We start from the raw sequence: 56042 nt of genomic DNA, 5'->3' as shown, positions 1-56042 counted from the left end.
TGAACACGCCCAGGCCGTCCTTGAACAGGCCGACCATGAGTTCCTGGCGGTGGCTGCCGGTCGTGCCCTGGGAGCGCATAGGGCGGGCCACGGGGTGGCCGTTCCTCTGCGCGTACACGGTCCCATCGGCGGTGCGGAAGTACCGGAAGTGCGCCTGCGCGTAGTCGGTGATGACCTCGCGGGCGGGGTTCTTCTCGTCGTCGGACATGGTCACAGTTCCAACCTCGTGCGGGCGTTGTTCCATGCGTCGGTGCAGTGCCGGGGCGATTCCCCCTTGGCCTGCGCGGCGGTGAACAGCCGGGCGACGTGGGCGTCGGTGAGGCAGCCGCACCGGCCGTGCGTGGACAGCACGGCGAGGAACGTCCGGTAGACCGTGGCATGAATCGCGCTGCGGGCCTCAGTGATGCGCTGCTCGGCCATGGCGATGCCCCGTTCCAGGTAGGAGGGCGTGCGGTGACGGCACTCCCCCTCCCCGGCCGATGCGGGCACGGTGATGGCCTGCGGCGCCGGCCGGACGGTGGAGGGCTTCTGCACGGCGAGCGCGCGCACGACCTCCGGCAACGCCGTGATGGTGCCGGTGCCGGGGCCGCGCCACCGGGCGTAGGCCATCGTGGACTTGATGTCGACGCCATCTCGGACGGCGTTCACGGAGCGCATGGTGCCTCGGTAGATCCAGTGTTCGCCGCGCGTCGTCGGCACGACCCGGGTTGCCGGCAGGGTGGCGCGGGCCCATGCGACGGACGCCGCGTTGTCGAGGTCGACCACGGTCAGCCCGGCTCCGCCGGGGTGGTAGCCGACGGCTACGGCTTGTCGCCATGTCGGGGTCCACGCGGGGGAGGTGATCAGGCGGGGGTCGGCGGTGGCGGCGGCCCATGCATGGCAGGGGGCGGGGCACTGGCAGGGGCCCGCGCTCTTCATGTTCGGCCGGCCGCCGCACGCGTTGTCAGCGCACGCGCGGCAGTTCCCAAACGGCACCTTGCCGTGCCGCAGGGGGAGCACCGGGACGCCGGCCGCAGCGAGGTGCAACGCGGTGCACAAGTGCTTGGGATGGGTGGTCATGCTGCGGACCTCCCATCGAGTCGTACGGGGATGTGCGCGCCCAAGAGCAGGCCGTAGGCATGGTGGGCTTGGCGGGGCACGACGCCGTTACCGAGGATCTTGAGCTGTTCCTTGCGGGGGATGCCGGGAACGGCGGTGACCCACCCTGCCGGGAGGCCCATGAGCCATTCCACGAACACGGGCGACAGACGGCGATTGCCGCGCGTTCCAGGTTCCGTGGGCCACGGCGCGGCGCGTCCGGTGATGCGCTCCCAGCGGCGGATGGCGGGCCCGTAGTCGGTGCCGTCACTGGCCACCCACCGGTCATCGAGCCGTACGGCTTGGCCGGGCAGGTAGTACCTGCCGGACGCGTCGCGCTGGTTCGGCCCGCCGTGCGGCCCGTCCGATGCCTTCGGTGTGGGCAGCAGGTTGACGACCACTTCGTTCAACGGCCGTGCGTTCCTGCTCAGCAGGTTCGAGGCGCCCGACTTCCAATCCCGCGCGGCCGGGGTGGGCAGCAGGCTCACGCTTCCGGCCGTGCTGGCAGACGTGTGACGGCGGTGCGCAGGTTCATCCCGCCTCGCCGTTTCGGGGAGGTACCGGGGCCGCCAGTACCGTCCGAGGTGGTGGGGGTCGGCATCAGCGGGATGGGCGATTGCGAACCAGCGGTCGCGCGGGTGCGGGGCTCCGACTTCGGGGTCACCAGCTCGTAGACATGTCCACCGCGCGTCATACCCGATCGCGGCCAGGTCCGCGGCGACGACGTCCAGCCCCCGCGAGCGGAGCGCCGCCACGTTTTCCAGGAAGATGATGCGCGGTCGAAGGTGGCCCACAGCCTCAGCGACGTTTTTCCACACGCGCGACCACTGGCCATTGATCCCGTCCCTTCGTCCGGCGTTGGAGATGTTGCGGCAGGGGAAACCGGCGCCAATCACGTCCGGCCGGTACAGGTCGCGGACCTGTTCCCAGTCCAGGGCGGTGATGTCCCCGAGGTTGGGCGCCGCGGGGTGGTGGGCGGCGAACACGGCTGCGGCGTACGGGTCATTCTCGGCGTACGCGGCGACCTGGCCGCCGAGCCCGGCACGGATCGCGGCTTCCAGTCCGCCGTAGCCGGCGCACAGCGCCAGAATCGTCGGGGGCGAACCCGGGGCTCGCCGGATGTCGGTGGGTTGAGTCATGCTGTGAGATCTCCAGTTCTGCGTAAGGGAGCTGGACATGGGGCAGCCGCGGTCTTTGGCGAGAGGGCGGCTGCCCCGGCAAGTGCGCTTGGGGGAGGGCTCTGTGACGAATGCTTGGCTGATGCTGGCCGTGGGCGATAACCGGCGGCAGCACGAAGGAAACGACGGGTATGACGACAACCCGCGTTACCACTACACCTGGGACAGCACCGTTCCCAACCACGCTCGTGTGGCAGTAGGTGACGTAATCGCGCTATGGGACAGCAAAGAGCTGATCGGCGTCTCAGTCATCCACGACATCGACAACGGAAACGAAGAGAAGACGATCTATTTCTGTCCCGAGTGCAAGCGGGCCGGTTTCAAGCGTCGCCGTCGACTGACACCGGCATACCGGTGCTATCAATGCGAAGCCCTGTTCGACACCCCGGAGCAGAAGACGAAGACCGTGACGACCTACCGGTCACACCACGGCAGGAGCTGGGTCAGGGGCCAAGGCCTGCTGACCGGTGATGAACTCCGTACTCTGTGTGACTCGCCTTCTTCCCAGCTGAGCATCCGGCCCCTTCGATGGGAGAAGCTGCGCGACGCCCTTTTCGAACTCGCCGGCGAGGAACTGCCGCTGGAGCTGGAAGACGAAGAGCGGGTTCCTCTCCCCGGGGGCCACAAGGTCTCCAAAGTTCGGGTACGTGTGGGACAGGGCGCGTTCCGTCACCGTCTATTGAATGAGCAGGGAGAACAGTGCGCTATGACCGGTCCGGCTCCCGAAGCTGTGCTTGAGGCTGCTCACCTCTACAGCTATGCGGAATCCGGCGAGCACCACGACTACGGCGGCCTGCTGTTGCGGCGGGACATCCACAGGCTCTTCGACCTCGGCCAGATCGCCGTGGAACCGGGAACCGGGCTGATCGATGTAGCTCCAAGCCTTCGCGTCTATCCGCTCTACGCGCAGCTCCACGGTCAGCCATTGGCCGTGCAACTGCGGCCCGAGCATCGTGTATGGCTCGAAGCCCACTGGCTCAGCAAGCGTGCCGCTGTGTAACGGCCTAGCCGTGGAAGTGGTTGCGCTTGAAGATGGCTTTGCGGATGTTGACCGTGGTGCCGCCGCGGTGGCCGCTCGCGGTGAAGACCTGAACGGCGATCCAGCCGCCGAAGATGACGGCGGCGAGGATGACGAGCTGGTGGACGAAGGCGGCGAGCGTGGCGATGAACGTGGTCAGCAGGACCAGCCCGCCGCACACCGCGCCGAACCCGATGCCCCCGAGGGCGATGTTCACGGCCGTGCGGGAGACAGCCGGTTTGGTCGCGACGGGTTCAGGCTTGGCGGGGTCGAGGGTGTAGCCGGTGACGACGCGGCCGTCCGGCAGGACCACGCTCGCCACCGTCGGCAGCATGCTGGGCTGTACGGGCACGAGTGGCGCAGTGTGGGTCAGTGGGGCGAGCGGCGTGGGCTGGTGGACTTCCACGGCCGCCGCGTCACGGCGGCGGTGGTGGGGCGTGATGGGCTCGTGCATGACGGAGCCTCCTTGTCAGGTGCCGAGGGATGCGAGGAAGTGGGCGAAGGCGCGGACCAGGTCGCGGATGGGGCCTGCGGCGCCGGTGGTGGCGGCGTAGAACCCGAACAGGAACACCAGGACGGCGGCGCCTGCGCCGGTCGATTTGGTCTTGATGGCGACCAGGGCGGCGATGCCGAACAGCAGGACGGCGGAGACGGTCACGGTCATCGGGCCGCCTCCTGCGAGCGGGGCCGCTCGCTGCTGGCGCGGTAGGTGCGCAGCCATCGGTTGTAGAGCCAGCGGCCGATGCGTATGCGCTTGCCGGTGGCGTGGCAGCGGTGGCAGTCCTTGCCGCGCTTGGGTCGTCCCTTGCGGTCGGTCTTGAGTGCGTGGCCCATGCCGCGGCACTTGCGGCAGTTGCCGAACGGCGAGACCGCACACAGCCCGACGTAACCGATAGTGACGACTATCAGGCTGGCGATAGCGGCGAGAACGGGGGTCATGAAGAGCCCTCCGGGCAGGTTTCCAGGGGTTTCCGCTGGTGGAGTGCTATGCGCTAGTGCGCAGATGGGGGCGTATTTGGGTCGCTAGCGGGGGTGCTACCGGTAGCAGGTGTGGGTGCTACCGGTAGCACCCTTCCGGGGCTATGCGGCGCCAGGATTTTCGTTACGCTCCGCGACCGCCTTCATGAGGTCGGCGCGGACGATGCCCCGGCGGGTGGTGCGGTTGCCCTCGTCGGTCGTCCCGGCCACGTCGCGGGTCTTGATGCCGTGAGGCTTGAGCGCGGACGTGACGTTCTCGCCCCTCCAGCCGCCGTAGACGTCCGGGCGCAGTTCGGCGAGGCGGGCCGCGATCCGCTCGTTCCACACCCGCTCCTCCGACTCGGCCACGACGGCGGCGATGTCGGCGAGCAGGTCATACGACGGGCCCGTGACCTGCTCGGGAGTCTCCCCGAGCGCGTAGCCGGACAACAGCCCGGCCTTCTCGCGGGCCTTGCGGGCGCGGGCGGCGATCGCGTCGGCGCCGGGGGCGTCGACGTAGACGGAGGAGACGATGCGGGCATCGGCGCCTTCACCGACGAAGTAGTGAATGCCCTTGTCGCCCCAGGCGAACATCGTGGCGCGGACGCCGCGCTTGTAGGCGGAGGTGCCGAGGACCATGTCGTTCTCGGTCTGGCCCATGACCTTCAGGCACCAGCGGGCCGACGCGTTCGCGCTGATTCCGGTGGGCAGGGACTTGGCGTCCGGGCGCTGGGTGGCCAGTAGGACCACGATCCCGGTGGCGGGACCGCGCTTGACCAGGTCCGTGATGATCTCCTCGAACTCCTTGCCGTGGTCGGCGTGCTCGAACAGCACTTGGCACTCGTCGACGCCGACCACGATGGGGTGCAGACCGAGGGAGCGCTTGTCGGCGAGCTGGCTGGTCACCTTGTTCTCGGGGCAGATGTCGCGGGGCAGGGACCGGATGACCTTGACGCGGCGGCGCAGTTCTTCGCGCAAGGCGCGGAAGTCGGCGAGCGCGTACAGGATCGACTCGTCGTCGTCGCCGGCGGCGTGCCGGTGGGCGACGGCGTTGCCGACCGGGTCAAGGTCGCCGGTTCCCTTCATGTCGTAGCTGTGCACCTCCGCCCGGGGGTCGAGGGCGGCGATGAGCAGCAGCAGGCGCAGGAGGAAGGTCTTGCCCATGCGCGGGATGGCGCCGATGACGCCCGCGATGTACATGAGCGTGATCTCCACCCAGCGTCCGCGCTGGTCGGTGCCGAACGCGACGGGCTTGAACAGGTCGACCGTGCCGGACTTGGCCAGCGGCCATGCGGGCTTCTTGGCCTTGTTCATGTCCTGGTCGCCCACCCACAGCACCAGGTGCCCGGTGTGCTCGTCGGGCACGGCTTCGGGCCACACGCACCCCAGCGGGCGGCGCAGGCCGGACGCGAGCCGTTCCCGGCGCTCGATGATGTCGGTCACCGTGACGCCGTAGGGGAGGTTGCCCTCCGCGCGCCATCCGGGGCCGTCGCGGGTGATCGGGGCGGTGAACTCGAACCCGTCCCGCCCCTTGCCCTGCGCCTGATTGATCGCCGGGATACCCAGCGAGCCGAGCGCGCGGAGCACGATATCGCTGGTCAGCTTGGTCGCCTTGGGCAGTTCCACCGCCCGGTGGATGACCGGGGCATCGGCCTTGCGGCCGGCGTAGCCGAGGGCGAGCACGACCGCGCTGACGGAGAGGGCCTGAAGCCAGTCGGGGGCCAGGACGTAGATGGCCAGTGCCGACCCGAGCCCGACGAACATCGCCAGCACCGCGACCAGCGTGCGCAGCCGGACGCGGTGGTCGCGCTTGTGCGACAGCTTCAGGTACATCGCCGCGTCTTCCCGCTCCACCACCGCGCGGCGCACCGGCGCCCCCTCGGCGTCGGTCACCCACCGCACCGTGCCGCCGACGAACTTCGCGGCACCGGACGGCGCCTGAAGGGCGAGCCGGGCGGCGTAGACAGGGGAGCGCAGCGCGTGGTACCCGGCGGCGTGCGCGTAGTGGCGCGCCACCCACGCGGACGCGGTCCGCAGCTCCGCGAGCGAGCGCAGCCACACCGGAAGGACCGGGCGCCGTGCGGCGCCTTGGAGCCGACCGAGGTAGCCCGGACCGGTCGCGACCGGGACCGACTGGTCGACCATCACACGGGCGGTCGGGTCGCCCGACTCCTCGCCCGACCGTCCGGCGTCGGAGTCGGCCGACCCGCTACGGGCCGACCGCGCCTTGTCCAGGTCGACTACTTCCGCCCCGGAGTCGGGGTGGACATCGGTGGCCATCTCGGCTTCCAGTCGGTTGAACAGCTCGTTCTCATCGTCGGGGTGCTTCACTGAAGGTTCCTTCCAGTGGGAGGAAGGGCGGGGCCTGCCCGGCGCTGTAGGAGGTGAGCGGACGGGCCCCGCCGGGGTAATCGGGGATGTCAGGCAGCGCGCTGTTCCTGGTGGTGAGCGCAGGTGGCGCACATGCCGAGTGAGGGCGGGATGACGTATCCGGCGTCCTGATGGCACTCGGGGCAGGTGCGGCGAGCGGCGTTGGCTTTGGCGAGCGCGCGCCATTTGGCGTCCGTCATCGGTCGGACCGGTTGGGCCAGGTCGATGCGGTAGAGGTAGGCGACCAGCGGCCCACGGCGGCGGCGCGGCCGTTCGAGCTGAGCGGCCACGTCCTGACCGCCGGGGCGCAGACCGCGCGCCCGGAGCTGTCGGCGGGTGGCGTATCCGTCCGGGGCGAGGCGCCACCGGAACCCCGGCAGCGTCCCCATCACGCGACGCGCTTCCACGCGGCCCGGAGGCGGACTTCGGAGGCGGAGTGGCCGGCCGCCCGGAAGCGGGCGGCCATCTCCCGGTAGGACAGGGCAGGGGTCTCGCTGTGGCGGATCTCGTCCACCAGCGCGTCAAGCTCCGCGTCGGTGAGCGCGGGCCCCGCGTCCAGGGCCGCAACCGGCTCCGTGGGTCCCCACACGGGCAGTTCCCAGCGGGGCGTGACGTCGGGCGTGACGCGGTTCGTCACGCTGGTCAGCGCCCTGCCGGTGTCCTCACCGGACCGGGCCGTCTCCAGCGTCGACCACGCGCGCGAGAGGGTCTGAGCGGTCTTGGCCTGTACGCGTGCGACACGGGCTCCGGCCTGCGTCACGGCCGTCAGCCGGGTCTCCTCGGTGGCGGCTTCGGCCCGGAGTCGGGCACGGGCCACGGCCGCTTCGTCCCGGGCCTCCTGCCGGATACCGCGGATGGCGTCCAGCGCGGCCGGGGTCAGCGCGGTCCGCTCCCACAGCCCATGGACCAGCCACAGAGCCTTGGCCGCGACCGGAAGCCACGCCACGGCTAGCCACGCGGCGCGCGCGGAGCCCTCAGCGGTGAGCGCATGCGCGACCAGAACCCCGGCGGCGATCAGGCCGAAGGACCAGCCGACGGCCGTGACCGCGTTGCTGTGGTCGCCCTGCGCCGCGAGGCGGCGTTCGTAGGCGAGAGTGGCCAGCCATCCGCCGTCGATGCCGAGACCGACGACCAGTGCGACGGGCCACGGCACTGCCGTGCCCAGCCAAATCACGACCACGGCCAGTGTGAGGACCATGGACACGGCCGTCATTGCGACGGCAGGCACCACGGTCTTCGCGCTCATCTTGGCACTCACGCGGCACCCCCCCGGCTGGCTCGCGCTGGCCGTGCGGTTGGTCAAGTCCCGGCGGGCGGTGAGCAGGCGGCGCCGGGCGCGGCGGATGCGCTGGGTGTCCAGCTCGGTCGGAGTGCGGTCCAGGGTGATGATCTGCGCGTCGATCAGGTCGACGTCCGCGAGGATGACGGGCATCTCGGCGTCGATGGCGTACAGCTCCGCGTCCGTCGGTTCCATCCAGTCGGCGAACGCGGTAACAACGTCCTGAACAGTGACGATGTGGCTCATTGGGTCGTGGTTCCTCTCAGCAGTGGAACGGCCCGCGCGGCGCCCGGGTGGCCCCCCGGGCGCCGCTTGCCGTTGAAGGTGATCCCGCGTGATGCGGGGACGTGCCGCCCTAGCGGCGGCCGTTGACCTCGGCGATCTGCACGTTTCGGGCGTGGCCGTCGCGAAGGCGTACGAGCGTGAAGCAACCCCCGCCCACGTCCGTGATGCGGTGCCGCTCGCCCTGGTACTGCACCTCCGTGCCGACCTGGTCGGCGTTCGGGTGCTTCGGGCTGGTGATCTTGCGCATGGTCTCCTCCTCTCGACTCCCCGCACCCCCGCCCGTACGGCCGCCGCGCGAAGCGCGGGACCGGACGGACGGGGGAGGCAGCCGACCGCGGCGCGAGGCGCTGCGGTCCGGAGGGGCGGACCGTGAAGGCGCTGGCGCCACCGGCCGGTCCATCCCGGCGGCGCCCTGGTATGTCGTCGGTTCACACCGACCTCCCGCAGATCGCAGGGACACGGCTTCACCGGTGCGCCGTTGCCACGGTGCACCGGTCCCGAGCCGGGAAAGTCGGGCGCGTCATCGTCACTGCTCTGACGCCAGCAGGGCGGCGCGCACCAGGTGGCGCCTGAGGGGTTGACCTCCAGAAATGAAGGGATGATCCCCAAGGCTGTCCTCCAGAGCTGGCACGCAGGGCGGGATAGGTTCACCCGCCTCGAAGGGGCCGCCGGCGGCATTCACCCAGCCGCTACGGGGACGGGGAATCTCACCCCATCGACTTGGCACGCTGTTCAGTTCTCAAGTAACGGGCGCTTCCTTCGAGCCCCTTTCGGAGCCCTCCGGGCGTCGTAAGTTCAGATTGACCTAGGTCAATCTGGCTGTCAAGCGGATCTGCCGAAGGATCAGAGATTGACCTAGGTCCCGGTACTCTCGAAGCCATGGACCAGAGCGCCGAAGCGCCCAAGGCATCGCCCACGGCCAAGCAGATCGCGGCGGAGTTTCGCGAGAAGATCACGGGCCCCGACCGCGAGTACGAGCCCGGAGACCGCCTCCCGGCCGCTCGCACGCTCGCCAAGACGCTTGGCGTGCAGCTCATGACCGTTCAGAGCGCGTACGGTCAGCTCCGCGACGAGGGGTTGGTTCTCACGCAGCAGGGTCGTGGGACGTTCGTCCGAGACCCCTCAACGCCCCTCGGCAGCGAGCCGGGCAGCAGTCCGACGTTCACCGCGTTGGCGACGGAGCTGAGCACGATCCATGACGCTCTCCGAGTGCTCGGGGAGCGGCTTGATCGCCTTGAGCGGCTTGTAGGTGGCGGGACTCCACCTTCGCCGTGAGTTCGTCCGCGCGCCTCAGCAGGTGCTCGATCTTGGCGCGGGCCTCACTCAAACTCGCTTGTAACCACGCGAGTTCGGCAGGCGTCAGACCTTCCAGCCCACTGCCTCGCTCATTGATCCCTGGCATGGCAATCAGCATGTAGCCAGAAGCGAAGAGGGACCCGGACAGACTGTCCGGGTCCCTCTTTCTTGCAGGTCAGGACGGTTGACGGGTCGTCATTGCCGCCTCCACAGCATCGAGCACCGCCGTCCACGGGAGTTCACGCCCCGCCGGCGCTTCCCGAGGTTCGTACAACGGCCACACATCCGGTCCGTACACAACGTGCACGCCTCCCGCCCGAAGGGTCTCGATGTGGTGCTGCCAGGCCGGGTGTCGAGCGTGCGCCGCGTTCACGCGCGGGAAGACGACGACCGGCAAGCCGAGCGTGCCGATAGCCTCGCCCACCTGGGTGAGCGCCTGGTTGTCCATCACTCCGGTCGCAAGCTTTGCCACCATGTTGGCCGACGCGGGGGCGACCACGTAGCAGTCAACCGGCGGATGCGGTCGAGCCTCGCCGGGAAGGCGCGGCTCGTCACGCACGGGAAGACCGGTCAGCTTCTCTAGCCGCTCAACTTCCCCGCTCATCCGCAGCCACTTACCAGCGGTCGGAGTCAGGGTGACAGCCACCTGCCATCCGCGGTCCATCGCAGGCTCGACAAGGCCAGTGCGCAGCGCCTCTACGCCCCCAGCCGCCGACCCGACGACTCCCAGCACCCTGCGCTTGCCTGAAGTCACTGCACCGCCCTGCACCGTTGAGCCATCACGAACACTTCCGACGAACGCGAGCCGCTCGTGACCGGTGACTGTTTGATCAGGTCTCGCAGCGTCTCGCGCACCCTGGGATTGTTGCGTACGAGCTGGGGCGACGTGCGTTCAGCGGTTCGCAGCTCCTCGAATGCCTCGTCACCGCGGCCGGCGAGCGACAGGGCGCGCGCGAAGTCGATCCGGTGGGACACGCTTCGCTCTTGCGGCATGTGGTCCACGTTGATCCGGCCGTGTTCCACCACGTACGACACGTTGTCCAGGTCCAGCTCGACGGACAAGCGGTGCAGCAGGACGTTTGTGGGCCCGAAACCGGTCTGCCAGTAGTTCTCGTCCGAGCCGAGATCGTCCCCGAGTTCTTCGGCTCGGTTCAGCAGGCTCGTGGCGGTAGGGCGGTCCTGATGACGTGCTGCCGCGACGGCAGCGCGCAGGTGGATCATCCCGAGCAGACTGATTGCCGCGGGGTCGTGATCCGTCACCTGGGAGGACAGCCACGCAGCCGCCGTGTTGCCGAGTTCCAGCGCGTCGTCATACCGGCCGTTGGCCAGCAGCGCGTGCGTGCCCGAGCGGGCCGCCGACGCCAGGACAAGCGGGTCATCTGACTCGTCTGCGGCTCGCATCGCGCGCTCCGCAGCGAGCCACGAGATGTCCGACTCGCCGATCTTTGCGAGGGTCGTAGCTGCAAGATGGTGAGTCCTCGCCGACACTGCCCAGCAGTCGCCATGGTCCTCGCCGCGGCGGGCCGCTCGCTCCTCTAATTCCTGTGCGGTCTGCAGCAGGGCGGGCAGAGCGGCGATGACGCTGCCGAGCCGTCCCCCCTGGTAGTCGTCCCACGCTTGCTCCACACGCATGGCCACGGGCGCGGGAGTGGGGAGCTGCGCCTCAGCGTCCGGGCCGAAGAGCAGTCGCGAGAGCCGCCGGGGGCTCATGAGAGCGTCACGCACCGCGGGGACGTCGTCTTGCTGCCTCTCGTCCTCCATGAGCACGGTCTGACCGAGCAGGTCCCCGAGGGGTACACGCAGGATGCGCGACAGCTCCGCCAGCATGTCGATGCGGGGTGGCTTCCTACGGCCAGTCTCGATCTTCGCCAGCCAGTCAGTGCTACGGCCTACCAGGCCGGCCAGAACCTCTTGGGTGTAGCCGCGACGCTTGCGGTAGAACGCGATCCGCTCACCGATGCTGAGGTGATCTCCATGGCCACGCATTGCGTGCTGCCTCCTGCTGAGTTGAAGGGCCCGTTTAACCGTACTGAGCTGTCGGCATGGCCGGTAGGACCAGCGTGACCCTGGCCACCGGTGTGATCCGCCGATGACGAGGGGGCCCGGACGAAGCGTCCGGGCCCCCTATGTCGGGCGGTTCTACTTGCTCTTCGGTTTGAAGGTCATCTGAATGCGGGCCAGTGTCGGTACGGACCCGAGCAGCTTGATGCGCTTACTGAAGCTTCGCAGGTTGACCTTGCTGAAGGTTGGTAGATCTTGTGGAATTCGTTGAGCCCCGTCGAATGCAACGGCGTAGGTCACGAATTTGGGAGGTACGTTGGATGCCGCATCGACGAGCTCCGCGTTTATAGATCTCACAGCTTCGATGAAGGCGTCTCGGTACGCCGCATCTGAGATTATAGTCTGTGCGGACACGAATCCCTGGGAGAACAAATGGCTGAGCGTCTGGCTCCCTGAATACGGCTTGACGTGTATTAGGTAGCCACTGGCATGAAGCAAGTCGCAGGCTTCTATTTCGTCGCCCTCTACGGTGTAGATCTTATGCCTGTCCAGGCAGATGAGGTCCGAACGTCCGTCCGCCGCGTTCTTGTTGAAATGCTTCTCCCAGTTCTTCTTCGGGCCCCAGTCGTCCCAAGTTATCAACTGCAGATCGTCTGTGACGTCTTGGATTTGGGAGAGATCTTCATCAAGCTTTTCTGTGTACTTCTCTGCTAGCGCATACCACTTGCCGAGAGTCAACAAGTAGCGCCTACTTTGGTCGCCCGCCTCGAATATAAGCCAGTGCTTCAGCGGCTTTGCCGGGCTGGCAGACTCGCCGTTCGAGTCGCGAGCCTGAATCTTGATGTCGCTGAGGCAGGATACGCCGAACTTCCCTGGGAACTTCTCAAGGGTTGCGCGAAGCGCATCAACGTTCATCGTGTCAAAAACTTCTTCAAGGTCATTTCTGTAGACGATGAAGTCATGCACATTCTCCACTGACACGTCATCTGGAGGCGCGAATGAGAGAATGTGAACGTTGAGGCTGCTGACTGCAAGCTGATCGAGTGGCTTCCCCTGCGGCTTGCGGGCGCGGTCGCCGAACAGCTCATCGACTAGGAGCTTTTCTAGATCTTTGACTATATCGCTCTTAAGTCGCAGAGGCTCCAGTGAGTCGATAAAGGCAAGATCCTTGTTGGTGGTACCTCTTTGCGCAGTGTCAAGCATCTTGCTCAAGATCTGCTGAACGTTGTTCAGGTCCGTGTCCACCTTGAAGGAGACTGAATCTGTCGCTACCACAGCCCCAAGGTCAGGAAAATCTATGCCTGTGTCGAGTCTGCCGACGAGTTTCCTTGTGAACTCGCCATCTAGCTCAATTTCGAAGTCGCTGATTGCTGAGTTGGACGGGATCTGTACCCATTGTGAACGGGCAGAGGCATCGATTCTACGACTGCCGATTCCGCTCATCGCGTTGCTGTCGAATTGTCGGGCGGCGAATTTTAGGCCGAAGTTGGCTTCGACCCATGACCACTCAAGTGTGGAACTCCCGTAGCCAAAGCAGACGGCGAAAACCCGATCAGACACCGGGAGGAAAATGACGAGTCGATTCGAGTAGTTCAAGACCGCTTCTAGCTCCGTGAACACAGGGGCTAGTAGCTTTGCCCATGAAGGTTGCTTCTCCGACATGTCTTTCAGGTATGCGACGCAACCCTTTGGCGCTAGCTGTGAGTCGGCAAGCTTCCTCATGCCGTTACTATTGCCTGGCCTGTATTGCGGCCGGAAAGCATCCTCGTACGAGTCGAGTCCTTCCCGAAGGAGGAAGCAGTTGAAACGTAGCGTTGGAGCCCCATTGGCCATGACTCACACCACCCCCCAGCGACGTAAGGGGTTTTTTGTACCACACGGCGTCAAGTTAAGGAATAGTTTCTGCAGCCACGCGTTTTTATACGAACATGCATTCGCTTCTGTGGATGGGTCGGGCGGGCCTCGACGTAGGCCGAGGGTGGCGAGAGAAATCCTGCGTTCGCGCAGCTAGATACAGGTGCCGGCCGCAGCCGCGACCGCTCCGAGTCGTAGTGTCGCTGCCTCTCTGTGCAGCGGCCGGAAGTAGATGGTCCTTCAGTCACCTGCGCTGGGCAGACTGTGACTGTTCCCCGCGACGACAGGAGGGCACGTGGGCGAGGACCCGAGGGCGCTGGAACATGAGGACGGCATCGTATGGACCGAGGACATAGAGCAGTTCGACTACGTCGGGCAGTCCGTTGAGCGATCCGTGTCGACTCGTCGGGGGCGAGTCCCCTGGCGCGGCAACGGGCGCCGCGTCGGCTACGCGGTGCTTGAGGCGGATGCCCCGAGTGGCGTCGTCCCTGGGAAGTTCGTCCGACGCGTCTTTTGGGTCAAGGACCACGACAGCAGCCGACTGCGTTTTTGGCTGATCCGTCGACGCGCTTCTCATTCTTCAATTTTCTGCCCAGAGCTGATTGCGGATCCCCTTATTGAATAGGTGACGATCACGTTGAACATGTTCCGGACGCGGTCGGGCATGGATTGGAGGAGGAGTTGAGTTCGTTCCACCTCTTCCTTTGACTGGAGGTCGAACGCTCTTGTTAGAATCGGGAGGACGTCGTCGGGGGTGAACCTATGTGCCGCGTCGACCTTGCGGAGAACCTGTTCGGGTCCGTACCCCAGTCGAGTAGCCAAACTGTCGACTTGGTTGCTCCCTGCCTGCTGACCTCCTGAGGTTGATATGAAGGTGTCCGATGAATCGGAAGTATTTCGCTGATCTTGTCTTCCTTGCCTCACCTCTTTCAGCTCGGTCTCTAGGTCTATAACCCGCTGCTGAGCTGCGGTTAAGTATTCGCGCGCGATTTCATAATCGCGAATTGCCCGCTCCGCGTCTTGGTGTGCCTTTAGTCGCGCCCCTTCGGTTTCGGCATGCAGCGTTGCGGCGCCCTCTTGTTCAATTTCTGGTTTCTTTGTCTCGGTCTCTCTTCCCCTCTCGTTTTCCTTTTGTTCGGCACTCTCAATCTGGCGTTCCAATTGGTCGCATCGCTCCTCTGCGAGCATGCGTGCGTTTACCGCTTCCGTAAGCTGTTTCTTGAGTACCTCTACCTCCGCTTGAAGTTGGTCTCTTTCTGCACGCAGATTCTGTGTTTCCGACGCAAAGAGTTCAATTTCCGAGCGGGCGGCCTGCCTGTCTGCCGCTCTCGCGGCGCGCAACGCCCTGAGTTCTACGTCCAGTTGCTCTACCTGTTGCTGAGACTCATGTAGTGCTTGTCGAAGCAGTCGTTCCAAAGAGGCTGCTTCGCGTGCCTGTTCGTCAGCTTCTTCGAGTAGACGTTGGAGGTCGACGGTTCTCCTTGCACCCGCGCTTGCTCCAGCGGCGCGAACGTAGAGTTGACGCAACAGCGCGACTGTCTCATCGCTTGTTTGTGTTTCCCGCTCTTCTGCTACGTGTGCAAGCAGGTTGACGACGAAATTCCATGACGGGACTCTGGCCCCATTGAAATAACGAGAAAGGGTCCCCGGGTCTGTGTGGCAGCGGGCCGCATACCTCCGCAATGAAATCCCGAGTGAGTCGAAGAGGGTGCGGAGAGCTTCGGCAAGGGCGCGAGTCTCTTTCGGTGTGCCGTCGTCGATCTTCTCTAGCGTTCCCACGCTACCCTCCCCGTTGGGTGTTGCTTGCTTGGCAACGCTACTGTTGCCAAGCAAGCAACACTGCATTCGTCCACGTCAAGGGCATGTGGGCCCTTGACGTACGTGACTAGAACTCTGCAGCAAGCATGCCCGTTGCTGCAAGAGCAACACCTTTCCCGTCGTATCCCCCTTGTTGCCAACGGAGAGCAACACCCCTGTTGCCGCTTCTGCAACACCGTCCCTCACCGGCAAGCTGTTCAACAGATGACCCGGGCGGGTGCCCGTCAGAGAAAGGTGAAAGTGTGACTCCCCGCGTGACCTCCGACTATTCGCATGTAGCTCGTCTCTTTGATTTCCTGGCTTTTGTGGGAATTCTTTCCGTCATCCTCACTATTGCCTGCTTGGGGACGGGAGCAGCCTCCATCGCTTCCATCGCGGCTCTGGTAGGCGTCTGCGGTCGCATCTGGGTCGCCATCAGCCGCCCGGCGGGGGACGTCCCGCAAGGACAAGGCGAACGTAACCTTGACCCCTGGCAGCTGGCGGGCGAAGTTCGAAACTGAGCGACAGACGGATGGGAGCGCCGGCGAGGCCTAACGCGTCGTCCCCGCATATGTGTGGGGTGCCTGTGGGGCAGGCGGCTTCCGCGCGACACCAACGACCAGCTCAGCGCGGCATGCCCGCGCGGCCTGTAAATCTGCCGGCTCAGCCGTCCGAGGTTCGAATCTTGGCCCCGCCGCAACGGCGAGGCCCTTCTCGTTCAGGTCATCGGCCGCAGCACCTCCGGGCCGTGTCTGGGCCGTCCCGGGTCGGCCAACGACCACTGACAACGACTATCAACGACAGCGTTCCCGCTGGTCATAGCGACTCCTCGAACAGGGCTCCGAGGTAGCGGCGCCGCAACATCACTTCTTCGACGTGTGAGCCGGCCGCTGCCGCAGCACTGACACGGAGCCCCGTCCCCGCCCCCGGGTGGAGACGGGGCTCCGTCGTTTCCCCGGGACGTCCCGGAGAGATTTCAAGAGGCACTCTTTGCCTGCCATGGAGCCGTTCGGAACCGGTTCATGGGTCGGGTTGGGCGCACAATGGGGATGGGACGAGTGCCTTACTGCGGGGTACTGCGGGGTGATGCACGATGCGGAGCCGGTTCCAGAGTGATCGGCGGTTGACCGTCCGGATGACGGTCACGCTGTTTCTGCTCGGATTGCTGTACGTGGCGTTCGTCGCCGCGTTGATCGCGTTGCTGAAGTCCTGGGTGCTGGTCGTCGTGATCGCGGCGGCGGCACTGGGCGCGCAGTACTGGTTCTCGGACCGGATCGCGCTGTACGCCATGCACGGGCGGATCGTGGAGCGCGAGGAGTATCCCCAGCTGCACGGTGTGGTGGACCGGCTGTGCGCCGTGGCCGACATGCCGAAGCCGCTCGTCGCGGTCTCCGATCTGGACATGCCGAACGCGTTTGCGACCGGTCGCAACCCCGATCACGCCGTGCTGTGCGTGACCACCGGGCTGCTCAGGCGGCTGGAGCCCGAGGAGCTGGAGGGTGTGCTCGCCCACGAGCTGTCGCACGTGGCGCACAAGGACGTCGCCGTGATCACCGTGGCGTCGTTCCTCGGAGTGATCGCCGGGCTGGTGGTCCGGTTCGCGTTCTACTCGGAGCTGTTCGGCGGGCGCGGCCGCAAGGATCAGAACACCATCGCCGTCTTCGGCGCCGTCATGGGGATCTCGGCGCTCGTCTACGCGATCAGCTTCCTGCTGATCCGGGCCCTGTCCCGGTACCGGGAGCTGGCCGCGGACCGCGCCGCCGCGCACCTGACCGGCCGGCCCTCGGCGCTGGCGTCCGCGCTGACCAAGGTAACCGGGGACATCGCCCGCATCCCGACGCAGGACCTGCGGACGGCCCAGGCGTTCAACGCCTTCTACTTCACTCCCGCCTTCGGCGCCGACCCGGGCATCTCCCGTCTGTTCTCCACGCACCCGACCCTGGAGCAACGGCTCGAGCAGCTCGCCCGTATCTCCGCGGAGCTCGGCGAGGCGACGGCGCCGGGAAAGGCGGGCTGAGCGCCGATGGGGTTCCTGGACATCCTGCTCGGCCGTACGAAGCCGGTGGCACCCGACCTCGACCAGCTGTTCGCCCTGCCGTCGGCGGCGATCACGCTCGAGGCCGCCGCCGGGTTCACCCCGACGGGGACCGGCGCGGTCTGCTTCGCCACGGTGGAGGGCGGCGCCTTCACCCAGGCCAACCAGGAGGTACAGGCGCTCCTCGACGCCGACACCGACCGCACCGGGCCACCCGTCGAGCTGCAACGGGACGACTACGGCTACTCGTGGCTGGTCTCCCGCCGCACCCCCGACCAGCTGTCCGCCCTGGTCAACGATCTGCACGCGGTGAACAGCGCGATGGAGGTCAACGGCTTCGGACCGCAGCTGCTGTGCTCGGTGGCCGGCTTCCAGGACGCGAGCGGGCGCCGGCTGGAGCTGGTCTATCTGTACAAGCGGGGCACCTTCTATCCGTTCGCGCCGCTCGCCGGGCAGGGCGAGCGGCGCGACAACGCGCTGGAGCTGCAGATCAAGGCGGCCCTCGGGAACGATCTGCGGATCGAGCAGGATCTCGGCCGGTGGTTCCCCATCTGGGGCGCGCCCGGCCTGTGACGCCTGCTCCTCCTCGCGCTTCCTACTTGCCGCCCTCCCGACGGCGGGCCTCGAAGGGGCGCTCGCGGCGGTAGCGGCGCTCCCACTTGGCCTGCTGGTCACGGCGCGCGCGGTACTCCTGGTAGCTGGCCGCCGAGGCCGGGGCGCCCGGGGTGCCCGTGGGCGACGAGCCGCGACCGTACCGCACGTAGAGGACGAACAGCGCTATGGCGGCGAGCCACCAGATGTGGTTGCCGAATCCGAAGAGGACGAGGACGACGGTGCCGGCAAGGATGATGGTGCCCATGACGCCCTCCTTCGCTTGGTGAGTGGTTGTGCCACGGGGGTTGGACGGGGTGCCGGGGATCGGTGACCCCATCGGATGTGTGTCCAGCGTAGGGAGGGGGTCACTGCGGGTGCATCTGCTTTTCGATCCGAGGGAGACGGCATGGGCGGCGGAGGGCGGCACATCGGGACGGTGGAGCGGCGGGCCCGGCTCGCGGTGCGGCACCGGCTGGGTGCCGGGTCGCGGGCGGTGACGCCCGAGGAGGTCGCCGGGTCGCTGGTCGCGCTGCACGGCACGGATCCGGCCACGGTGTACCTCGCCGTCGGTGCGCGCCTCGCGGACGCGGACAAGACCGTGGCGGAGGTCGAGCGGGCGCTGTACGAGGACCGGACGCTGGTGCGGATGCACGGCATGCGGCACACCGTGTTCGTGTTCCCGGCCGAACTCGCCGCCGTGGTGCACGCGTCGACCGGCCTGGTGAACGCGGCGAAGGCCCGTGCCGCGCTGGTCAAGGACATGGTGTCCGGAAGCGGTGGCCGGCTGACGGCTCAGTGGCTCGCGGAGGTCGAGGCGTCGGCGCTGGCCGCCCTGGCCCGGCGCGGTCAGGCGACCGTCAGCGAGCTCACCCGGGACGAGCCTCGGTTGAAGGAGCAGTTCACCTACGGCGCGGGCAGGAGCTACGAGGCCCCGCACACCGTGTCGTCGCGCCTGATGCGCGTCCTGGGCGTCGAGGGCCGGGTCGTCCGGGGCCGCCCGCTGGGTGCGTGGACGTCGTCGCAGTTCCGTTGGGCCATCGCCCCGCCCCACCCCGAACTCCCGCCCGCAGAGGCCCAGCGGGAGCTGCTGCGACGCTGGCTGGCGGCGTGCGGGCCGGCCACGGAGGGGGACCTGAAGTGGTGGACGGGCTGGAGGGTCACGGAAGTGCGCGGGGCGCTGACCGCGATCGGGGCGGTACCGGTGACGCTGGACGACGGGGCGACGGGATATGTGTCGCCCGGCGACGAGGAACCGATGCCGCCCGCCGAACCGTGGGCGGCCCTGCTCCCGGGCCTGGACCCGACGGCGATGGGCTGGCAGGACCGTGACTGGTACCTGCCCCCCGAGCTGCGCCCGGCCTTGTTCGACCGAAGCGGCAACGTGGGCCCGACGGTGTGGTGGGACGGCGGGGTGGTCGGGGGGTGGGCTCAGCGGGCGGACGGTGAGGTGGTGTGGCGTGTGCTGGACGGGGAGGGGTTGGGCCGGGAGGCGTACGAGGCGATCGAGCGGGAGGCGGCCCGCCTCGGGTCGTGGCTGGCCGGCACCCGGGTGACGCCGCGCTTCCGGACACCGCTGGAGAAGGAGCTGTCGAGCTGACTGCAAGCCCCAGCCGACGGCACGGCAACGCCGGGCGCCCAAGAGCAGGAGGGCACCCGGCGCCACGCTCAACGGCTGTATCGCATCAGCGCCCGCACCATGTGGCACGTCGTGTCCGACGGCGGCCGTATCCCGACCCGCTCCGCCGTGCTCCGTATCGTCTCGTTGTGCGCCTGGTTCGGTACGTACACGCCGGAGTCGAGCAGGGCGATGGCGAGGCGCATCGCCTTCAGGCGCCGGTTGTGGGTGACGTACCACTCGCGCGGCCGCCCCGGTGGGAGCGGTCGCTTGGCCACCGGTGCGTACGGCAGGTCCAGCTGGACCTGCCGCCTCGCGGTGGACCGGGTCGGCTTCGGCTTGGTTGCGGCAGCGGGCACAGGCATCCTCCTGTCGCGGTCAGGGTGGTGCCGGACACCCCGGCGCCTCCCTCGAACACTGCTTCTATTTTACTGCCGACCACTGACAAAAGCCCCTGGCCACAGGCCATTTGAGCCAGGTTGTGACACCGGTGAGAAGGGGTGTGTCGGCTACCGTGTGGGGCATGGAGATCTGGATCAACCCGGCCTGCTCGAAGTGCCGCAGCGCCCTTACCCTGCTCGATGCCGAGGGCGCGGACTACGCCGTGCGCCGCTACCTGGAGGACGTGCCGACCGAGGACGAGATTCGCGAGGTCCTCGACCGGTTGAACCTCGAGCCCTGGGACATCACACGCACCCAGGAGACCGACGCCGAGGAACTGGGCATGAAGGAGTGGCCGAGGGACGCGGCGTCGCGCGACCGGTGGGTGCGTGCGCTCGCCGAGCACCCGCGGCTCATCCAGCGGCCGATCATCACCGCCGACGACGGTACGGCCGTGGTCGGACGCACGGAGGAGGCCGTACGGGACGCCCTGTCCCGCTGACGCCGACTCCCCTGTGACGTACGTTACTTCGCTGACTCCTGTAAACCGCTGAGTAACTCCGTTCGGTATCTCGTACATAGCGGCGTACCTATCGCGTCCGGTCGCCGGTGACGGCGGCCGGGGACAGGAGTCGCGCATGTCGCGTAGGAGAACCCTCAGTCCCAAGAAGAAGATCGCGTTGGCGGTCACCGCCGTGGCCGTGGCCGGCAGTGGGGCCTTCGCCCTCGCCGCCACCTCGAACGCGGCGAACGTGCAGAACGCGTCGACCTCGACGGTCTGTCAGGGCCTGGCCACCGCGCTCGGCAACAACGAGTCGTTCATCGCCGCGCAGAAGGCCAACCCGGACGCCCAGTCGGCGGCGCGGATCGCCAACCGCGAGGCGGTGGTCGCCGAGATCAAGCGGAAGCAGGAGGCGTCCGGCTGCCAGGTCGGGGAGTCGATCCAGGCGGGCGGATCGGGATCGGCGCAGTCCGGCGGCGCCGCGCAGGCCGGGGGGTCGGCTCAGGACCCCCAGGCCTCGCAGGCCGCCACCACCGCGCCTGCCACGACCGCGCCCGCGAACAACACGGGAGGCGCCGGCACCGCTGCTTCAGGCCAGCAGGTCTGCAAGGGCTCCACGGTGACGCTCTCCGGTGAGGGCGGCGCCCCGGCCGCGTCCAGCAACCAGTTCCCGGCGGGCACGACCCTGAAGGTCACCAACCTGGACAACAACAAGTCCACGACGGTGAAGGTCACCTCCGTCTCCGGCAGTTGTGTGCTCCTCAACAACGCCGCCTTCGAACAGGTCCGTGAACCCGGCAAGTTCCTGATCCGCCGCGCCCTGATCGAGAAGGTGGGGTGAGGCCGGCGCTTCAGTAACTCCGGGAGGCGGCACGTCACGCGGCTGGGTCCCGCTGTTCGCGGCCACGAGCAGCAGGGCCGGCACGCGGGGCGAGCGCGGCGCGGCGACGCTCGGACGCGGGCCCGTGACCGGTTTCCGGGTCGGGAAGCCGACGGTCGCCTCCTGGAGCCGCGCCGCTCCGCGTGGAGCGGGACCTGAGGTCGGCCACCGCACGGGGGGCGGTGGCCGACCTCACGTGTGCCGAGCCTCGACTCAGCGACGAGGCCGATGGCGTACGCGCCGGGAGTCGATGACGTACTCGCCAGGGGTCGGTGGTGTACGCACCCGCAGTCGACGGCGTACGCGCCAAGGGTCGACGGCGTACGCGCCGGAAGGGGACGGACCGGTCACCGAGTGATTCCCGGCACGGGAGCCCCCGGTAACACGGGGTTCACATCAGAGCAATGGCCGGGAAATCGCCTGTTGACATGCTGCCGGGCATCACCCGGCGCCCCATTGCCGCAGCGCCGCGCCCGCACGACCTCTGCGACTGCGTTGTCGACCGCGCAGTCGAGACCACCCCCGAAGGATGTGGCCCATGGCCTTCAAGGCTGAGTACATCTGGATCGACGGCACCCAGCCGACCGCCAAGCTCCGCTCCAAGACCAAGATCCTGGCCGACGACGCCAAGGGCAAGGAGCTGCCGATCTGGGGTTTCGACGGGTCCTCCACGAACCAGGCCGAAGGCCACTCCTCGGACTGCGTGCTCAAGCCGGTCTTCTCCTGTCCCGACCCGATCCGCGGCGGCGACGACGTCCTGGTGCTGTGCGAGGTCCTCGACACGGACATGACCCCGCACCCGTCCAACACCCGTGCCGCGCTGGCCGAGGTGGCCGAGAAGTTCGCCGCCCAGGAGCCGATCTTCGGTATCGAGCAGGAGTACACCTTCTTCGACGGCTCGCGTCCGCTGGGCTTTCCGGAGGGCGGCTTCCCGGCTCCGCAGGGCGGCTACTACTGCGGTGTCGGCGCCGACGAGATCTTCGGCCGTGAGGTCGTCGAGGCGCACCTGGACAACTGCCTGAAGGCGGGCCTCGGCATCTCCGGCATCAACGCCGAGGTCATGCCCGGCCAGTGGGAGTTCCAGGTCGGCCCGCTCTCCCCGCTCGAGGTCGCCGACCAGCTCTGGGTGGCCCGCTGGCTGCTGTACCGCACCGCCGAGGACTTCGGCATCTCCGCGACCCTGGACCCGAAGCCGGTCAAGGGCGACTGGAACGGTGCCGGTGCGCACACCAACTTCTCGACCAAGGCGATGCGCGAGGGCTACGACGCGATCATCACCGCCTGCGAGGCGCTCGGTGAGGGCTCCAAGCCCCTCGACCACGTCAAGAACTACGGCGTCGGCGTCGAGGACCGCCTCACCGGTCTGCACGAGACCGCCCCGTGGAACGAGTACTCCTACGGCGTCTCCAACCGCGGTGCCTCGGTCCGCATCCCGTGGCAGGTCGAGAAGGACGGCAAGGGCTACATCGAGGACCGCCGTCCGAACGCCAACGTCGACCCGTACCTGGTGACCCGCCTCATCGTCGACACCTGCTGCACGGCGCTGGAGAAGGCCGGCCAGGTCTGATCGGCTCCACACAGCTCCCGGAAGGGGCGCCCGCGTCGTGCGGGCGTCCCTTCCGCGCGTCGGGGGTGCGTGGGCACGCCGGGAAAAAGAGCGTCCAAGCAGTGAGAGGAGGCTCCTGTCACGGTCGTGTGTCTGCTTCAATGAGAACCATGGCCAGCTTCCAGAAGTTCAGCGCGACGGGTCGCCGTGACCTCGAGCCCTTCTGGCCTTCCCGTCAGCACCACGACTTCGACCGGGTGTGTTGTCGCGCGAACACCGCGCGGGCCTCGTAGAGCCGTACACCCGGCAGCCGCACCCCGGCACAGCCGTCCTTCCGGCCTTCGGCCAGCGCGCACGACGTACGTCCCCCGACGAACTTCTCGCGCGAAAGAGCTGACCTCTCATGGCGACCACTCGTTCTCTCTCCACCGCCGCCCTCACCACCACCCCGCCCAACGGCTCGGCACGGCACCGGCTGCGTGCCGTCGACCGGGACGAGGCCGTCGACGTGGCCGACTTCCTGCCGCCGGGCGCCACCTGGCTGCCGGCGCCCCCGCACGCGCTGCCGAGCCTGCCGGGCCGCCCGCCGATGGTCGGCTACCTGGTGCTCGTCCCGGCCGATCAGCAGCCCCCGTTCCCGCCCGTCGCGGTGCCCGACGAGCCGGACGCGGAACAGGCCGTGGGCGCGGACCCGCTCGTCCGCGTCGACACCGGCCGGCGCACCGCCGAGGTGGACGGGCGGCCGCTCGACCTGACCTATCTGGAGTTCGAGCTGCTCGCCCACCTGGTGGCGCACCCGCACCGGGTGCACACCCGGGACCAGTTGGTGACCACGGTGTGGGGCTACGGCCATGTGGGCGACGGGCGCACCGTCGACGTCCACATCGCCCGGCTGCGGCGCAAGCTGGGCGCCGAGCACCGCGAGACCATCCGGACGGTGCGGCGCGTGGGCTACAAGTACGTGCCTCCGAAGGGCCGTTGACCCTCTGCTGACGGCAGATCCCCGTTCCCTACGGCCGCCCGACCGGGCAGAGTCACCGGCATGAGACTTCTGGTACTGGGTGGTACGGAGTTCGCGGGACGGGCCGTCGTGGAGGCGGCCCTCGGGCGCGGCTGGGACGTGACCGTCTTCAACCGAGGGACACACCGACCCCCGGCCGGTGTGCGGGCGTTGCGGGGCGACCGCACTGCGCGCGACGGGCTCGCCACCCTCGCGGAGGGCGAGTGGGACGCCGTCGTCGACACCTGGTCGGCGGCGCCCCGGGCCGTGCACGAGGCGGCGCGGCTGCTGCGGGGCCGCGCCGGGCGGTACGTGTACGTGTCGAGCTGCTCGGTGTACGCCTGGCCCGCGCCAGCCGGGTACGACGAGAGTGCCCCGCTGGTCGAGGGCGCCGAGCCCGACGCCGGCACGACCGACTACGCGCGTGACAAGCGGGGCGCCGAGATCGCCGCCGTCGAGGCCTTCGGCGCGGACCGCTCCGTGCTCGTACGGGCCGGGCTGATCCTCGGCCCGTACGAGAACGTCGGACGGCTGCCGTGGTGGCTGACCCGCATCGCCCGCGGCGGGCCCGTGCTGGCGCCGGGGCCGCGGGAGCTGCCCCTGCAGTACGTCGACGTGCGCGACATGGCCGAATGGATCCTCGGGGCGGCGGAACAGGAGCTCAGCGGGCCGTACAACATGATCAGCCCGCAGGGGCACGCCACCATGGGCGAGCTGCTCGACGCGTGCGTGGACGTGACCGGTGCGGCGGCGGAACTGCGCTGGACCGGGCCGGAGGTGATTCTCGAGGCGGGTATCGAGCCGTGGACGCAGCTGCCGGTGTGGGTGCCGCCGGGCAGCGACATGCACGACTCCCTGCACTCCGCGGACGTCTCGCGGGCGCTGGCGACGCGCCTGAGCTGCCGTCCCGTCGGGAAGACCGTCGCCGACACCTGGGCGTGGCTGCGGGACATCGGCGGCACGGCGCCTATGCGTCCGGACCGCACCCCGAAGGGGCTCGACCCGGAGGTGGAGGCGAGGGTGCTCGCGGGCCTGCCCGGGGGTGTACCGGACACCACCCCCTGACGGGGGCTCGCCCCCGTGACCTCGCCGCCCTCCCCGGCGAGACTGCTGTCATGAACACCTGGCCTGGTCGGTGACGTGCACGAAGCCGTACCAGTACCCGCCGTACCCGGACAACGGCCGCCACAGCCCGGCCGCGACCGCGAACCCCTCCAGCGGGTAGAACAGCAGTACCGCCGGCAGCAGCGCGGTGAGGAACCCCGCCGTCATGTCCACCTGCAACCACCGCAGATCCCTTCAGGCCTACGACTTCGAGATCGCCGCCGCCGTCGAGTCCGGTCCCGAGCTCACCCGCGCGCTGGCCGAACTGACGCCCGACGTCGCCGTGGTGGACGTACGCCTGCCGCCGACGCACACGGACGAGGGCCTGCAGTGCGCGCTGCGGGCCCGCCGGGAGCGGCCCGGGCTCCCGGTGCTGGTGCTGTCGCAGCACGTGGAGCAGTTGTACGCGCGGGAGCTGCTCGCCGACGGCACCGGCGGGGTGGGCTATCTGCTCAAGGACCGGGTGTTCGACGCGGAGCAGTTCGTGGACGCCGTACGACGGGTCGCGGCGGGCGGCACCGCGATGGACCCGCAGGTGATCCAGCAGCTGCTGACGCGGCGTGCGGCGGACGACCGGCCGCTGGCGGGGCTGACGCCCCGTGAGCTGCAGGTGATGGAGCTGATGGCGCAGGGCCGCTCGAACGCGGCGATCGCCGACCGGCTGGTGGTCACCGAGCGGGCGATCGCGAAACACACCTCCAACATCTTCGCGAAACTGGGCCTCGAGGTTTCCGACGACGACAATCGGCGGGTTCTGGCCGTGCTCGCCTATTTGGATCACGGCCACTGAATGAAATTCAAAAGAGTCAGGGTTACCCGCCTCAACTCTCGTTGAGACAGGGCCTTCTGGACCTCTTGCACCCGAATTGCCCTCAGGAACTTCCAAGTTTTTCTCCGGTCCCTGAACACCCCACCGGCCTCCTGCGTATGGGATGGCGCCGCTTCACCCCTGTCGGGCGCCTCCGCCCCGAAAGGAAGTCAGAGGAGTTCCATGGGACGCAACACGAGAAAACGCCGTACGCCGCTGGCCACCAAGGCCATAGCCGCCTCGGCTGCCCTAGCGCTCGGTGGGGGCGGGTTGCTCTGGGCCAACTACTTCGCCTCGGCCCACGAGACGAACAACCAGGCGTGGGGAGGGAACCAGACCAAGGCCGCCAGCGCCCAGGTGGCGACGATCTCCTGCCCGGACGTCGGTCAGAAGCTGACGAACGTGCCGGCGGCGGCACGCAACGGCGTGGCCGCGGAGCTTGCGAACCTCGACAAGCAGATCACCGAGGCCTACTCCCGACTCGCCTCCACGCGCCAGGCCCAGGCGAACGACGCGAGCTTCGTGCAGAACGCGATCGTCGGCCCCCTGAAGGAGAAGCGGGCCGCGACGATCGACCGGATCAGGATCGACGTCCAGCGGGTCGGCGGGACCTTCGACCAGTCGCTGTCCCAGCTCGCCGCCTGTACGACGCTGACCGCCAACCAGACCAACGCCGGCCAGTCCGGCGGCGGACAGCAGCAGAACGGTGGCCAGCAGCAGGGCGGCCAGCAGCAGAACGGCGGTCAGCAGCAGGGCAACAACGGTCAGCAGCAGGGCAACGGCGGCCAGGCCGGCAACGGCCCGGTGGCGGCCGACTTCGTCGACATCACGAAGGTCGCGCCGAACGTCCAGGCCAAGCCGCGCAGGACCGGCAACGCCTCGACGGGTCAGTTCGTCACGCGCTGCGGTGTAAACGCGAACAAGAACCACAACACCGACAACGTGATCGTGGCGCCCGGCGTGGCCAACGGCGCTCACCACCTGCACGACTACGTCGGCAACCAGAAGGTCAACGCCTTCTCGAGCAACCAGACGTTCCTGCAGGGCGGCACCAGCTGCCAGAACAAGAACGACCTGTCGGCGTACTACTGGCCGGTCGTCCGCATCCAGGACGGCACGCAGGACTTCGACCAGAACAAGGACGGCGGCGGCAAGGAAGGCAACGTCGGCCGGATCCTGACCCCCGTCCAGGCGGAGATCAAGTACGTCGGCAACCCGAGCAGCAAGGTCGTCGCGATGCCGCAGTTCCTGCGCATCATCACCGGTGACGCCAAGACCACCACCAACGGTCTGGCGAACGCCAACGCGCACTGGAGCTGCACCGGCTTCGAGAACAAGGTCCAGCTGACGACGCAGTACCCGATCTGCCCACAGGGCAGCAACGTGGTCCGCACGTTCGCCTTCCAGAGCTGCTGGGACGGCCAGAACATCGACAGCGCCAACCACCGCACGCACGTGGCCTTCGCCGACCCGGCGAGCGGCGTCTGCGGGAACGGCTTCAAGGCGATCCCGCAGCTGACGATGCGCCTCGTGTACAAGATCAACCCGCCGGTCATCCAGAACGGCCAGGTGAAGAACGCGTACGCGGTGGACGGCTTCCCGGACCAGCTCCACAAGGCGGCCACCGACCACGACGACTTCATCAGCGTCACGACCGGCGGCCTGGCGAACAAGATCGCCAACTGCATTAACTCCGGTCAGAGGTGCCAGTGAGCCGACTGAGCCGGTGACCCGACTGAGCCGGTGACCCGACTGAGCCGGTGACCCACTGACGAAGGCCGGTGGCGGGATCTCCCGCCACCGGCCTTCGTCGTGTGCCGGCCCGGCCCGGCTCAGCCGCTGTGACCGGCGTGGGAGTGGTGGTCGGCGCCCACCTCGACATCGCCGCCGAGCTTGCCGCGCAGCGCCTTGACCACACCGTCGTCGCCGACGGCGACCCACTTGCGGCCCACGAGGTAGTAACCGCCGTAGTCCTTGGCGTCATTGATCCACTCACGCTGGCCGCGGTCGGTGGCGAAGGTGGCGAGCACGAACTTGCCGTCGGAGTTGGTGCAGATGGCCTGACGGATCTCGTCGGCGTCCGTCTGGATGTTCGGCTTGCAATTCACGTCCGCCGCCAGGTCCTCGAGGCTGCCGGTCGCGGCCGCCGGGACCTGGTCCTGGGCGGCCCCGGACGACCCGCCCGATCCGCCGCAGCCGGTCAGCACCAGCAGGGCGACGACGGCACCGGCCGCCAGCTTCTCGCGCGTCCACCTCATGTGTTCCTCCGGTCCTTCGGCCCATGCCGCTGGGAGCCCCCGCGAGGGACCCTGCCCTTCCGTACGGCTGTGGTGCGTCCGGTGCTCAATGGCGGCACATCTGTGCGACAGTGTGCCGTCGGTACTCGGAACTCGATACGAGGGGGACCAATGAGCGCGCCGGACTGGGAGGAGCGTTTGGCGGCCGCCTGGGCGAGCTTCGACGACTACGCCGAGGAGGACGCCGCGGACTTCCGGGCCGTGATCGACGCCCTCGTCGCCGAACTGCCCGACGACAGCCCGCTCGCGCCGTTCGAGCGGGCCTGCGCCTGGGACTCGACGGGCCACTCGGACCAGGCGGTGCCGCTCTACCGGGAGGCGCTGGCGCGCGGCCTCGACGGCTACCGCGGCCGCCGGGCCAGGATCCAGCTGGCCAGTTCGCTCAGGAACATCGGGCAGCCGGAGGAGGGCGTCAAGCTGCTCACCCCGGAACTCGACGGGCGCTCGGACGAGTTGGACGACGCGGTACGCGCCACTTTGGCCCTGTGTCTGTCGAGCCTGGGCCGCGACCGTGAGGGCCTCGCCCTGGTACTCGGCGCGCTCGCCCCTCATCTGCCGCGCTACCGGCGGTCGATGGCGAACTACGCGCGACTGCTGGTCGACCCCGGCGACTGAGCTCGCCCGGGCGCCCGGGTGCCGGTGACCAACCTCCGTCTCGCTCGTTTTGCCGGACGTGCAGCCACAGGATGTCGCCCCGCGCCCCACTCCGACCTCCGGACCGGTCGTCGACGTCGAGCAGGCCGAGGCCGCGCTCGTCGAGCACTACCCCCGGCTCGTCCGGCTCGCCTATCTGGTGCTGCCGCCGGGCCTCGGCCTCGGCCGCACCCGGCGGGTGCTGACCGCGCACGCCCTCGCCCAGCGGGCGCTGCCCCACGGGCGTGCCTCCACGTCGGTGATCCCGGCCCAGGCGACCGGCCGCGACGGCGACCCCGGGTACTCCTACGTCCGCCTCCGGGTGCTGCGCACGGCACTGGAGGCGGGAGCGCCGTTGCGGCGCGCCGCCTGGCCGAAGCGCTCCCAGCTGCCGCCGCTGCTGCCGCAGGTGTGGGGCCTGAAGCTCTTCCCGCGCTCGGGCGGCGCCGACGAACTCGCCCTCGACCAGCGGCTGTCGGCGCTCTCCGCCCCGGCCCGCGCCGCCTACGTCCTGCGCGGACTGGAGAAGCTCCCCGACGACGAGGTGCGCAAGGTGCTCGCCGCGGCGGGCGTCACGAACCCGGCGGTCGCGGTCCGACAGGCCGCGAAAGTCCCCGTGCAGGAGGCGCTGCTGGACTCCCCCGAGTTCGACCCCTGCTCCCTCCAGGCCCGGCCCACCGACCTGATGCGGCGCCGCCGGCATGCGAAGGCCGCGCTCGCCGCGGCGGCGGCCGTCGCGGTGTGCGGAGCGCTGCTCGCGCTGCCCGGTGGCGGCTGGGGCGCGGACGACGCGGCCGCCCCCTCGCCCGCCCCGAACCCGGCCGCGCAGGCCGCCCTGGACCCGGCCCGGGTGACGGCGGTGCCGCCCACCGCCTGGAAGACCTCGGCGCGCACCGACTTCTCCGTGTGGCCCGCGCGCGGCGCCCTCACCCGCGACCGGGCGCTGCTGCGGCGCGCGCTCACCGCCTGGGCGCGGCCCGGTGAGTCCGTCCGGGTCTCGATGACCCCGGGCACCCCGTCGGGCGCTCCGCCCGGTCCGCCGCGGCTGCTGTACGCGGGGCAGGTCGACACCGCGCGCGTGGTGGTCTTGTACGACGGTCTGCGCATCGTGCGCTACGCCGAGCCGAAGGACGGCTCCCGCGGGGCCGCGCTCGACTTCGCCCGGGTCGACGGGGCGAGCGGAGCCGAGGCGGACGCGGTGGTGCTGGACCGCACCGACGGCAACGTCCGCTATCTGACGGCCCCCTGGGTGACCGGTGCCGTCGAGCGGGACCTGCGCCAGCCGACGGCGAGGACGATGAACCTCGGCATGACCGGCGGGGTGACCGCGCCGCTGGCGAGTCCGGCGCAGCAGTCCGGCTCGTGCTCGTCGTGGAACGTGCTGCAGCTGACCGGCGCTTCGGGCACGCGGCTGCTGAGCGATCTCGGAGAGCTGGTGCCGGCGCACCTGACCGTGGGGCGGCCGGGCGCGCCGGGGGAGGTTTCCGGGGCGACGGCACTGCGCGCGTGGGCGCCCTTCGCCTGCTCGCTGGCGGTGGTGCGGTCGCAGGGCGTGAAGTCGGTGAACGCGTGGGAGTACGCGCGACAGGCGCTGCCGGACGCCTCGGGGGACGCGAGCTGGGCGTGCACGCGGGCGGACACCTGGCGGGGTGACGGGGCCCAGGTGCAGGCGCAGTTCCACACGCCGGGCGGGGCCTCCGGGGTGGTCGCGGCGCAGGCGGAGGACGTGCCGGCGTGCGGTGCGAAGGATGCTCATGTGCTGGCGGGCGTGCTGTGGAAGTCGGCGAAGGGCGACTGGTATCTGCTGGCCGCCGGGGCCGAGGACACCAAGTCGATCCGGGCGACGGGCGGGGTGACCGGGTCGGTGGAAGCCCGGCTGCTGGCCGTGCGCGCGAAGCAGGGAGCGCAGGCGCGGTTGAAGGGAACACTGAAGGACGGAAGGACGATCGGCGCATTGCGGTGACACGACACCTGGCCCGTGCGCTGCACCCGTTCGGTGAGAGACCTGTGATTGAGATGTGAACAACTGCTGCCGTTCAAGGCCCTGTGCGGCTGGATTTGATCGGTAAGGTGTTCGCATGACAACCGGGGTACGCCGCAGACTGGGAGTCGAGGAGCGGCGACAGCAGTTGATCGGCGTCGCGCTCGAACTGTTCAGCCAGCGCTCCCCCGACGAGGTCTCCATCGACGAGATAGCGTCGGCCGCGGGTATCTCGCGGCCACTGGTCTACCACTACTTTCCCGGCAAACTCAGCCTGTACGAGGCCGCGTTGAAGCGTGCCTCCGAGGATCTCGCGGCCCGGTTCGTGGAACCGCAGGAGGGTCCGCTGGGCGCCCGGCTGCTGCGTGTGATGCGCCGGTTCTTCGACTTCGTCGACGACCACGGCCCCGGTTTCTCCGCGCTGATGCGTGGCGGCCCGGCCGTCCCCGCGGACGGAGTCCGCTCAAGGGATGCGGTCTCCCGTACCAACGCGCTCGTCGATGCGGTGCGGCAGGCCGCCTATGTCCAGATCCTTGCGCACCTGCAGGTGCAGAACCCGCCCGCCCGCCTCGAGCTGGTGATCCGCTCCTGGATCTCGCTCGTCGAGTCCACGGCACTGATCTGGCTCGACGGCCGGCGGATCCCGCGCCGGGAGCTGGAGGCCCAGCTGGTGCGCGACTTCGCGGCGCTGACGGCGGTGAGCGCCGCCTACGACGACGAGATGGGCGTGCTGTTGCGCCGCATGCTCGGTGACGAGCCGGCCGACGGCCCGTTCGGCGACCTCGTCGCCCGGCTGGTCACCCTGACGTCCTGAAGGCCCGTCAGCTCTCGAACTTCCGGTACGAGGCGTCCAGGTCCCGCACCTCGGCGGACGCGTGCAGCGCGAGGTCCCCGGCGGGCTTGATGTACTGCCGCAGCAGCTCCAGCGTCGCCTCGGTCAGCCTCGCCTTGGTCTCCTCCGTGCGCCCGGCGAGCAGCCCGAGCGTGACGTGCACGACGGCGTGCCCGTCGGTGTCGGCGCCCACCGTGGTGTCCTCGGTACGGCGGAACTGCGTCTTGCACGCCTCGATCCGCGCGGCCGCGATGTCGACCACCCGGTCGTGGAGCGCCAGCGCGAACGCACGCCGGTCGAAGGCGTCCTGAAGCGGTGCGGAGTAGTCGACGGTGATCTGCGGCATGGGCACTCCTGTTCTAGGGTGGGACGAGGCCACCCTAGACGGTGCCCGTCAGCCGCAGTGCCAGCAGCGCGATGTCGTCCTGCCGGTCCCGGCCGAAGCAGCCGAGCAGCGTGTCGCACAGCGACGAGACGCCGGGCGGGGCGTCGGCGGCGGCCCTGCGCAGGTGTTCCATCGACACGGTCAGGTCGGTACCGCGGTCCTCGATGAGCCCGTCGGTGACCATCAGCAGCCGGTCGGTGGGCCGCAGCACCGTCTCGGTGGGCGGCGGCCGGTCGAGCCCCAGACCGAGCAACGGCCCTTTCGCGGCGGCGTAGGCGGCGGTGCCGTCGTCGCGCACGACCAGGGGCGGAATGTGCCCGGCGTTGGCGATGCGCGCGCGCCCGCTGTCCGGGTCGACCAGTACCAGGCAGACGGTCGCGGTGACGTCCGCGTGGTAGTGCTGGAGCAGCCGGTCCAGCCGCCGGGCCAGGCTCCGCGGGTCCGGGTCCTCCAGGCAGTAGGCGCGCAGCGCGTGCCGGATCTCGACCATGACGGTGGCCGCGTCCAGCGAATGCCCGGCGACGTCGCCCACCGCCGTGAGCACCCCGCCCGCGGTGGTCAGCGCGGCGTAGAAGTCGCCCCCGATCTCGGTCTGCCGGGAGGCGGGCACATAGCGGACGACCGTCTCGACGCCCCGTGTCGGGGGCGCCTTCTGGGGCAGGAAGCTGTGCTGCAGGGTGAGCGCCACATGGCGTTCCACCTGGTACATGAGCAGGGCGTCCGCGGCGAGCGCGATGGCCTCGGCGAGCCGGGTGACCAGCGGGTCGCCCTCGTCGCCCGGGCCGCGCGCGGGCACGGCGAGGCACACGGCCGGTTTGCCCTCCCGGGTCCGCGCCACCACCACGCGGGCGTCCCCGGCATGGCCGGGCCCGAGGAGCCCGGCCGGCCACAGCGGATACGGCACCACGGTGCCGCGGGCCCCGGTGTGCCCGGTGGCCAGGCCGCGGATCAGCCGGGCCACGGTGTCGTGCGCCTCGCCCTCGGGGGGAACGGCGGGCGCACGTGAGCGGGACAGGCCCCGGTGCAGCTCACCGTCCTCGCCGAGCACGAAGACGACCGCGGGGAAACCGGTGAGCCGGGCGGTGCCCTCCGCTGCGGCTCGGACGAGTCCCGTCATGCATCGCGCCGCCTGCACCGAGACGATGGTTTCCGACAGCAGCGTCAGCCGTCGTGCGAGCGCCTCCGCACCGGTGCGCATCCGGGCCCCGCGCACGGCGGCCCGTACGACGGCCTGGATCTCCTCGGGTGCCGCCGGCACCGACAGGTAGGCCTCGCCGCCGGAGTCCAGTCCCCGGCAGCGGATGCCGGGTCCGGCCGAGGCCGCGGAGAAGTGCACGACGGGCAGGGCGGCGGTGGGCGGTGACGACTTGAGCCTGCGGCACAGTTCGAAGCCGCTCATGTCCGGCAGGCCCACCTCGACGAGGGCGACATCGGGCAGGGTGCCGTCGCGTACCCGTGCGTGGAGTTCGGTCAGCGCCTCGCCGCCGCTGGCCACGGGCACGACGTGGTGGCCGGCCCGGGCCAGCACGCTGCCCAGGGCATGGCGGCTGGCCGGCGCGTCGTCGACCACCAGCACGGTGGAGCCCGGGTGTTCGCCGTTGCCGTCCATGAGAGCCGCCCCTCGGCGCTCGGGAAAGAAGATGGGGCGGAGCCGGAGCTTCCGGTCCGCCCCACCACGCTAGTGTCCTAGCGCGTGCCTCGGGTGAAGACCGCGACGGTACGACCCGGAACGGCGAACGTGCCGGATTTCGCCGCGAAGGAGGCCGTCTTGACGGTAGGGTCCGCGCCCGCTGCCTGCACCGGGTGCAACGCGTAGTGCTCGCCGGCGAGTGCGGCGACCGTCTGCTGCTGCGCCGTCGGTGTCGCGTTGAAGACGACGACCAGGTCACCCAGCTCCATCGTGATCACGCCGGGCGTCTCGTCCTTCCCGGAGAGCGGGAAGGAGAGCCGCGACTGCACCTGGTCGGCGGTGGCGAGGGAGAAGACGGGCTCGGTGGTCCGGATCCGCAGCAGGTCCCGGTAGGTGGCGAAGGCGCCCTCGATCTGCTCGCACCCCACCTTCACCGAGGTGAGCAGGGGCCCCGCGTAGGGCCACTTGGACTGGTTGTCGGCCGCCGTCGGCAGACCCCGCCCGAAGCCGTTGCCGTCCCGGCAGTCCCAGTGGATGGCGTTGAACCAGTCGCCGCTGTCGTAGGAGTTGCGGTCCAGGGACTTGGACCGCAACAGGTCGCTGCCGGCCTGGGAGAGGGACGGGCCCTGCGAGAGGGTGGCCGTGGCCATGGCGAGCACCTGCATCCGGGCCCGGTCGGCGGCGGAGGCGTCCTTCGGCAGCTTGTAGGTGAGGGCGTCGAACAGCGACTCGTTGTCGTGCGCGTCGGCGTAGGCGAGGGCGTCGCCCGGCGCGTCCGCGTACCCGGCGGGTGAGCCGTTGTAGTCGATCTCGGCGCCGGTGACCTCCTTGCCTCCCGAGTCGGTGAAGCGGTACTTGGCGAGGTTGCCGGTCAGGCCGACCTTGATGAGGTCCTGGTCGTGCAGGAGGCGGGCCTTCTGCTCGGCCGTGGTGCCGTTGGCCGGCGAGGAGTTGGGGTCGGTGTAGAGCCCGGACGCGAAGCCCTGGACCCCGGGGTCGGAGTCGAAGGGGCTGCCGCCGCGCACGGCGTCGCGGGCGCGGTCGGAGAAGGTGGCGATGCCGGTGCCGGCCATGTTCTTCTGCGTGGCCTGCACGAAGCGGGCGTCGTTGGCGACCTCGCCGAAGTTCCAGCCCTCCCCGTACAGGATGATCTTCTTGCCGTCGACGCCGTCCTTGGCGGGGGTGAGCGCGTCGAGGGCCTTGCGGACCGCCAGGATGTTGGCCTTCGGGTGGTGGCCCATGAGGTCGAAGCGGAACCCGTCGACCTTGTACTCCTTGGCCCAGGTGACGATCGAGTCCACGACCAGCTTGCCCATCATCGCGTTCTCGGGCGCGGTGTTCGCGCAGCAGGTGGAGTTGGCCACCGAGCCGTCGGCGAGGAGCCGCTGGTAGTAGCCGGGCACGATCTGGTCGAGCACTGAGGTGTCGGCCTCACCGCTCGACGAGGTGTGGTTGTAGACGACGTCCATCACGACCCGGAGGCCGTCCCCGTTGAGCGCCTTGACCATCCTGCGGAACTGGACGGTACGCGCCGTGCCGTCCGGGTCGGTGGCGTAGGAGCCCTCCGGGACGGTGAAGTGGTACGGGTCGTAGCCCCAGTTGTAGGCGTCCTTCGCGGCGGTCGCGGCGACGCAGGCCTGCTGCCGGTCGGAGTCGGGCGCGTAGGAGGCGAGGTCGCAGCCGGGGGTGGCCTGCTCCGACTTCCTCTCGGGGACCGTCGCGAAGTCGAAGGCGGGCAGCAGGTGGACGTACGAGGTGCCTGCCTCGGCCAGCTCGCGCAGGTGCTTGGAGCCGTCGCTGTCGTTGTCGGTGAAGGCCAGGTAGGTGCCCCGGTCCTCGGCCGGCACGGTACGGTCCGCGACCGAGAAGTCGCGGATGTGCAGCTCCTGGATCTGTGCGTCCCTGAGCGGCACGGCCTTCGGCTTCTTCAGAGCCGACCAGCCGCTCGGGGCCAGGGACTTGTCGTCCAGGTCGACGATCAGGCTGCGCTTCGAGTCGGCGGTGAGGGCCAGGGAGTAGGGGTCGGTGACCTTGTTGGTGACGACCTTCCGGACGCTGGGCGCCCACACCTTCACAACGTAGCGGTAGGGCTTGTTCCGCCAGGACGCGGGGCCGGTGACGGACCAGACGCCGGTGGTGCCGTCGCGCTGCATGGCGACGGTGGAGCCGTCGAGGTCCAGTTTCACCGACTGGGCCGTCGGCGCCCACACCGCGAGGGTGGGACGGCCGTGGTGGAAGACCGGGCCGAGCTCGGCCTTCGTCGCGTCGTACAGGTCGTCGAGGACGCCGGCGATCTGGACGCCCGTCGCCGCCAGGACCGCGCCGTTCGCGGCCCGCTGCGAGGCCACGATCTGGCCGTCGAGCGCCTCACGCACCCGGTCGCGGTCGCGCGGGTCGACGGACCAGGCCGGGTAGTCCTTCAGGTGCGGGAACCTCGCCTTCTGCGCATCGGACAGCGTCGTCCTCGTCAGGCGCAGCCAGCGCTCGTCGTCACTGGTCAGCGTCCCGTCCTTGACGGTGATCGAACCGTCGTGGGAGTAGACGAGCTGGGTGGACACGGCGCCGTCGACGCCGTTCCAGGCGAGAGTGTCCCGGTCGATCCAGACCGCCTTGGAGGTGGCCGGGTCGAGGGCCGCCGCGCTGCCCGCGGGCTGGGGCAGCAGGTACTTCTCCTGGCCGTTCAGCAGCCACACCTCGTAGCCGTTCGCCTTGAGGTCGAGCGACTGGTCGGCGGGGAGGTCCTTCTCGTCGCCCTTGTGGATGATGTAGCTGAGGCCGGTGGCACCGGCGGCGAGCGGCACCTCGAAGACCGCGCCGTACGCGTCGGTCCGCACCGGCTTCAGCGGGCTCGACCAGTCGGTGGGGTTCGCGGCGCCGGTCCAGACGTGGAGACCCCAGCCGTCGTAGTTCCCGTCGGCGCGGCGGTAGTGGAGGACGGCCTTGGTGGTGTCCTGTGCCGGGTAGCCGGGCCTCTGGGTGAGCACCGCCTCCTTGCCCTGCTCGACCCAGACCTCGCCGGTCCTGGTGACGTCGATGGTGCGGTCGGCGGAGACGTCCTTGTTCCCGTCCTTGTCGATGACGAGGAAGCCGACCCCGAAGGCGCCCGGCTTGAGCTTGACGTAGGCGAAGGCGCCGTACGCGTCACGGCCGATGAAGGGATGGCTGTTCGGCCAGGTCGTCGCCTCGCCGTCGGCGATGTCACCCCAGGCGTACAGGCCCCAGTTCGCGTAGTCGCCGTCGGCGCGCTTGTAGTGGACGACCACGTGGTCGCGCGAGGAGGCCGTGGGGATCTGCGGGGCGGGCGGGGTGCCGGTGGTGCTGCCGGCCGTGGCGCTCGCGGTGCGGCCCGCCGAGTCGACGACGACCGCCTTGTAGCGCAGGGCGGTCCCGGCCGGGACGTCCTTGCCGATCGTCTGGGTGACCTTGTACGGGGCGTGGTCGGCGGAGCCCAGGACCTTCCAGGCGCCGTCGCCGACCTGGGCCGCGAAGACGACGCGGTCCAACTGCCCGCCGGTGACGTCGGCGGAGACCTCCACCGTGCCGGTGGCGCCCGCGTCCGGGGCCTTGAGAGTGAGGGCAGGCTTGGCGGCGGGGGCGCCGAGCGGGCCGACGGCCTTGAAGACGACCGCCGACCGGGCGGGGACGGTGACGGTGACGTGTCTGTCGGCGTCGCTCGTGACGGAGGCGTCGGTGCCGTGGATGCCGCGGAAGGTCATGCCCGCCGACCCGGTGGCGAAGGTGGCCGTCTTGCCGTCGTCCGCGTTGTTGAAGGCGACGACGTACTCGGTGCCGTCCGTACCCGTACGGGAGAAGGCGTAGACACCGGGGCCGTCGGCGGCGTAGCGCTGGGTCTGTACGCCGTCGATGAGCGCGGGGTTGTTCTTGCGCAGCTTGGAGAGAGCGGCGATCTCCTTGTAGAGCGGCGCACCGGTGTCGTACGAGTCACTGGCGTGCGTACGGTCGGTGCCGATCTCGTCGTCGTCCAGGTAGTCCTGGACCTTGGAGGCGAACATGGTCTGGCGGGCGTCCTTGTCGCCGCCGGAGCCGGTGAAGCCCTGCTCGTCGCCGTAGTAGACGACGGGGTTGCCGCGGCTGAAGAACATCACCTCGTTGGCGAACCTGTCCTTGGCGAGCAACTCGGCGTCGGTCGCCTTCGGGTTGTCCTGCTTCAGGAAGTACCCGATGCGGCCCATGTCGTGGTTGCCGAGGAAGGTGACCTGCTCGTAGGCGTTGGCCTTGTCGGTCGTGTATTTGTAGTCGCCGGCGAAGACGTCCGCGAGCTTCTGTGCGCTGCCGCCCTGGGAGGCGTAGGTGCGGGCCGCGTCCTGGAAGGGGAAGTCGAGCGTGGCGTCGAGACGGCCCTGGGTGACGTACGGCGAGGTGATGGAGGTGTCGGCGGAGTAGACCTCGCCGAACATGAAGAAGTTCCTGCGGCCGTGCGCGGCGGCGTACCGGCCGAGCGCGCTCGCCCACTGCGTCCAGAACTCCATGTTCACGTGCTTCACGGTGTCGATCCGGAAGCCGTCGACGCCGAAGTCCCGCACCCAGCGCTCGTAGATCTTCTCCATGCCCTTGACCACCTCGGGACGCTCGGTCCACAGGTCGTCCAGGCCGGAGAAGTCGCCGTACGTGGCGGACTCACCGGCATAGGTGGAGTCGCCCCGGTTGTGGTACATCGTCGGGTCGTTGAGCCAGGACGGGACCTTGAGGTTCCGCTTGGCGGCGGGAACGACGGGGGTGCGCGGGAAGGAATCGGCGTCCACGGCCGGGAAGCGCCGGGTGCCGTCGGCGTATTCGGCGTCGTCGAAGGGCCGGCCGTCCTTGGCCAGGTACGGGAAGGCGCCCTTGGAGAGGTAGTCGTAGGACTTCTCCGCATAGTCGACGACGTCGGCGGTGTGGTTGGTGATGACGTCGAAGAAGACCTTCATGCCCTTGGCGTGCGCCTTGGAGATGAGGGTCTTCAGGTCCTTGTTGGTGCCGAAGTGCGGGTCGACCTGGGTGAAGTCGGTGACCCAGTACCCGTGGTACCCGGCGGAGGCGTTCGTCCCCGTGCCCTGAACGGCCTGGTTCTTGAAGATCGGCGCCATCCAGATGGCGGTGGTGCCCAGGCCCTTGATGTAGTCGAGACGGTCGGTCAGGCCCTTGAGGTCGCCGCCCTGGTAGAAGCCCTTGTCGGTGGGGTCGTAGCCGGTGGCCAGACGGGAGCCGGTGAGCCCGCCGCGGTCGTTGGACGGGTCCCCGTCGGCGAAACGGTCCGGCATGACGAAGTAGAACTGCTCGCGGGTGTCACCGTGCCGCGCGGGCTGCGCGGCGAGCTTCGCGTCGGACGGGGGCGCGGGCGGTGTGGCGGCGTGAGCGGCGAGGGGCGGGAGGAGGGCGGCGGCGAGCGCGGCGACGACGGTGGCCGCGACCCTTCTCCGGTACGGGGTGCGGCGCGTCGGGGGCGCCGGCCATCTCGGTATCACAGGTGTGAACTCCTTGCGAATACGGCTCAGGTGGGTCCGACCCCTACGCCGCGGGACGGCTTCGTCGCCGGGCGCCGGCGAGACCGTACCGCTCACGCAAGGTTTACAGCAAGAGACTTGAAAGCAATGGAAAGGAATTGCATCGACAGGGGCCCGTCGCCACGCATACGGCGGGCAGCGGGCCCGTCGGGGAAGTGCGGGCTCAGCAGCCGGACCTGCCCGCGTAGAGGGCGAGCGCCGTGTTCGGGGCGACCGACGCCTGGAACCAGCCGCTGCCGTTCACCGTCACGGTCCTGTTGCCCTGCACATCGCAGTACGTGCCGGGCGGCAGCGACGTCTCGAACCAGCGGTCGGCCGTCGTGCTCTCATGGTTGATCACCACATAGCCCTTGCTTCCGCGGCCGAAGGCGATGAGGTTGTTGCCGTCGTCCCACCACTTGGTGACCGCCTGGCCGCGCGTGGCGTTGCGGAAGGCGACCATCGACTTGATCTCCGGCCACGCGTGCTGGCACTTCCAGCCGTCCTGCCAGCAGGCGTTGACCTGTCCCCCGTTCGGCGGTCCGGCGTCCGAGTCGGACCACTCGTAACCGGAGTTGATGTCGGGTGCGCCGTACGGCCAGGCGAGCATGAAGACGTTCGCCAGCGTGTAGTTGGCGCCGTCCTTGTAGTTGAGGGTCGAGCCGTTGCGCTCGGTGTCGTGGTTGTCCACGAAGACCCCGGCGACCGAGCTGCTCAGGTAGCCCCAGGGCTCGCCGAAGTTGCTCAGGTACGCGAGCTTCTCGGTGTTGAAGACCCGCTTGAGGTCGTAGGCGTAGCGGAATTCCTGGACGTCGCCGTTGCCGGTGTACTCGGTGGGCTGCACCGCCTCGCCCGCGCCGTAGATGACCTCCTGCTTCCAGTACGCGGACGGGTTGGTCAGCCTGGACTTGATGTTGGCCAGGTCGTCCGCCGGGATGTGCTTGGCGGCGTCGATGCGGAAACCGTCGACGCCCAGGCCGAGCAGGTCGTTCATGTAGCCGGCGATCGTGCTGCGGACGTGCTCCTCACCGGTGTCCAGATCGGCGAGGCCCACGAGTTCGCAGTGCTGGACGTTCCAGCGGTCCTGGTAGTTGGTGACCTGGGCGGTGCAGTCGTCGAAGTCGGCGTACGAGTACAGGCCGGGATAGTCGTACTTCGTGTACGACGAGCCCCCCGTGCCGGTTCCGCTGCCGGCCGACATGTGGTTGACGACGGTGTCGACGACGACCTTCACGCCTGCCGCGTGGCAGGTGTTGACCATGTTCTGGAAGGCGGCGCGGTCACCGAGACGGCTCGCGATCCTGTAACTCACCGGCTGGTACGACGTCCACCACTGGGAGCCCTGTATGTGCTCGGCGGGCGGGGAGACCTGGACGTAGCCGTAGCCGGCGGGACCGAGGGTGTTGGTGCACTCCTTGGCGACCGAGGCGAAGTTCCACTCGAAGAGGACGGCGGTGACGTCCTTCGTGCCGGGCGGGGAGGCATGGGCGGTCCCGGCGGGTACGGCGAGTGCGACCGACGCCGACGCCACGAGGGCAAGGGCGCCGGAGAGCGTTCTGCTGGGCATGGGGGGGTTCCTTCTCCGTTGAAGGATCTGCTGAGGGGAGGGCCCGTAGGAGGTACTGAGACCTCCTGAAGGGAATTGCTGCAAGTTTTCAACTACTTGCAGTGCAGCAGACCGTACGAGTCCCGCCCCCGGCGGTCAACCCTGCGGACATGTGCCTGTCACACCCGCGTAAGAGAGCCGGAGCACGCCGCCCGGTGGATGAAGAGGCCGGTCGCCGGTTTCCCGGCCCGCAAACCACAGGGGCCCGCCGTCCCCAGCGACGGCGGGCCCCACAACGTGTCTGGTGGGCCCGTCAGGAAGCCGTCCACCACACCGTCGTGTCCGACGGCAGCTTCGCCTCCGCGTCCGCGATCGTCACCTCCGTGCTGGCGACCAGCACGCGCCCGTACGCCGGGATCGTCACCGCCTCGCCCGTCGTGTTCGCCACGCAGACGAAGTCGCCGCGGCGGAAGGCGAGGACGCCCTCGGGGGCCTTCAGCCACTCCACCGCGTCGCCCGCGCCCAGGTCGGCGTGGGCGCGGCGGGCCGCGAGTGCCGTGCGGTACAGCTCCAGGGTGGAGCCGGGGACGCCCTGCTGGGCCTCCACGCTCAACTCGCCCCAGTTCTCCGGCTGCGGGAGCCAGCTGCCGCCGCTGCCGAAGCCGTACGACGTACCCGTGCGCGTCCACGGGATCGGGACCCGACAGCCGTCGCGGAAGCCGTCCTGGCCGGCGCCCCGGAAGTAGGCGGGGTCCTGGCGAACCTCGTCGGGGAGGTCCACGACGTCCGGGAGGCCCAGTTCCTCGCCCTGGTACACGTAGGCCGATCCCGGCAGCGCCAGCATCAGAAGGGTCGCCGCCCTCGCCCGCCTGAGACCCAGTGCGCGGTCGCCTGCCTCGCGGATCTGGGTGCCGAGGGCCGCGTCGTGGGCGAAGCGGGTGGCGTGCCGGGTCACGTCATGGTTGGACAGGACCCAGGTGGCGGGGGCGCCGACCGGGCGCATCGCGTCCAGGGTGCGGTCGATGACGTCGCGCAGTTCGGCCGCGTCCCAGTGGCTGCTCAGGTACTGGAAGTTGAAGGCCTGGTGGAGTTCGTCCGGGCGGACGTAGTTCGCGGTGCGCTCGATGGTCGGGGTCCACGCCTCGGCGACGAAGATTCGGTCCCCCGTGTACTCGTCGAGGATCGTGCGCCACTCGCGGTAGATCTCGTGCACGCCATCCTGGTCGAAGAACGGCATGACATCGTTGCCCAGCAGCTTGAGCTGGTCGTGGGTGCCGAGGTCGGGCAGGCCGTCGGCCTTCACCAGGCCGTGGGCGACGTCGATGCGGAAGCCGTCGACGCCCATGTCCAGCCAGAAGCGGAGGATCGAGCGGAACTCGTCGCCGACGGCCGGGTGGTTCCAGTTGAAGTCGGGCTGTTCGGGGGCGAAGAGGTGCAGGTACCACTCGCCGTCCAAAACCCTGGTCCAGGCCGGGCCGCCGAAGATGGACTCCCAGTCATTGGGCGGGAGTTCGCCGTTCTCCCCCTTGCCGGGGCGGAAGTGGTAGCGGTCCCGCAGCGGGGAGCCGGGGCCTTCGGCGACCGCCCGCTTGAACCACTCGTGCTGGTCGGAGGAGTGGTTGGGGACCAGGTCGACGATGATGCGCAGGCCCAGCTCGTGGGCGTCGCGGATCAGCACGTCCGCGTCCAGCAGGTTGCCGAACATGGGGTCGACGGCACGGTAGTCGGCCACGTCGTAGCCGGCGTCGGCCTGCGGCGAGGCGTAGAAGGGGCTGAGCCACACGGCGTCCACGCCGAGGTCGCGCAGATACGGGAGTCGGGAACGTACGCCTTCCAGGTCACCCATGCCGTCGCCGTTGCTGTCGGCGAAGCTGCGCGGATAGACCTGGTAGATCACCGCGTCCCGCCACCAGTCGCGGCGCTTGGCGACGGTGGCTACGGCGGTGTTCGGGGCCGGGTCGGCGGAGTGCTGGCTCATGGCGTCCTTGATGCGATGGGGGTCCCCCGCTCGAGCGAAGTCGAGAGTGGGGGAGGGATGCTTCGGGTCATGGGCATGGGTACGGCGGGCAGGTTGACGAGGCGGCCGCGGTGACAGCGGGGTCGGATGGGCACCGCGGCCGCCACCCGCGCGGACAGGCGCGCGGGAGCCGTTGTCGGCGAGGCGGGGCTCAGCCCTTCGTGCCGCCCGCGGTGAGGCCGGTCACCAGGTTCTTCTGCACCAGGTAGAAGAACGCGGACACGGGTATCGCGATCAGCACCGCGGTGGCGGCCATCAGGTTGCGCTGGGCGTCGTGCTCGCTGATGAAGCTCTGGAGGCCGACGGCGAGCGTGTACTTCTTGTCGTCCAGCATGAAGGTGGTGGCGAAGGCGACCTCACCGAACGCGGTGATGAAGCTGTAGAAGGCGGCGACCGCGAGGCCCGGCTTGGCGAGCGGCAGGATCAGCCGTGCGAACGTGCCGAAGGGGGTCAGCCCGTCGACGCGTCCCGCCTCGTCGATCTCGAACGGGATGGTGTCGAAGTAGCCCTTCAGCAGCCAGGCGCAGTACGGCACCGCCGTCGAGCAGTACACCAGGATCAGGCCGAAGTAGCTGTCGATGAGCTCGAGGTCGGCCAGGATCTGGTACATCGGCACCATGAGAACGGCCACCGGGAACATCTGGGTGACCAGGAGCACCCACATGAACTTCCGGTAGCCCGGGAAGCGCATGCGGGAGACCGCGTACCCGGTGGTGGCGGCGACCAGGACGCCGAGCACCGTGGTGCCGAGCGAGACGATCAGGGAGCTCTTCAGCCAGTCGAAGAAGCCGGTGTGCTGGAGGACGAACGAGTAGTTGTCGAACGTCATCTTCTTCCAGATGCCGCCCGGGTGCAGGTAGTCGTCCTTGTCCGGACCGAGGGAGAGGAACACCAGCCAGGCGACCGGGAAGAGCGCCACGACGCTCCCGGCGATCAGGATGCCGTGGGAGGCGAGGGACGCGACGAGGCTGCGCTCACCACGTGCCTGGGGTTTGCGGGCGGCGCCCGCCGGGCCGGCCTCGGTCACCGCGGGGGAGGTGTCGACTGTGGTCGTGCTCATGGGGACTCCTGCCTCAGATCGCGAGCTGCTGCTCGTTGCGGTTCAGCCAGCGGCGGTAGAACGAGGTGAAGACGATCAGGATGGCCAGCAGCAGGATGCCGTAGGCCGCCGACTGCGCGAAGTCACGCGGCTGCTGTCCGAAGCCCAGGTAGTACGCCCAGGTGACGAGGATCTGGGCGTCGGGGGCGGTGTTGCCGAACAGCAGGAAGATGACGGCGAACTGGTTGAAGGTCCAGATGATGCCGAGCAGGACGACGGTGGAGCTGACGGACCTCAGACCCGGAAGGGTGACGTACCGGAACCGCTGCCATGCGTTCGCGCCGTCCATCTCGGCGGCTTCGTACAGGGAGCCGTCGATGGACTGCAGGCCGCCGAGCAGCGAGACCATCATGAACGGCACACCGCACCAGGTGTTGACCATGATCGCGGCGAATCGCTGCCAGAAGGTGTCCTCGAGCCACGACGGCGTCGGCAGGTGCAGGGCGTGCAGTGCCGAGTTGATGATGCCGCCGTCCGCGAGCATGAAGCGCCAGCCGAAGACGGTGACGAAGGTGGGCACGGCCCACGGCAGGATCAGCATCAGCCGGTAGAAGGTCTGCCCCCGAAGCTTCTGGTTGAGCAGCAGGGCCAGGCCGAGCCCGATCGTGTAGTGGAGTGCCACGCACAGCGCGGTCCACACGATGGTCCAGATGAAGTGCGACCAGAAGCGGTCGTAGGAGGTCGGGCCGAACAGGATGTCCTTGTAGTTGTCGAGCCCGATGAACTTGTACGTGGCGTCGATGTGGTTGACGCCGATCGTGCGGGCGGTGTTGAGGCTGTTGGCGTCGGTGAGCGTGAGGTAGAGGCCGTACACCAGGGGGTACAGCACGAGGACGCCGAGCACGATCGCCACCGGTGCGATCATCGCGTAGGCGTACCAGTGCTTCTGGTAGCCGTATCTGATGCGCCGGCCCAGGCCGGGTCGCGGTCCCGGCTCACCGCGCCGCTTGCCGGTCGCTCGGTCGATGGCGACTGTCATGGTTCGACAACCTTCTTGGAGGTCTGCAGATCGAAGGGGGCCCAGGGTCTTTCGATCGGATCAGGCCGGATCAGCGAGCCCGGCATGATCCGAACGAGAGGCCCTGGCACAGGCCGGTGGCCGCCGGATCCCTCCCCCAGGGAGATCCGGCGGCCACGGCGGCTCACTTGCTGAAGTCGGGGACCAGCTTGGCGATCGCGAGTTCCGCGTTGCTCAGACCCTTGTCCAGCGTTTCCTTACCGCCCGCGATCTTGGGCAGCTCGGTGTCGAGCGGGCCCCACAGCGAGCTGTACTCCGGCAGCGCAGGGCGCGGCTGGGCGGCGGGCAGGACCGACTGGTAGCCGGCGATGCCGGGGTCGGTCTTGACCTGGGCGGTGTAGGCGTCGTCGCGCGTGGGCAGCGTGGAGTTCTTCAGGGCGATGGTCTCCTGGGACTTCGCCGAGGTCATGAAGCCCACGAACTTCAGCGCCGCTTCCTGGTGGGCCTTGTCGGAGCCGGCGTAGACGGAGAGGTTGTGGCCACCGGTCGGGGCGCCCGCCTTGCCGGTGGAGCCGGCCGGGACGGTGGCGATGCCGAGGTTGGACTTGTCGCTGAAGGCGGAGCCCTTGTAGAAGTTCGTGATCTCCCAGGGGCCCTGGATGATCGCGGCGACCTTGCCGCTGACGAACGCGTCCTGGATGTGGGCGTAGGCGTCGGCGGTGGTGTCGGCCTTGTGCAGTCCCTTGCCGGAGAACGTGCTCAGCCAGGTGCCGTACGCCTTCTTCGCGGCGGCCGAGTTCACGGTGACCTTCTTGGCGCCGGCGTCGACGGTGTCGGTGCCCTCGCCGTAGAGGAAGGTCTGGGCGTAGTAGGCCTGGGTGGAGCCCCAGTAGCCGTCGGCGCCGGTCTTGTCCTTGACCTTGGCGGCGTCGGACTTCAGCTCGTCCCAGGTCTTGGGGGCCTCGGCGATGCCGGCCTTCTTGAACAGGGCCTTGTTGTAGACCAGGGCGAGGGTGTCGGTGACCAGCGGCACGCCGTAGGTCTTGCCGTCGTACTGGGCCTGCTTGATCAGGCTGGGCTGGAACTTGCTCTGGTCGGCGAGGGCCGCGGTGCCGTCCAGCGGCAGGAAGTAGCCCTTCTTGGCGAAGGCGGGGGTCCAGCCGACCTCGGAGCGCAGCACATCGGGGGCGCCCTTGGAGCCTGCGGCGGTGTCGAACTTGTTCTGCGCCTGGTCGAAGGGGACGTTGACGTACTTGACCTTGATGGTCGGGTTGGCCTTCTCGAAGTCCTTGACCAGCGCCTGGTACGTGGGCGCCTCATTGGTGGCGTTGGAGGTGTCCCACCAGGTGATGGTGACCGGGCCGTCGGACTTGCCGCTGCCGCCGTCACTTCCGCCGCAGGCCGTCGCCGCGAGGGCGACGGACGCCACCAGCGCGGTGGCCGCTATGCCACGCCGCATGAGTTCTCCTTGAGGGTGAAAGCCCGAGTGCTACAGGTGGCGGCCCCGTCTGCCGCCCCTGCCGACTGCCGACTGCTTCGTTGCGGCCGCCGGGCGACGGTGAACGTAACAGCGATGCAATCGCCGCGAAAGACCTTGCAGCAAAAAAATGAAAGAAGCGACAATGGTTACCGCGCCGTGACCTCGCCGTGAGGGCCCGGCGACCTGTGTTTGCGGCTGTTCTGCGGGACCACGGGCACCTGTGCAAGACTCTGCAAGCTCTTGCCATACGTCACCGGCGCGGGAATCATCCCGTTGCGGACCGGACGCCGAAACAGAACACGAGGGAGCGCGATGACGCAGCAACCCGCAGCGGGGCGTTCAACCGCCCGGGCCCGGCGTCCCTTTGGTGGGCAAGCGGAGACGCGGCCGGTACAGTCCAGTGGCGTGACCACACGCCTTGCCGACATCGCGGCGCAGGCGGGGGTCAGCGAGGCGACCGTGAGCCGTGTCCTGAACGGAAAGCCGGGCGTCGCGGCGACCACCCGCCAGTCCGTGCTGGCCGCTCTCGACGTGCTCGGCTACGAGCGCCCGGTCCGGCTGCGGCAGCGCAGCGAGGGGCTGGTGGGCCTGATCACCCCGGAGCTGGAGAACCCGATATTCCCGGCCCTCGCCCAGGTCATCGGCCAGGCCCTGACCCGGCAGGGGTACACGCCGGTGCTGGCGACGCAGACGCCGGGCGGCTCCACCGAGGACGAGCTGACGGAGATGCTCGTGGACCGCGGGGTGGCCGGGATCATCTACGTCTCCGGGCTGCACGCGGACACGACCGCCGACATGCAGCGCTACGAGCGGCTGCGCGCCCAGGGCGTGCCGTACGTGCTGGTGGACGGCTTCTCGCCGAAGGTGCAGGCGCCGTTCATCTCCCCCGACGACCGGGCCGCGATGGCCCTCGCGGTGACGCACCTGGTGTCCCTCGGGCACACCCGGATCGGGCTCGCACTCGGCCCCAAGCGGTTCGTGCCGGTGCAGCGCAAGATCGAGGGTTTCGTGCGCACCGTGCAGGAGCAGCTCGGGCTGACCGTGGAGGACATCGAGTCCCGGCTGATCCAGCACTCGCTGTACACGCTGGAGGGTGGTCAGGCGGCGGCGTCCGCGCTGATCGACCGGGAGTGCACGGCGGTGGTGTGCGCGAGCGACATGATGGCGCTCGGGGCGATACGGGCGGCTCGGCAGCGGGGGCTGGAAGTCCCCACGGACATATCGGTCGTGGGCTTCGACGACTCGCCGCTCATCGCGTTCACGGACCCGCCGCTGACGACGATCCGCAAGCCGGTCCCGGCGATGGGGCAGGCGGCGGTGCGCACGTTGCTGGAGGAGATCGGTGGCACACCCGCACCCCACAGTGAGTTCGTGTTCATGCCGGAGCTGGTGGTACGGGGGTCGACGGCTTCTGCGCCTGGGGAGCGGAGTCGTCCCTAGGCAGTAGTTCCGGCGCTTCGGATCAGTACGCCGGTTGGACAACGGGTGGCCGCAACCCTGCCGCGGGATGATCGGTGGGGGAATGCTTTTCTGGCAGACTCTGTACCTATGGGTGACAGGACCGTGACGGCGGTGGGGGGCCGGGAGCAGGCCGCTCCCCGGCCCGTCACGGACGACACGCGGGACGGCGCGATCCACGGCGCCCTCCGCCGGGTGCGCACCCCCCGCCGCCCGCGCTTCTGGTTCGAGATCCTGCTGATCGCGCTGAGTTACTGGACCTACTCGCTGATCCGCAACGCCGTGCCGGAGCAGAAGGCCGAGGCGCTGAGCAACGCGGACTGGGTGTGGCGGCTGGAGAACCACCTGGGGATCGCCGTCGAGGACTCGGTCAACCACGCCGTGAACTCGGTGACATGGCTGATCATCGGGATGAACTATTACTATGCCACGCTGCACTTCGTGGTGACGCTGGGTGTGCTGGTGTGGCTCTACCGCAGCCATCCGGGCCGGTACGCGGCCACCCGCCTCGCCCTGTTCGCCACGACCGGCGTGGCGCTGCTCGGCTACTACTTCTTCCCGCTGGCGCCGCCGCGCCTGATGAACGGCGGGGACTTCGTCGACACGGTGGTGGTGCACCACACGTGGGGCTCGATGGCGTCGGGCGACCTGAAGGACATGTCGAACCAGTACGCGGCGATGCCGTCGATGCACATCGGCTGGTCGCTGTGGTGCGGTCTGACCATCTTCGCGCTGTCGACGGTGCCGTGGGCCAGGGTCCTGGGCCTGCTGTACCCGGCGACGACACTGGTGGTGATCGTCGCCACCGCCAACCACTTCTGGCTGGACGCGGTGGGCGGCACGCTCTGCCTGGCGTTCGGCTTCACGGTGGCGCGGGTCTGGTACGGCGCGCTGCCCTACGCACTGCCGCGACGGGTGGCGACGGCGGGCGAGCCCGCGCTGGTGCCGGTACGGGTGTGACCCGGCACCGTGCGGGCGTGCTCCGCTGCCGCTGACGCGTCACGACCCGTAGAACAGCTCCTCGACCACGCCCCGCGCCCGGCGCGTCGTACGCCGGTAGTCGTCCAGCATGTCGCCGACGTGGCCCGGGCCGTACCCGAGGTAGCGGCCCACGGCGGCCAGCTCGCGGGTGTCGGAGGGGAATGTGTCGCCGGCGCGGCCCCGGACCAGCATCACCGCGTTGCGCACCCGGGTGGCGAGGACCCAGGCCTCGTCCAGGATCGCGGCGTCCTCCTCGGAGATCAGGCCCGCTGCGCAGGCGGCGGCGAGCGCGGCGCGGGTGCGGGTGGTGCGCAGGCCCGGCTCCGAGCGGCCGTGCCGGAGCTGCAGCAGCTGGACCGTCCACTCCACGTCCGACAGGCCGCCGCGGCCCAGCTTGGTGTGCAGGGTCTTGTCGGCGCCCCGCGGCAGCCGCTCGGACTCCATGCGGGCCTTCAGGCGCCGGATCTCGCGCACGGCGTCGTCGCCGAGCCCCTGCGAGGGGTAGCGCAGCGGGTCGATCAGTTCGACGAAACGGCGGCCCAGGTCCTCGTCCCCGGCGACCGGCTCGGCCCGCAGCAGCGCGTGCGCCTCCCACACCAGCGACCAGCGGCGGTAGTAGGCCGCGTACGAGGTCAGGGTGCGCACGAGCGGTCCGGACTTGCCCTCGGGGCGCAGGTCGGCGTCGATCAGCAGAGGCGGGTCGGTGCTCGGGATCTGCAGCAGGCGTCGCATCTCCGACACGACCTTGTTCGCGGCCTCGGCCGCCTCCCGTTCGTCCACGCCGTCCTGCGGCTCGTGCACGAAGATCACATCCGCGTCGGAGCCGTAGCCCAGCTCGTGGCCGCCGAAGCGGCCCATGCCGATGACGGCGAACCGGGTGGGCAGGGTGTCGCCCCAGCCGTCACGGACCACGGCCCGCAAGGTGCCCGCCAGGGTCGCCGCCGTCAGGTCCGAGACCGCGCCGCCGACGAGGTCCACCAGCGCGCCCTGGTCCGGGCGGGCGGGGATCTCCTCGGTGCCGTAGGAGCCGACGATGTCCGTGGCGGCCGTACGGAACAGCTCCCGGCGCCGTACACCGCGTGCCACCGTGACCGCCTGCTCGGCGTTCTCGGCGCGGCCGACGGCGGCCAGGATCTCCTGCTCGAGGTGGGCGCGGGAGCGGGGTTCGAGTCCGCCGCCGTCCCCGTCGCCGAGGAGGGCCACCGCCTCGGGGGCGCGCATCAGCAGGTCGGGGGCGAGCCGGCCGGCGGACAGCACGCGGGCGAGGTTCTCGGCGGCGGCGCCCTCGTCCCGCAGCAGGCGCAGGTACCAGGGGGTCTTGCCGAGCGCGTCGGACACCTTGCGGAAGTTGAGCAGGCCCGCGTCCGGGTCGGCTGAGTCGGCGAACCAGCCGAGCAGCACGGGCAGCAGGGTGCGCTGGATGGCGGCCTTGCGGGTGACGCCGGACGCCAGCGCCTCCAGGTGGCGCAGGGCGGCGGCCGGGTCCGCGTAGCCGAGGGCCACGAGCCGCTCCCGGGCCGCGTCCGGACTCAGCCTGGCCTCGCCGGGGGCGAGTTGGGCCACGGCGTCGAGCAGCGGTCGGTAGAAGAGCTTCTCGTGCAGCCGGCGTACGACGCCGGTGTGCCGCTTCCACTCGCGGTTCAGCTCGCCGACGGGGTCGGTGCGCAGGCCGAGGGAGCGGCCCAGGCGCCGCTGGTCGGCCTCGTCCTCGGGGACGAGGTGGGTGCGGCGCAGCCGGTAGAGCTGGATGCGGTGCTCCATGGAGCGCAGGAAGCGGTAGGCGTCGTCGAGCTGGGCGGCGTCGGCGCGGCCGACGTAGCCGCCGGCGGCGAGGGCCCTGAGCGCGTCGAGGGTGGTGCCGCTGCGCAGCGAGGAGTCGGACCGCCCGTGCACCAACTGCAGCAGCTGGACGGCGAATTCCACGTCCCTGAGGCCGCCCGGACCGAGCTTCAGCTCACGCTCGACCTCCCCCGCGGGGATGTTCTCCACGACCCGGCGACGCATCTTCTGCACGTCGGCGACGAAGTTCTCCCGCTCGGCGGCCTGCCAGACGAGCGGGGAGAGCGTGGCGATGTACTCCTCGCCGAGGTCGAGGTCGCCGGCCACCGGGCGGGCCTTGAGCAGGGCCTGGAACTCCCAGGTCTTGGCCCAGCGCTGGTAGTAGGCGAGGTGGCTGGCCAGGGTGCGCACCAGCGGACCGTTTCTGCCCTCGGGGCGCAGGTTGGCGTCCACCGGCCAGATGCTTCCCTCGACGGTCGTCTCGGAGCAGATCCGCATCATGTGCGAGGCGAGCCGGGTGGCGGCCTGCAGGGCCTTGCGCTCGTCGGCGCCGCTCGCGGCCTCGCCGACGAAGATGACGTCGACGTCGGAGACGTAGTTCAGCTCGTGGCCACCGCACTTGCCCATGCCGATCACCGCGAGCCGGCACAGCGCCGTGTCGTCGGGGGCGGAGGCGCGGGCGATGCCGAGGGCGGCGCGCAGGGTGGCGGTGGCCAGGTCGGCCAGCTCGGCGGCGGCCTGGGCGACGTCGGTGGTGCCGCAGACGTCGCGGGCGGCGATGGACAGCAGGCAGCGGCGGTAGGCGACGCGCAGCGAGACCGGGTCCGTGGCCTCGGCGAGCTGCCGCTCGAACTCCGCCACGCCGGGGTGCAGGTCGTGCGGCTCGTAGTTGACGAGGGCGTGCCAGTCGCCGGGGTGGCGGGCGAGGTGGTCGGCGAGCGCCGCGGAGGCACCGAGGACACCGAGCAGCCGGTCGCGCAGGGGCTTGGCCGAGATCAGCGTGTCGAGGAGCTCGCGGCGGGCGGTGGGCGCCGGCTGCGCCTCCAGCAGCCGGACGAGACCGCCCAGCGCGAGATCGGGGTCGGCGGTGGCGCCCAGGGCGTCGAGCAGGACGGGGTCGGACCTGACCGGCGCCAGCTCGACGCTCTCCAGCAGCCGCTCGGCGGCGGAGGGGTCGGTGAAACCGTGTCGCAGCAGTCGCGTGAAGGTGCTGCTTCTGCGCCCCTGGGGCACGCTCATCCCTCGGCCTCCCGAGCATCGAGATCAAGGTCCTGCGGCTTTGAGCGTAACCGGAGACGGGGGCGGGAGCGCCGGGGCGGTGCCCTTGAGGGCGCATGGCGGCAGGTACGGGGCCGTGCAGGTGCGTAGGAGCGGGTGCTTAGGAGTGGGTACGCGGATGTGCGCGCGGGCGGGCGGGGGTGGCGGTGATCTGTGGGCGCGCAGGGGCGGATGGCGGTGATCTGTGGGCCCGAGGGGGGCGGATGGCGGTGCCCGGCGGGCGCCCCGGCCGCGGATGGCGGTGCCGCGGGTGTCAGTCCCCCGACCACAGCCCCGGCAGCGGCGTGAAGGCGTGCCGCAGCTGGTGCGGCACCTGCTCCCCCAGCAGGCGCCGCATCGTCTCCGCCGCGCGGACCGCCGCTTCGGCGCAGCAGTTGTTGAACAGGACGTGCACCTGTTCCGTCCGCTCGGCCAGGCCCCGCACCCTCGGCACCCACTCCGCCAGCTCCGCCTCGGTGTACGCGTGGCGGTAGGCGTCCTCCTTGGATCCGGTGCCCCAGTGCGGGCTGCGCCCGTGGAAGCGGACGACGGCCAGCCGCCGTGTCGTGACCGGCGCGAAGGGCGGCATCGAGGTCGGCAGGTCCCGCGCCGTGTCCACGGCGACCGCGGTGGCGTCGAGATCCGCGAGCAGTGCCGCGGTGGCCGTCTCCCGGTCGCCCCGCCACCAGTCCGGGTGCCGGAACTCGACGGCGAACGGCCAGCCGCGGGCCCGCTCACGGCAGGCGCGTACGAACGCCTCCGACCGTGGGCCGGGAGTGAGCGAGGGAGGGAACTGGAACAGCACGGTCCCGAGCCGTCCGGCCCGCCGCAGCGGCGCCAGCGCTTCGGTGAGGCGCGCCCACAACTCGTCGAGCAGGCCCGCGTCGCGGCCGCCGGGATCGGGGGCGCGCCGCCGGTCCAGGGCCGACCGCAGGTCGGCGGGCAGCGCGTCCGGCCGCGTCGGATGCCCCGTCAGCATTGAGAAGGCCTTGACGTCGAAGACGAAGCCGTCCGGTGTCCGCTCCGCCCACAGGCGGCAGGTGCGTTCGCTGGGCAGCGCGTAGTACGAGGAGTCCGCCTCGACCACGGGAAACCGCTCGGCATAGAACCTCAGCCGCCCCTCCGCGTCGCGCCGCCCCCGCGGATACCAGCCGCTCGCCACCAGCGCCCGGTCCGTCCAGGAACACGTCCCCACCAGGATGTCGCCCATGGGCCCCGTGTTACCCGGGGACGTACGGCCATGTCCGGCCGTTGCGGCACGCCGGCAATTCACCGGCTCTTCATCCGCCGGGTCGCGGGGCGTGGGGCGAGGGCACCTTGGCGTGAGCATGCTCTGGCAGCGCTGTCCCCCGTAGCCCCTCCCCCCACCGGAGGTTGATTGTGTCCGGCAGTTCCCTGTACCGCCGCACCCGTGCCACCGTGGCGTCCGTGGCGGCCTTCACCGCAGCAGCGATCGGGCTGTGGACCGGGCTCGGCGGTGAGTCCGCGCACGCCGCGGGCTCCGTCCCCAGCCCGGACCACGTGGTCGTCGTGGTCATGGAGAATCACGCGTACAGCCAGATCATCGGCTCCTCCAGCGCCCCGTACATCAACTCGCTGAAGTCCGGCGGCGCCAACCTCACGCAGTCGTACGCCATCACCCACCCCAGCCAGCCCAACTACCTCGCGATGTTCTCGGGTTCCACCCAGGGCATCACGGACGACAGCTGCTACACCCCCGGCTTCTCCTCCGCCGCCAACCTGGCCTCCGAGCAACTCGCCGCGGGCCGCACCTGGGCCAGCTACAACGAGTCGCTGCCCAGCCAGGGCTCCACCACGTGCAGCAGCGGCAACTACGCCCGCAAGCACAATCCCTGGTTCGCCTTCAGCAACGTGCCGACGTCGAGCGCCAAGACCTTCGCGCAGTTCCCCACCGACTACACGACGCTGCCCCAGCTGTCCTTCGTCGTCCCCAACCTGTGCAGCGACATGCACGACTGCTCGATCTCGACCGGTGACACCTGGCTGAAGAACAACCTGGGCGCCTACGCCACCTGGGCCAAGACCCACAACAGCCTCCTCGTCGTCACCTTCGACGAGGACAACAAGCTCAGCGGCAACCGCATCCCGACGGTGCTGTACGGCCAGCCGGTGACCCCGGGGTCCAGCACCTCCACCACCTACAACCACTACGACCTGCTGCGCACCCTGGAGGACACCCAGGGCCTGACGACGCACGCGGGCAACGCCGCCTCCGCCAAGGACATCACCGGCATCTGGGCGCCGTGACATGTACGTAGCGGACAGCCGCGCCGGCTCCCCGGCGCAGGCGTCCGCGGACGGCGCCGCCCGGCCCAGCGCCGGGCGGCGCCTCACCGCGGTCGCCCCGACCGTGCTCGCGCTCGGCACGGTCAGCCTGATCACCGACGTCTCCTCCGAGATGGTCACGGCGGTGCTCCCGCTGTACCTCGTCGCGGGCCTCGGTCTGTCCCCGCTGGGCTTCGGCCTGCTGGACGGCGTCTACAACGGCTTCTCCGCGCTCGTACGGCTCGCCGGAGGGCACCTGGCCGACCGGGGCGGAGGCCTCCACAAGTGGGTGGCGGGCCTCGGCTACGGCATCTCGGCCCTGTGCAAGCCCCTTCTCCTGCTGGCCCACACCCTCACCCCCATCGGCCTCGTCCTGGCCGCCGACCGCACCGGCAAGGGCCTGCGCACGGCCCCCCGGGATGCGCTGATCTCGCTCTCCAGCACCCCCGAGACCCGTGGTCGCGCCTTCGGCGTGCACCGCGCGATGGACACGGCGGGCGCGCTGCTCGGCCCGCTCGTGGCGTTCCTGATCCTGCGGGCGACGGTGGACGGTTACGACGCGGTGTTCACGGTGAGCTTCTGCGTGGCCGTGACGGGCGTCCTGGTCCTGGTCCTGTTCGTGCCGGGCGGTCGCGCGCACGCCCCGGCGGCCGGCGACGGCCCCAGGCCGACCCTCCGTGCCGCCCTCGCCCTGCTGCACCGTCGCGACCTGCGCCGTCTCACGGTCTGCGCGCTCCTGCTGGGCCTCGCCACGGTCAGCGACTCCTTCGTGTACCTGCTGCTGCAACGCCGCCTCGGCGTCCCCGACCGCTGGTTCGCGCTGTTGCCGCTGGGCACGGCGGCCGCGTTCCTGCTGCTGGCGATGCCGCTCGGGCGGCTCGCGGACCGGGTGGGCCGATGGCGGATCTTCCTGGCGGGCCACGCGGCGCTGCTCCTGGCCTACGCGCTGCTGCTCACGTCCTGGCACGCGGCGGCGCTGCCGTACGCCGTGCTCGCCCTGCACGGCGGCTTCTACGCGGCCACCGACGGCGTGCTGATGGCGGCGGCCTCCGACGGCGTCCCCGAGGAACTGCGCTCCTCCGGTCTGGCCCTGGTGCAGACGGGCCAGGCGCTCGCCCGGTTCGCCTGCTCGCTGGGGTTCGGAGCGGCCTGGACGGTGTGGGGCGACCGTACGGCGCTGACGGCCTCCGCGGTGGCGCTCGCGGCGTGCGCGGCCTTCTCCCTGACGACGCTCCGCCCGAAGGGCACGGCATGACGGTACGCAACCGCATCCTGGTCCTGATCTGCGCCCTCGTGACCCTCGCGGGGGTGGGCACGGCCTCGGTCCTGCACGCGTCGGCGCGGGCGGAACGCAGGGACCAGGCCCAGGCCGGCGGCCCCCGGACCACCTCGGGCACGGTCACGCTCACCGAGCCCGGCCGCATGGTGTTCCGCAACATGGCCTGGGGCCCGCACCGCGACGAACTCACGACGGTCCCGGCGTCGGACCCCGCCGGGCCGCGCACCGCCTCGGGCGTGAAGTGCCTGCGCTTCTACGCCGCCGCAGGCACCGGAGTCTGCCTCCAGGCCGTGCACGGCCCGGTCTCGGACACCTACCGCGCGCTGGTCCTCGACGCGTCCCTGCACATCAGGGCGCACTACGACGTCCCGGGCATCCCGTCCCGCGCCCGGGTCTCCCCCAGCGGCCACTACGCGGCATGGACGGCGTTCGTGGGCGGCGACTCCTACGCGGGAACGAACTTCTCGACCCGTGCGGCGCTCGTGGACACCCGCACGGGCGCGCTGACCCCGTCCCTGGAGGCGTACCGCATCGTCAAGGACGGCAGGACGTACCACGCGTCGGACGTGAACTTCTGGGGCGTGACCTTCGCGTCCGACGACCGCACGTTCTACGCGACCCTGGCGACGCAGGGGACGACGTACCTGGTCCGAGGCGACCTGCGCGCCCGCACGGTCACCACGCTCCACCCGAACGTCGAGTGCCCGTCCCTGTCCCCCGACGGTACGCGGATCGCGTACAAGAAGCGGGTGAAGGGCCTGCCCAAGGACGCCCCCTGGCACCTGTACGTGCTCACCCTGCACACCATGCGGGAGACGCCGCTCGCCGAGTCCCGCAGCGTCGACGACCAGGCGGTCTGGCGGGACGACCACACCCTGGTCTACGCGCTGCCGGGCGACTACGGGGCAGACCTGTACACGGTCCCGGCCGACGGCACGGGAAAGCCGCGGCGGATCAGCACCGCGGCCGTGTCTCCGGCGTACACGCGCTAGGCGCTGTTTCTCGGATCATGAGCGGAGCCAGATGATGAGTGCTGCGAGGGTGACGGTGCCGAGGTAGATGTAGGCCCGTTTCTCGTAGCGTG

49 protein-coding genes and 2 pseudogenes (1 of these 51 running past the window's edge) are annotated in these 56042 nt (G+C 69.6%); 22 read left to right on the top strand and 29 right to left on the bottom strand.

What is annotated here, in order from left to right; all coding sequences use genetic code 11:
• The 3 genes in view from ACZ7L1_RS02795 to ACZ7L1_RS02785 are tightly spaced (at most 2 nt apart) and all read right to left on the bottom strand, a layout consistent with a single transcriptional unit that may run on beyond the window.
• A protein-coding gene (locus ACZ7L1_RS02795; RefSeq protein WP_471433616.1) for an ATP-binding protein crosses the window boundary here: on the bottom strand, positions 1 to 208 show its 5' portion. 1271 nt of this gene lie to the left of the window's left edge; the window shows 208 of its 1479 coding nt (coding positions 1-208); the start codon lies at positions 206 to 208; its stop codon lies beyond the left edge, outside the window.
• A 2-nt stretch (positions 209 to 210) separates the two neighbouring features.
• Complete coding sequence (locus ACZ7L1_RS02790) at positions 211 to 1059, bottom strand: bifunctional DNA primase/polymerase (RefSeq protein WP_471433615.1); 849 nt, start codon at positions 1057 to 1059, stop codon at positions 211 to 213.
• The gene (locus ACZ7L1_RS02785) at positions 1056 to 2216 is read right to left on the bottom strand and encodes a DNA cytosine methyltransferase (RefSeq protein WP_471433613.1); all 1161 of its coding nucleotides are present in this window, start codon (positions 2214 to 2216) and stop codon (positions 1056 to 1058) included. Before ACZ7L1_RS02785 ends, ACZ7L1_RS02790 begins: the two co-directional genes overlap by 4 nt.
• 103 nt (positions 2217 to 2319) lie before the next feature.
• Here ACZ7L1_RS02785 and ACZ7L1_RS02780 point away from each other — a divergent pair, with 103 nt between their 5' ends.
• The gene (locus ACZ7L1_RS02780) at positions 2320 to 3255 is read left to right on the top strand and encodes an HNH endonuclease (protein ID WP_471433611.1); all 936 of its coding nucleotides are present in this window, start codon (positions 2320 to 2322) and stop codon (positions 3253 to 3255) included.
• Positions 3256 to 3259: 4 nt separating this feature from the next.
• On the opposite strand, the gene ACZ7L1_RS02775 is transcribed toward ACZ7L1_RS02780, so the two are convergent.
• The 8 genes and pseudogenes from ACZ7L1_RS02775 to ACZ7L1_RS02740 form a co-directional block, all read right to left on the bottom strand.
• Positions 3260 to 3727 carry a hypothetical protein gene (locus tag ACZ7L1_RS02775; RefSeq protein ID WP_471433609.1) on the bottom strand — a complete coding sequence of 156 codons (468 nt, stop codon included), beginning with the start codon at positions 3725 to 3727 and terminating at the stop codon, positions 3260 to 3262.
• Positions 3728 to 3742: 15 nt separating this feature from the next.
• Positions 3743 to 3937, bottom strand: coding sequence for a hypothetical protein (locus ACZ7L1_RS02770; RefSeq protein WP_471433607.1), 195 nt, complete (start codon positions 3935 to 3937; stop codon positions 3743 to 3745).
• The gene (locus tag ACZ7L1_RS02765; protein WP_471433606.1) at positions 3934 to 4212 is read right to left on the bottom strand and encodes a hypothetical protein; all 279 of its coding nucleotides are present in this window, start codon (positions 4210 to 4212) and stop codon (positions 3934 to 3936) included. The genes ACZ7L1_RS02770 and ACZ7L1_RS02765 overlap by 4 nt, the downstream gene beginning before the upstream one ends.
• A 141-nt stretch (positions 4213 to 4353) precedes the next feature.
• Positions 4354 to 6561: a cell division protein FtsK gene (locus ACZ7L1_RS02760; RefSeq protein ID WP_471433604.1), complete on the bottom strand. Its 2208-nt coding sequence runs from the start codon at positions 6559 to 6561 to the stop codon at positions 4354 to 4356.
• Positions 6562 to 6650: 89 nt separating this feature from the next.
• Positions 6651 to 6989 (bottom strand): RRQRL motif-containing zinc-binding protein, encoded by a 339-nt coding sequence (locus tag ACZ7L1_RS02755; protein WP_471434215.1) that lies wholly within the window; start codon positions 6987 to 6989, stop codon positions 6651 to 6653.
• Positions 6989 to 7846, bottom strand: a complete 858-nt coding sequence (locus ACZ7L1_RS02750; protein WP_471434213.1) for a protein spdB — start codon at positions 7844 to 7846, stop codon at positions 6989 to 6991. The genes ACZ7L1_RS02755 and ACZ7L1_RS02750 overlap by 1 nt, the downstream gene beginning before the upstream one ends.
• Positions 7847 to 7864: 18 nt before the next feature.
• Positions 7865 to 8125: pseudogene (locus ACZ7L1_RS02745) on the bottom strand (DUF6284 family protein); the annotation flags it as partial.
• 109 nt (positions 8126 to 8234) lie between these two features.
• On the bottom strand, positions 8235 to 8411 hold the full coding sequence (locus tag ACZ7L1_RS02740) for a hypothetical protein (protein ID WP_471433602.1): 177 nt from the start codon (positions 8409 to 8411) through the stop codon (positions 8235 to 8237).
• Between the two features lie 632 nt (positions 8412 to 9043).
• Between ACZ7L1_RS02740 and ACZ7L1_RS02735 the strand changes: the two genes are divergently transcribed.
• Complete coding sequence (locus ACZ7L1_RS02735; RefSeq protein WP_471433600.1) at positions 9044 to 9439, top strand: GntR family transcriptional regulator; 396 nt, start codon at positions 9044 to 9046, stop codon at positions 9437 to 9439.
• 196 nt (positions 9440 to 9635) lie between these two features.
• Here ACZ7L1_RS02735 and ACZ7L1_RS02730 read toward each other — a convergent pair whose 3' ends face one another.
• The 3 genes from ACZ7L1_RS02730 to ACZ7L1_RS02720 all read right to left on the bottom strand — a co-directional run bounded on the left by ACZ7L1_RS02730 (position 9636) and on the right by ACZ7L1_RS02720 (position 13294).
• On the bottom strand, positions 9636 to 10193 hold the full coding sequence (locus ACZ7L1_RS02730; RefSeq protein ID WP_471434211.1) for a flavoprotein: 558 nt from the start codon (positions 10191 to 10193) through the stop codon (positions 9636 to 9638).
• 17 nt (positions 10194 to 10210) lie between these two features.
• Positions 10211 to 11446, bottom strand: a complete 1236-nt coding sequence (locus ACZ7L1_RS02725; protein ID WP_471433598.1) for a helix-turn-helix domain-containing protein — start codon at positions 11444 to 11446, stop codon at positions 10211 to 10213.
• A 153-nt stretch (positions 11447 to 11599) separates the two neighbouring features.
• On the bottom strand, positions 11600 to 13294 hold the full coding sequence (locus ACZ7L1_RS02720; RefSeq protein WP_471433596.1) for a DUF6119 family protein: 1695 nt from the start codon (positions 13292 to 13294) through the stop codon (positions 11600 to 11602).
• Positions 13295 to 13610: 316 nt separating this feature from the next.
• On the opposite strand from ACZ7L1_RS02720, the gene ACZ7L1_RS02715 reads away from it, so the two are divergent.
• Entirely contained in the window at positions 13611 to 13940 is a 330-nt protein-coding gene (locus ACZ7L1_RS02715; protein WP_471433595.1) for a DUF6009 family protein, read from the top strand.
• Here the strand turns inward: ACZ7L1_RS02715 and ACZ7L1_RS02710 are convergent.
• Entirely contained in the window at positions 13889 to 15094 is a 1206-nt protein-coding gene (locus ACZ7L1_RS02710) for a helix-turn-helix domain-containing protein (RefSeq protein WP_471433594.1), read from the bottom strand. The genes ACZ7L1_RS02715 and ACZ7L1_RS02710 overlap by 52 nt on opposite strands.
• Before the next feature lie 293 nt (positions 15095 to 15387).
• Here ACZ7L1_RS02710 and ACZ7L1_RS02705 point away from each other — a divergent pair, with 293 nt between their 5' ends.
• From ACZ7L1_RS02705 to pspAB, 3 genes are all read left to right on the top strand, one after another.
• Entirely contained in the window at positions 15388 to 15633 is a 246-nt protein-coding gene (locus ACZ7L1_RS02705; protein ID WP_471433593.1) for a hypothetical protein, read from the top strand.
• Positions 15634 to 16205: 572 nt separating this feature from the next.
• Positions 16206 to 17129: a zinc metalloprotease HtpX gene (gene htpX, locus ACZ7L1_RS02700; protein ID WP_471433591.1), complete on the top strand. Its 924-nt coding sequence runs from the start codon at positions 16206 to 16208 to the stop codon at positions 17127 to 17129.
• 6 nt (positions 17130 to 17135) lie between these two features.
• Positions 17136 to 17720, top strand: coding sequence for a PspA-associated protein PspAB (gene pspAB / locus ACZ7L1_RS02695; protein ID WP_471433589.1), 585 nt, complete (start codon positions 17136 to 17138; stop codon positions 17718 to 17720).
• Between the two features lie 22 nt (positions 17721 to 17742).
• On the opposite strand, the gene ACZ7L1_RS02690 is transcribed toward pspAB, so the two are convergent.
• Complete coding sequence (locus ACZ7L1_RS02690) at positions 17743 to 18006, bottom strand: hypothetical protein (protein ID WP_471433587.1); 264 nt, start codon at positions 18004 to 18006, stop codon at positions 17743 to 17745.
• A gap of 141 nt (positions 18007 to 18147) precedes the next feature.
• On the opposite strand from ACZ7L1_RS02690, the gene ACZ7L1_RS02685 reads away from it, so the two are divergent.
• Positions 18148 to 19338, top strand: a complete 1191-nt coding sequence (locus ACZ7L1_RS02685) for a winged helix DNA-binding domain-containing protein (protein WP_471433586.1) — start codon at positions 18148 to 18150, stop codon at positions 19336 to 19338.
• 68 nt (positions 19339 to 19406) lie between these two features.
• Here the strand turns inward: ACZ7L1_RS02685 and ACZ7L1_RS02680 are convergent, their stop codons facing one another.
• On the bottom strand, positions 19407 to 19715 hold the full coding sequence (locus tag ACZ7L1_RS02680; RefSeq protein ID WP_471433584.1) for a hypothetical protein: 309 nt from the start codon (positions 19713 to 19715) through the stop codon (positions 19407 to 19409).
• Positions 19716 to 19879: 164 nt separating this feature from the next.
• Between ACZ7L1_RS02680 and ACZ7L1_RS02675 the strand changes: the two genes are divergently transcribed.
• From ACZ7L1_RS02675 to ACZ7L1_RS02655, 5 genes are all read left to right on the top strand, one after another.
• Entirely contained in the window at positions 19880 to 20239 is a 360-nt protein-coding gene (locus ACZ7L1_RS02675; protein ID WP_471433582.1) for an arsenate reductase family protein, read from the top strand.
• 136 nt (positions 20240 to 20375) lie between these two features.
• A complete protein-coding gene (locus ACZ7L1_RS02670; protein WP_471433580.1) occupies positions 20376 to 21080 on the top strand; it encodes an RlpA-like double-psi beta-barrel domain-containing protein in 705 nt (234 codons plus the stop codon).
• Positions 21081 to 21657: 577 nt separating this feature from the next.
• Positions 21658 to 22686 carry a glutamine synthetase gene (gene glnII / locus ACZ7L1_RS02665; protein ID WP_103843623.1) on the top strand — a complete coding sequence of 343 codons (1029 nt, stop codon included), beginning with the start codon at positions 21658 to 21660 and terminating at the stop codon, positions 22684 to 22686.
• Between the two features lie 382 nt (positions 22687 to 23068).
• A complete protein-coding gene (locus ACZ7L1_RS02660) occupies positions 23069 to 23647 on the top strand; it encodes a winged helix-turn-helix domain-containing protein (RefSeq protein WP_471433578.1) in 579 nt (192 codons plus the stop codon).
• A 60-nt stretch (positions 23648 to 23707) separates the two neighbouring features.
• Entirely contained in the window at positions 23708 to 24730 is a 1023-nt protein-coding gene (locus ACZ7L1_RS02655) for an SDR family oxidoreductase (RefSeq protein WP_471433576.1), read from the top strand.
• Between the two features lie 63 nt (positions 24731 to 24793).
• Here the strand turns inward: ACZ7L1_RS02655 and ACZ7L1_RS02650 are convergent.
• Positions 24794 to 24964, bottom strand: a pseudogene (locus ACZ7L1_RS02650) (sensor histidine kinase); the annotation flags it as partial.
• Here ACZ7L1_RS02650 and ACZ7L1_RS02645 point away from each other — a divergent pair.
• A complete protein-coding gene (locus tag ACZ7L1_RS02645; protein WP_471433574.1) occupies positions 24936 to 25559 on the top strand; it encodes a LuxR C-terminal-related transcriptional regulator in 624 nt (207 codons plus the stop codon). The pseudogene ACZ7L1_RS02650 and the gene ACZ7L1_RS02645 overlap by 29 nt on opposite strands.
• A gap of 201 nt (positions 25560 to 25760) precedes the next feature.
• Positions 25761 to 27290 (top strand): DUF1996 domain-containing protein, encoded by a 1530-nt coding sequence (locus ACZ7L1_RS02640; RefSeq protein WP_471433572.1) that lies wholly within the window; start codon positions 25761 to 25763, stop codon positions 27288 to 27290.
• Positions 27291 to 27409: 119 nt separating this feature from the next.
• Here the strand turns inward: ACZ7L1_RS02640 and ACZ7L1_RS02635 are convergent, their stop codons facing one another.
• Positions 27410 to 27835, bottom strand: a complete 426-nt coding sequence (locus ACZ7L1_RS02635; protein WP_200417050.1) for a hypothetical protein — start codon at positions 27833 to 27835, stop codon at positions 27410 to 27412.
• 150 nt (positions 27836 to 27985) lie between these two features.
• On the opposite strand from ACZ7L1_RS02635, the gene ACZ7L1_RS02630 reads away from it, so the two are divergent.
• The 3 genes from ACZ7L1_RS02630 to ACZ7L1_RS02620 all read left to right on the top strand — a co-directional run bounded on the left by ACZ7L1_RS02630 (position 27986) and on the right by ACZ7L1_RS02620 (position 31302).
• Positions 27986 to 28489, top strand: coding sequence for a tetratricopeptide repeat protein (locus ACZ7L1_RS02630; protein ID WP_471433570.1), 504 nt, complete (start codon positions 27986 to 27988; stop codon positions 28487 to 28489).
• 58 nt (positions 28490 to 28547) lie between these two features.
• Entirely contained in the window at positions 28548 to 30470 is a 1923-nt protein-coding gene (locus ACZ7L1_RS02625) for a hypothetical protein (RefSeq protein WP_471433569.1), read from the top strand.
• A gap of 115 nt (positions 30471 to 30585) precedes the next feature.
• Positions 30586 to 31302, top strand: a complete 717-nt coding sequence (locus ACZ7L1_RS02620) for a TetR/AcrR family transcriptional regulator (RefSeq protein ID WP_471433567.1) — start codon at positions 30586 to 30588, stop codon at positions 31300 to 31302.
• Positions 31303 to 31309: 7 nt separating this feature from the next.
• Here ACZ7L1_RS02620 and ACZ7L1_RS02615 read toward each other — a convergent pair whose 3' ends face one another.
• From ACZ7L1_RS02615 to ACZ7L1_RS02580, 8 genes are all read right to left on the bottom strand, one after another.
• Positions 31310 to 31666 (bottom strand): 5-carboxymethyl-2-hydroxymuconate Delta-isomerase, encoded by a 357-nt coding sequence (locus ACZ7L1_RS02615; protein ID WP_471433565.1) that lies wholly within the window; start codon positions 31664 to 31666, stop codon positions 31310 to 31312.
• Between the two features lie 34 nt (positions 31667 to 31700).
• The gene (locus ACZ7L1_RS02610; protein ID WP_471433563.1) at positions 31701 to 33314 is read right to left on the bottom strand and encodes a SpoIIE family protein phosphatase; all 1614 of its coding nucleotides are present in this window, start codon (positions 33312 to 33314) and stop codon (positions 31701 to 31703) included.
• A 77-nt stretch (positions 33315 to 33391) separates the two neighbouring features.
• Positions 33392 to 38800, bottom strand: coding sequence for a pullulanase-type alpha-1,6-glucosidase (gene pulA, locus ACZ7L1_RS02605; RefSeq protein ID WP_471433561.1), 5409 nt, complete (start codon positions 38798 to 38800; stop codon positions 33392 to 33394).
• Between the two features lie 202 nt (positions 38801 to 39002).
• Positions 39003 to 40385 (bottom strand): alpha-amylase, encoded by a 1383-nt coding sequence (locus ACZ7L1_RS02600; RefSeq protein WP_471433559.1) that lies wholly within the window; start codon positions 40383 to 40385, stop codon positions 39003 to 39005.
• Between the two features lie 292 nt (positions 40386 to 40677).
• The gene (locus ACZ7L1_RS02595; RefSeq protein WP_471433557.1) at positions 40678 to 42342 is read right to left on the bottom strand and encodes a glycoside hydrolase family 13 protein; all 1665 of its coding nucleotides are present in this window, start codon (positions 42340 to 42342) and stop codon (positions 40678 to 40680) included.
• A gap of 190 nt (positions 42343 to 42532) precedes the next feature.
• Entirely contained in the window at positions 42533 to 43441 is a 909-nt protein-coding gene (locus ACZ7L1_RS02590) for a sugar ABC transporter permease (protein ID WP_471433555.1), read from the bottom strand.
• Positions 43442 to 43454: 13 nt separating this feature from the next.
• Entirely contained in the window at positions 43455 to 44459 is a 1005-nt protein-coding gene (locus ACZ7L1_RS02585; RefSeq protein ID WP_471433553.1) for a carbohydrate ABC transporter permease, read from the bottom strand.
• Between the two features lie 163 nt (positions 44460 to 44622).
• Positions 44623 to 45897, bottom strand: coding sequence for an extracellular solute-binding protein (locus ACZ7L1_RS02580; RefSeq protein ID WP_471433551.1), 1275 nt, complete (start codon positions 45895 to 45897; stop codon positions 44623 to 44625).
• 426 nt (positions 45898 to 46323) lie between these two features.
• Here ACZ7L1_RS02580 and ACZ7L1_RS02575 point away from each other — a divergent pair, with 426 nt between their 5' ends.
• A complete protein-coding gene (locus ACZ7L1_RS02575) occupies positions 46324 to 47358 on the top strand; it encodes a LacI family DNA-binding transcriptional regulator (RefSeq protein WP_471433549.1) in 1035 nt (344 codons plus the stop codon).
• A gap of 108 nt (positions 47359 to 47466) precedes the next feature.
• Positions 47467 to 48336, top strand: a complete 870-nt coding sequence (locus tag ACZ7L1_RS02570; RefSeq protein WP_471433547.1) for a phosphatase PAP2 family protein — start codon at positions 47467 to 47469, stop codon at positions 48334 to 48336.
• Positions 48337 to 48375: 39 nt separating this feature from the next.
• Here the strand turns inward: ACZ7L1_RS02570 and ACZ7L1_RS02565 are convergent, their stop codons facing one another.
• Both ACZ7L1_RS02565 and ACZ7L1_RS02560 read right to left on the bottom strand, forming a co-directional pair.
• On the bottom strand, positions 48376 to 51375 hold the full coding sequence (locus ACZ7L1_RS02565; RefSeq protein ID WP_471433545.1) for a bifunctional [glutamine synthetase] adenylyltransferase/[glutamine synthetase]-adenylyl-L-tyrosine phosphorylase: 3000 nt from the start codon (positions 51373 to 51375) through the stop codon (positions 48376 to 48378).
• 292 nt (positions 51376 to 51667) lie between these two features.
• Positions 51668 to 52603: a DUF72 domain-containing protein gene (locus ACZ7L1_RS02560; protein WP_471433544.1), complete on the bottom strand. Its 936-nt coding sequence runs from the start codon at positions 52601 to 52603 to the stop codon at positions 51668 to 51670.
• Between the two features lie 170 nt (positions 52604 to 52773).
• On the opposite strand from ACZ7L1_RS02560, the gene ACZ7L1_RS02555 reads away from it, so the two are divergent.
• Genes ACZ7L1_RS02555 through ACZ7L1_RS02545 form a run of 3 tightly spaced genes read left to right on the top strand, consistent with a single transcriptional unit; the run spans position 52774 to position 55950 of the window.
• Positions 52774 to 53661 carry an alkaline phosphatase family protein gene (locus ACZ7L1_RS02555; protein ID WP_471433542.1) on the top strand — a complete coding sequence of 296 codons (888 nt, stop codon included), beginning with the start codon at positions 52774 to 52776 and terminating at the stop codon, positions 53659 to 53661.
• A 1-nt stretch (position 53662) separates the two neighbouring features.
• Positions 53663 to 54934 carry an MFS transporter gene (locus tag ACZ7L1_RS02550; protein WP_471433540.1) on the top strand — a complete coding sequence of 424 codons (1272 nt, stop codon included), beginning with the start codon at positions 53663 to 53665 and terminating at the stop codon, positions 54932 to 54934.
• Positions 54931 to 55950: a TolB family protein gene (locus tag ACZ7L1_RS02545; RefSeq protein WP_471433539.1), complete on the top strand. Its 1020-nt coding sequence runs from the start codon at positions 54931 to 54933 to the stop codon at positions 55948 to 55950. The genes ACZ7L1_RS02550 and ACZ7L1_RS02545 overlap by 4 nt, the downstream gene beginning before the upstream one ends.
• Positions 55951 to 56042 lie beyond the last annotated feature (92 nt).

The organism is Streptomyces sp. NPDC107546 (assembly GCF_055639175.1).
This window is presented reverse-complemented; position numbering and strand designations above follow the sequence as displayed.

Excerpts from the sequence above, each read along its gene's own strand:
- ACZ7L1_RS02640 (WP_471433572.1), top strand. The coding sequence starts at position 25,761 with ATGGGACGCAACACGAGAAAACGCCGTACGCCGCTGGCCACCAAGGCC.
- ACZ7L1_RS02600 (WP_471433559.1), bottom strand. The coding sequence starts at position 40,385 with ATGCCCAGCAGAACGCTCTCCGGCGCCCTTGCCCTCGTGGCGTCGGCG.
- ACZ7L1_RS02785 (WP_471433613.1), bottom strand. The coding sequence starts at position 2,216 with ATGACTCAACCCACCGACATCCGGCGAGCCCCGGGTTCGCCCCCGACG.
- ACZ7L1_RS02775 (WP_471433609.1), bottom strand. The coding sequence starts at position 3,727 with ATGCACGAGCCCATCACGCCCCACCACCGCCGCCGTGACGCGGCGGCC.
- ACZ7L1_RS02615 (WP_471433565.1), bottom strand. The coding sequence starts at position 31,666 with ATGCCGCAGATCACCGTCGACTACTCCGCACCGCTTCAGGACGCCTTC.
- ACZ7L1_RS02755 (WP_471434215.1), bottom strand. The coding sequence starts at position 6,989 with ATGGGGACGCTGCCGGGGTTCCGGTGGCGCCTCGCCCCGGACGGATAC.
- ACZ7L1_RS02630 (WP_471433570.1), top strand. The coding sequence starts at position 27,986 with ATGAGCGCGCCGGACTGGGAGGAGCGTTTGGCGGCCGCCTGGGCGAGC.
- glnII (WP_103843623.1), top strand. The coding sequence starts at position 21,658 with ATGGCCTTCAAGGCTGAGTACATCTGGATCGACGGCACCCAGCCGACC.
- htpX (WP_471433591.1), top strand. The coding sequence starts at position 16,206 with ATGCGGAGCCGGTTCCAGAGTGATCGGCGGTTGACCGTCCGGATGACG.
- ACZ7L1_RS02675 (WP_471433582.1), top strand. The coding sequence starts at position 19,880 with ATGGAGATCTGGATCAACCCGGCCTGCTCGAAGTGCCGCAGCGCCCTT.
- ACZ7L1_RS02690 (WP_471433587.1), bottom strand. The coding sequence starts at position 18,006 with ATGGGCACCATCATCCTTGCCGGCACCGTCGTCCTCGTCCTCTTCGGA.
- ACZ7L1_RS02725 (WP_471433598.1), bottom strand. The coding sequence starts at position 11,446 with ATGCGTGGCCATGGAGATCACCTCAGCATCGGTGAGCGGATCGCGTTC.
- ACZ7L1_RS02770 (WP_471433607.1), bottom strand. The coding sequence starts at position 3,937 with ATGACCGTGACCGTCTCCGCCGTCCTGCTGTTCGGCATCGCCGCCCTG.
- ACZ7L1_RS02645 (WP_471433574.1), top strand. The coding sequence starts at position 24,936 with ATGTCCACCTGCAACCACCGCAGATCCCTTCAGGCCTACGACTTCGAG.
- pspAB (WP_471433589.1), top strand. The coding sequence starts at position 17,136 with ATGGGGTTCCTGGACATCCTGCTCGGCCGTACGAAGCCGGTGGCACCC.
- ACZ7L1_RS02560 (WP_471433544.1), bottom strand. The coding sequence starts at position 52,603 with ATGGGCGACATCCTGGTGGGGACGTGTTCCTGGACGGACCGGGCGCTG.
- ACZ7L1_RS02655 (WP_471433576.1), top strand. The coding sequence starts at position 23,708 with ATGAGACTTCTGGTACTGGGTGGTACGGAGTTCGCGGGACGGGCCGTC.
- ACZ7L1_RS02750 (WP_471434213.1), bottom strand. The coding sequence starts at position 7,846 with ATGAGCGCGAAGACCGTGGTGCCTGCCGTCGCAATGACGGCCGTGTCC.
- ACZ7L1_RS02570 (WP_471433547.1), top strand. The coding sequence starts at position 47,467 with ATGGGTGACAGGACCGTGACGGCGGTGGGGGGCCGGGAGCAGGCCGCT.
- ACZ7L1_RS02550 (WP_471433540.1), top strand. The coding sequence starts at position 53,663 with ATGTACGTAGCGGACAGCCGCGCCGGCTCCCCGGCGCAGGCGTCCGCG.
- ACZ7L1_RS02740 (WP_471433602.1), bottom strand. The coding sequence starts at position 8,411 with ATGCGCAAGATCACCAGCCCGAAGCACCCGAACGCCGACCAGGTCGGC.
- ACZ7L1_RS02790 (WP_471433615.1), bottom strand. The coding sequence starts at position 1,059 with ATGACCACCCATCCCAAGCACTTGTGCACCGCGTTGCACCTCGCTGCG.
- ACZ7L1_RS02590 (WP_471433555.1), bottom strand. The coding sequence starts at position 43,441 with ATGAGCACGACCACAGTCGACACCTCCCCCGCGGTGACCGAGGCCGGC.
- ACZ7L1_RS02595 (WP_471433557.1), bottom strand. The coding sequence starts at position 42,342 with ATGAGCCAGCACTCCGCCGACCCGGCCCCGAACACCGCCGTAGCCACC.
- ACZ7L1_RS02580 (WP_471433551.1), bottom strand. The coding sequence starts at position 45,897 with ATGCGGCGTGGCATAGCGGCCACCGCGCTGGTGGCGTCCGTCGCCCTC.
- ACZ7L1_RS02620 (WP_471433567.1), top strand. The coding sequence starts at position 30,586 with ATGACAACCGGGGTACGCCGCAGACTGGGAGTCGAGGAGCGGCGACAG.
- ACZ7L1_RS02610 (WP_471433563.1), bottom strand. The coding sequence starts at position 33,314 with ATGGACGGCAACGGCGAACACCCGGGCTCCACCGTGCTGGTGGTCGAC.
- ACZ7L1_RS02670 (WP_471433580.1), top strand. The coding sequence starts at position 20,376 with ATGTCGCGTAGGAGAACCCTCAGTCCCAAGAAGAAGATCGCGTTGGCG.
- ACZ7L1_RS02635 (WP_200417050.1), bottom strand. The coding sequence starts at position 27,835 with ATGAGGTGGACGCGCGAGAAGCTGGCGGCCGGTGCCGTCGTCGCCCTG.
- ACZ7L1_RS02720 (WP_471433596.1), bottom strand. The coding sequence starts at position 13,294 with ATGGCCAATGGGGCTCCAACGCTACGTTTCAACTGCTTCCTCCTTCGG.
- ACZ7L1_RS02685 (WP_471433586.1), top strand. The coding sequence starts at position 18,148 with ATGGGCGGCGGAGGGCGGCACATCGGGACGGTGGAGCGGCGGGCCCGG.
- ACZ7L1_RS02545 (WP_471433539.1), top strand. The coding sequence starts at position 54,931 with ATGACGGTACGCAACCGCATCCTGGTCCTGATCTGCGCCCTCGTGACC.
- ACZ7L1_RS02765 (WP_471433606.1), bottom strand. The coding sequence starts at position 4,212 with ATGACCCCCGTTCTCGCCGCTATCGCCAGCCTGATAGTCGTCACTATC.
- ACZ7L1_RS02565 (WP_471433545.1), bottom strand. The coding sequence starts at position 51,375 with ATGAGCGTGCCCCAGGGGCGCAGAAGCAGCACCTTCACGCGACTGCTG.
- ACZ7L1_RS02660 (WP_471433578.1), top strand. The coding sequence starts at position 23,069 with ATGGCGACCACTCGTTCTCTCTCCACCGCCGCCCTCACCACCACCCCG.
- ACZ7L1_RS02585 (WP_471433553.1), bottom strand. The coding sequence starts at position 44,459 with ATGACAGTCGCCATCGACCGAGCGACCGGCAAGCGGCGCGGTGAGCCG.
- ACZ7L1_RS02735 (WP_471433600.1), top strand. The coding sequence starts at position 9,044 with ATGGACCAGAGCGCCGAAGCGCCCAAGGCATCGCCCACGGCCAAGCAG.